Source organism: Microcystis sp. 0824 (genome assembly GCF_003112475.1).
In the GTDB taxonomy this organism is placed as follows: Bacteria; Cyanobacteriota; Cyanobacteriia; order Cyanobacteriales; family Microcystaceae; genus Microcystis; species Microcystis aeruginosa_C.
The window spans coordinates 1-57671 of the sequence record NZ_BDSM01000013.1; the positions used below are offsets into that span (position 1 = coordinate 1).

The 57671-nt window shown below is 39.0% G+C and carries 38 protein-coding genes and 4 pseudogenes (1 of these 42 running past the window's edge); 29 read left to right on the forward strand and 13 right to left on the reverse strand.

Annotation, left to right across the window (positions count from 1 at the left end):
- On the forward strand, positions 1-214 hold a 214-nt coding region (locus tag N0824_RS04825), incomplete at its 5' end, for a transposase (protein ID WP_199224879.1).
- Between the two features lie 16 nt (positions 215-230).
- On the opposite strand, the pseudogene N0824_RS04830 reads toward N0824_RS04825, so the two are convergent.
- Positions 231-2162: pseudogene (locus N0824_RS04830) on the reverse strand (tetratricopeptide repeat protein); the annotation flags it as partial.
- A 247-nt stretch (positions 2163-2409) separates the two neighbouring features.
- On the opposite strand from N0824_RS04830, the gene N0824_RS04835 reads away from it, so the two are divergent.
- Positions 2410-3465: a Fe(3+) ABC transporter substrate-binding protein gene (locus N0824_RS04835; protein WP_108935925.1), complete on the forward strand. Its 1056-nt coding sequence runs from the start codon at positions 2410-2412 to the stop codon at positions 3463-3465.
- A 200-nt stretch (positions 3466-3665) separates the two neighbouring features.
- Here N0824_RS04835 and N0824_RS04840 read toward each other — a convergent pair whose 3' ends face one another.
- Positions 3666-4280 carry a DUF938 domain-containing protein gene (locus N0824_RS04840; protein WP_108935926.1) on the reverse strand — a complete coding sequence of 205 codons (615 nt, stop codon included), beginning with the start codon at positions 4278-4280 and terminating at the stop codon, positions 3666-3668.
- 319 nt (positions 4281-4599) lie between these two features.
- On the opposite strand from N0824_RS04840, the gene topA reads away from it, so the two are divergent.
- Positions 4600-7260 carry a type I DNA topoisomerase gene (gene topA / locus N0824_RS04845; protein WP_108935927.1) on the forward strand — a complete coding sequence of 887 codons (2661 nt, stop codon included), beginning with the start codon at positions 4600-4602 and terminating at the stop codon, positions 7258-7260.
- A 247-nt stretch (positions 7261-7507) separates the two neighbouring features.
- Here the strand turns inward: topA and N0824_RS04850 are convergent, their stop codons facing one another.
- On the reverse strand, positions 7508-8293 hold the full coding sequence (locus tag N0824_RS04850; RefSeq protein ID WP_108935928.1) for an SWIM zinc finger family protein: 786 nt from the start codon (positions 8291-8293) through the stop codon (positions 7508-7510).
- A 1018-nt stretch (positions 8294-9311) separates the two neighbouring features.
- On the opposite strand from N0824_RS04850, the gene N0824_RS04855 reads away from it, so the two are divergent.
- The 13 genes from N0824_RS04855 (at position 9312) to N0824_RS04915 (ending at position 36464) form a co-directional block, all read left to right on the forward strand.
- Positions 9312-13571 (forward strand): SDR family NAD(P)-dependent oxidoreductase, encoded by a 4260-nt coding sequence (locus N0824_RS04855; protein WP_108935929.1) that lies wholly within the window; start codon positions 9312-9314, stop codon positions 13569-13571.
- Positions 13572-13815: 244 nt separating this feature from the next.
- Positions 13816-15693 carry an FAD-dependent monooxygenase gene (locus tag N0824_RS04860; RefSeq protein WP_108935930.1) on the forward strand — a complete coding sequence of 626 codons (1878 nt, stop codon included), beginning with the start codon at positions 13816-13818 and terminating at the stop codon, positions 15691-15693.
- A 123-nt stretch (positions 15694-15816) separates the two neighbouring features.
- Positions 15817-20601, forward strand: coding sequence for a non-ribosomal peptide synthetase (locus N0824_RS04865; RefSeq protein ID WP_108935931.1), 4785 nt, complete (start codon positions 15817-15819; stop codon positions 20599-20601).
- Positions 20602-20640: 39 nt separating this feature from the next.
- On the forward strand, positions 20641-21684 hold the full coding sequence (fni, locus tag N0824_RS04870) for a type 2 isopentenyl-diphosphate Delta-isomerase (RefSeq protein WP_108935932.1): 1044 nt from the start codon (positions 20641-20643) through the stop codon (positions 21682-21684).
- Positions 21678-22310 carry a LysR family transcriptional regulator gene (locus N0824_RS04875; RefSeq protein WP_108935933.1) on the forward strand — a complete coding sequence of 211 codons (633 nt, stop codon included), beginning with the start codon at positions 21678-21680 and terminating at the stop codon, positions 22308-22310. Before fni ends, N0824_RS04875 begins: the two co-directional genes overlap by 7 nt.
- Before the next feature lie 96 nt (positions 22311-22406).
- On the forward strand, positions 22407-23033 hold the full coding sequence (locus N0824_RS04880) for a cupin domain-containing protein (protein WP_108935934.1): 627 nt from the start codon (positions 22407-22409) through the stop codon (positions 23031-23033).
- A gap of 48 nt (positions 23034-23081) precedes the next feature.
- Positions 23082-23882, forward strand: coding sequence for an SDR family oxidoreductase (locus tag N0824_RS04885; RefSeq protein WP_002794051.1), 801 nt, complete (start codon positions 23082-23084; stop codon positions 23880-23882).
- Complete coding sequence (locus tag N0824_RS04890; protein WP_233256357.1) at positions 23854-24858, forward strand: putative capsular polysaccharide synthesis family protein; 1005 nt, start codon at positions 23854-23856, stop codon at positions 24856-24858. The genes N0824_RS04885 and N0824_RS04890 overlap by 29 nt, the downstream gene beginning before the upstream one ends.
- A gap of 91 nt (positions 24859-24949) precedes the next feature.
- Complete coding sequence (locus tag N0824_RS04895; RefSeq protein ID WP_108935935.1) at positions 24950-28228, forward strand: non-ribosomal peptide synthetase; 3279 nt, start codon at positions 24950-24952, stop codon at positions 28226-28228.
- Between the two features lie 55 nt (positions 28229-28283).
- The gene (locus N0824_RS04900) at positions 28284-29060 is read left to right on the forward strand and encodes an SDR family NAD(P)-dependent oxidoreductase (RefSeq protein WP_108935936.1); all 777 of its coding nucleotides are present in this window, start codon (positions 28284-28286) and stop codon (positions 29058-29060) included.
- Between the two features lie 80 nt (positions 29061-29140).
- Positions 29141-33613 (forward strand): non-ribosomal peptide synthetase, encoded by a 4473-nt coding sequence (locus tag N0824_RS04905; protein ID WP_108935937.1) that lies wholly within the window; start codon positions 29141-29143, stop codon positions 33611-33613.
- Between the two features lie 64 nt (positions 33614-33677).
- Positions 33678-34286, forward strand: coding sequence for a DapH/DapD/GlmU-related protein (locus N0824_RS04910; protein WP_108935938.1), 609 nt, complete (start codon positions 33678-33680; stop codon positions 34284-34286).
- A gap of 183 nt (positions 34287-34469) precedes the next feature.
- Positions 34470-36464 (forward strand): ABC transporter ATP-binding protein/permease, encoded by a 1995-nt coding sequence (locus tag N0824_RS04915; protein ID WP_108935939.1) that lies wholly within the window; start codon positions 34470-34472, stop codon positions 36462-36464.
- 114 nt (positions 36465-36578) lie between these two features.
- Here the strand turns inward: N0824_RS04915 and N0824_RS04920 are convergent, their stop codons facing one another.
- On the reverse strand, positions 36579-37031 hold the full coding sequence (locus N0824_RS04920) for a porin (RefSeq protein WP_108935940.1): 453 nt from the start codon (positions 37029-37031) through the stop codon (positions 36579-36581).
- Between the two features lie 53 nt (positions 37032-37084).
- Here N0824_RS04920 and pyrE point away from each other — a divergent pair, with 53 nt between their 5' ends.
- From pyrE to nuoK (N0824_RS04945), 5 genes are all read left to right on the forward strand, one after another.
- A complete protein-coding gene (gene pyrE, locus N0824_RS04925; protein ID WP_108935941.1) occupies positions 37085-37774 on the forward strand; it encodes an orotate phosphoribosyltransferase in 690 nt (229 codons plus the stop codon).
- A gap of 378 nt (positions 37775-38152) precedes the next feature.
- A complete protein-coding gene (nuoH, locus tag N0824_RS04930) occupies positions 38153-39271 on the forward strand; it encodes an NADH-quinone oxidoreductase subunit NuoH (protein ID WP_002734266.1) in 1119 nt (372 codons plus the stop codon).
- Positions 39272-39313: 42 nt separating this feature from the next.
- Positions 39314-39886 (forward strand): NAD(P)H-quinone oxidoreductase subunit I, encoded by a 573-nt coding sequence (ndhI, locus tag N0824_RS04935; RefSeq protein ID WP_002733194.1) that lies wholly within the window; start codon positions 39314-39316, stop codon positions 39884-39886.
- 139 nt (positions 39887-40025) lie between these two features.
- On the forward strand, positions 40026-40622 hold the full coding sequence (locus N0824_RS04940; protein ID WP_002734810.1) for an NADH-quinone oxidoreductase subunit J: 597 nt from the start codon (positions 40026-40028) through the stop codon (positions 40620-40622).
- 25 nt (positions 40623-40647) lie between these two features.
- A complete protein-coding gene (gene nuoK, locus N0824_RS04945) occupies positions 40648-40953 on the forward strand; it encodes an NADH-quinone oxidoreductase subunit NuoK (RefSeq protein ID WP_197533180.1) in 306 nt (101 codons plus the stop codon).
- A gap of 67 nt (positions 40954-41020) precedes the next feature.
- On the opposite strand, the pseudogene N0824_RS04950 reads toward nuoK (N0824_RS04945), so the two are convergent.
- Positions 41021-41338: pseudogene (locus N0824_RS04950) on the reverse strand (hypothetical protein); the annotation flags it as partial.
- A 16-nt stretch (positions 41339-41354) separates the two neighbouring features.
- Here N0824_RS04950 and N0824_RS04955 point away from each other — a divergent pair.
- Positions 41355-41558, forward strand: a complete 204-nt coding sequence (locus N0824_RS04955) for a Txe/YoeB family addiction module toxin (protein ID WP_002775038.1) — start codon at positions 41355-41357, stop codon at positions 41556-41558.
- Between the two features lie 7 nt (positions 41559-41565).
- Here the strand turns inward: N0824_RS04955 and N0824_RS04960 are convergent, their stop codons facing one another.
- From N0824_RS04960 to N0824_RS04970, 3 genes are all read right to left on the reverse strand, one after another.
- Positions 41566-42642, reverse strand: coding sequence for a hypothetical protein (locus N0824_RS04960; RefSeq protein WP_108935943.1), 1077 nt, complete (start codon positions 42640-42642; stop codon positions 41566-41568).
- A gap of 60 nt (positions 42643-42702) precedes the next feature.
- Positions 42703-44265, reverse strand: coding sequence for a hypothetical protein (locus N0824_RS04965; RefSeq protein WP_108935944.1), 1563 nt, complete (start codon positions 44263-44265; stop codon positions 42703-42705).
- Between the two features lie 242 nt (positions 44266-44507).
- Complete coding sequence (locus tag N0824_RS04970; protein WP_108935945.1) at positions 44508-44693, reverse strand: hypothetical protein; 186 nt, start codon at positions 44691-44693, stop codon at positions 44508-44510.
- 215 nt (positions 44694-44908) lie between these two features.
- On the opposite strand from N0824_RS04970, the gene N0824_RS04975 reads away from it, so the two are divergent.
- Together N0824_RS04975 and nuoK (N0824_RS04980) are read left to right on the forward strand one after the other, a co-directional pair.
- Positions 44909-46267 carry an AAA family ATPase gene (locus N0824_RS04975; RefSeq protein WP_108935946.1) on the forward strand — a complete coding sequence of 453 codons (1359 nt, stop codon included), beginning with the start codon at positions 44909-44911 and terminating at the stop codon, positions 46265-46267.
- Between the two features lie 70 nt (positions 46268-46337).
- The gene (gene nuoK, locus N0824_RS04980) at positions 46338-46643 is read left to right on the forward strand and encodes an NADH-quinone oxidoreductase subunit NuoK (protein WP_199224883.1); all 306 of its coding nucleotides are present in this window, start codon (positions 46338-46340) and stop codon (positions 46641-46643) included.
- A gap of 67 nt (positions 46644-46710) precedes the next feature.
- Here the strand turns inward: nuoK (N0824_RS04980) and lptC are convergent, their stop codons facing one another.
- Positions 46711-47859 carry an LPS export ABC transporter periplasmic protein LptC gene (lptC, locus tag N0824_RS04985; RefSeq protein WP_108935948.1) on the reverse strand — a complete coding sequence of 383 codons (1149 nt, stop codon included), beginning with the start codon at positions 47857-47859 and terminating at the stop codon, positions 46711-46713.
- A 76-nt stretch (positions 47860-47935) separates the two neighbouring features.
- Positions 47936-49126: an HhoA/HhoB/HtrA family serine endopeptidase gene (locus N0824_RS04990; RefSeq protein ID WP_108935949.1), complete on the reverse strand. Its 1191-nt coding sequence runs from the start codon at positions 49124-49126 to the stop codon at positions 47936-47938.
- 163 nt (positions 49127-49289) lie between these two features.
- On the opposite strand from N0824_RS04990, the gene N0824_RS04995 reads away from it, so the two are divergent.
- From N0824_RS04995 to N0824_RS05015, 5 genes are all read left to right on the forward strand, one after another.
- The gene (locus tag N0824_RS04995) at positions 49290-50627 is read left to right on the forward strand and encodes a Mur ligase family protein (RefSeq protein WP_108935950.1); all 1338 of its coding nucleotides are present in this window, start codon (positions 49290-49292) and stop codon (positions 50625-50627) included.
- A 167-nt stretch (positions 50628-50794) separates the two neighbouring features.
- Complete coding sequence (locus tag N0824_RS05000; RefSeq protein WP_008203505.1) at positions 50795-51598, forward strand: type 1 glutamine amidotransferase; 804 nt, start codon at positions 50795-50797, stop codon at positions 51596-51598.
- 76 nt (positions 51599-51674) lie between these two features.
- Complete coding sequence (locus N0824_RS05005; RefSeq protein ID WP_108935951.1) at positions 51675-52595, forward strand: hypothetical protein; 921 nt, start codon at positions 51675-51677, stop codon at positions 52593-52595.
- Between the two features lie 321 nt (positions 52596-52916).
- A complete protein-coding gene (locus N0824_RS05010) occupies positions 52917-53321 on the forward strand; it encodes a hypothetical protein (protein WP_108935952.1) in 405 nt (134 codons plus the stop codon).
- 162 nt (positions 53322-53483) lie between these two features.
- Complete coding sequence (locus N0824_RS05015; protein WP_108935953.1) at positions 53484-55808, forward strand: tetratricopeptide repeat protein; 2325 nt, start codon at positions 53484-53486, stop codon at positions 55806-55808.
- 103 nt (positions 55809-55911) lie between these two features.
- Here N0824_RS05015 and N0824_RS20890 read toward each other — a convergent pair.
- From N0824_RS20890 to psaB, 3 genes and pseudogenes are all read right to left on the reverse strand, one after another.
- Positions 55912-56056 (reverse strand): annotated as a pseudogene (locus N0824_RS20890) (DUF4164 domain-containing protein); the annotation flags it as partial.
- A 152-nt stretch (positions 56057-56208) separates the two neighbouring features.
- Positions 56209-56406: pseudogene (locus N0824_RS05020) on the reverse strand (DUF4164 domain-containing protein); the annotation flags it as partial.
- Between the two features lie 289 nt (positions 56407-56695).
- Positions 56696-57671, reverse strand: partial view of a photosystem I core protein PsaB gene (psaB, locus tag N0824_RS05025; protein WP_002770787.1) — the end only. The gene runs 1238 nt beyond the window's last position; 976 of the gene's 2214 nt are visible here — the last part of the coding sequence; its start codon lies off the right edge, out of view; its stop codon occupies positions 56696-56698.

Consider the following 57671-nt stretch of genomic DNA (forward strand, 5'->3'; position numbering starts at 1 on the left):
TGAACAAGAAAAAGCTAGACTCATCTATTTACCTCCTTATTCTCCCGAATTCTCTCCTATTGAAAACTTTTGGTCAAAAGTCAAAGCGATATTAAGAAAACTGAAGGCGAGAACTTACAAAGACTTAATAGAAGGGATTGAATTAGCTATGTTAGAAGTTACTCAAAAAGATATTCGCAATTGGTTTACTCACTGTTGCTACTGTACCTCATGAGTCAGAGAATTGCTATATCTCCCTCCGTGGGTTCCATTAATTCACTGGAGATAAAATAATCAATGGTTGGTAATCCTGAGGTGATTGGATGGCCCCAAGTTACACATTGTACTGCAGCTAAACGCAATCCTGCTAGTTGGGTAGTGCGAGCATCCATACCAATATCTAAATAAACCAGAATATGTAACTGATTCTCTAAAATATGTTGAGCAATTCTTTCTATATTGACCAGATTATCAAATTGATAAAAATAATCACTTTGCTCTTGATACTGTTTGGTAAAGTTATCGCAGGTGTTATTAATATCTATTCCATAACAGTAAATTTCAAATTGCTCTCGATTTCGCCACTGCAACCATCCTTGAAACAGTTTCGCTACCGTGTGATGACGCAAGTGAGCAGAAATATAGCCAAGACGAATTTTTCCCGTCGGCATGGTTAGGTTTTTCACCGAATTAGTAAAGTTAACCGAGGCAATTTTATAAACCAATTCTCCATATTTTTTTTGTAGTTCTAAATCATTTTTGGCTTGATATTGAAGATAAAAATTAGTTCTTAATCCAATACTTTTCCAAGCATCCTGCTGTTGATTAGTAGTGGTTAAATCAAGATTTTCTAAGATATTATCTAACCGTTTCTCGTAGTTCGATCGATATAGCATAATATCTGCTTGAGTTGTGTAAACTATCGGCATTAACCGCATTAATTCTAACTTCAGGGATAGGTGATCGGGAAGATACTCTAAAGCTGATTTAGTTGCTTGAATTGCCACCTCTATCGGATAATTATTTTGTAGTAACCAAATTAGGCGCAAATGTAAATTAATATTTTCTGGATGATAGGCAATGCCTTTTTTATACACTTCTAAAGCCTGTTTTTCTTCTTTGAGAATGAGATAGCAATGGGCGCAATTTAAATAAAAATTGCTCTCCTCTATTTTAATTGCTAATAATTTTTGATAATAGTTTAATGCTAATTGATAGAGTTTTCTTTGATAAAAATAATCACCTGAATAAAGATCCGCTCTTTTTTGGTCAGCTTGCAGAATTTCCCAAAGGGAGAGATTTTGACTAATTTCTGGTCTATCTTCTGCCAGTTGTTGGGCCGTTTTATAAGCATTTTTTGCCTCTGTCCAAGCTTGTTTAACTAAATAGACATTGCCTAAATTGATATAGAAAGGATAAAAATCACCCTGTTTATTAATTCCCTGCTGATAGAATTTTTCGGCTGACTCTAGCTGCCCTAGTTTATAAAATAAATTGCCCAGTTTGTTATAAGCATCGAGAAAATTATCCTTGAGATCAATCGCTTTTTGATAAGCTGATAAAGCTATATCTAAACGGGATTGTTTTTCTAGCACCATGGCCATAGTATAATGATATAAGGCTTGATTTTCCTCTAAGTTGATGGCTCGTGCCAAACAGTTAAAAGATTCTGTTAGTCGGTTAATTATATAGTATAAATATCCTAAATCGTGCCAGATGTAAGCTAATTGTTCACGCCAAGATAAAATTCTTAAGTAAAAGTCCTCAGCTAAAGTATATTCTCGCCGATTAATTGCCTCTTGCACCTCTTGAAGACAGGAGTTTATCACCGTCAGGGCATAATTTTCTATCTCTTCATCTCCTTCTATTTCTTCTAATTCTAGCCACTGGAGATAGATTAATTTAGCTTGGCCAAACTGCCAGCAATCAAGATTTCTAATTATCTCTTTTTTGAGCAGCATAATTAAATCCTGACTGGACTCTGATTGTAATAGCCAAAATAACCAAATTTCTTGCGCTGTTGCTTGCTGCCCTAGCAGCAGATAAGCTAATCCCAGATAGGGATAATAATCAGTCACTTCCGGATGAACCGCCAGTGCTTGCTGACAAAATAACAATAATTGATTATAGTCTCCCGATGCTAACATTAGCTCGATCGCTTGTTGGTGATCACTGTTGATCATTATCTTGACTCTCGCTGCTTTTATTCCACAATACCCTCGATCGAGCTTAGGGTAACATTTTGGGCTTATTGAATTTAAATAGCGATAGATTCGAGGATTTATTAGCCTCATTAAAACAAAAAACCCTGATTTTACCCGTATTTTACCAGATCTACCGCCCTAGCCCGACAAATAATTTTTTGCACAGATAAGAATTATTCTCAATAGCTGTACAATAGGAAAAGACAACTTTACCAAGAATCGAGCAATGAACGATAAAATAACTCGTAGAGTCTTTCTAGGCGCGGGAACAGCCACCTTAGCCCTAGCGGTGGGTCAATTAGGGAAAATAAACGAGGTTTCTGCCCAAACTAACCAATTAAACCTCTATTCCTCCCGTCACTACAACACCGACCGACGATTGTATGACAACTTCACCCGACAAACGGGAATAAAAATTAACCTCGTGGAAGGGGAAGCGGACCCATTAATCGAACGAATCAAAAGCGAAGGCCGCAATAGTCCTGCTGATATACTCCTGACGGTAGATGCGGGGAGATTATGGCGGGCCGACCAACAGGGAATTTTTGCCCCGGTCAATTCCCGCATTCTCACCCAAAGAATTCCCGCTAATTTGCGTCACCCCAAAGGTCACTGGTTCGGGTTTAGTAAACGCTTGCGGGTAATCATGTATAACAAAGACAGAGTTAACCCCAGAGAAATCGATTCCTATGGGGATTTAACCAATCTCAAATGGAAAGGAAAAGTCGTCACTCGGTCATCTAGTAACATCTATAGTCAATCTTTTACCGCTTGGTTAATCGACATCCAAGGGGAAGCGGCCGCAGAAAAATGGTGTCGAGGATTAGTGGCTAATTTTGCCCGTTCACCCCAGGGAAATGATAAGGCACAAATCGAAGCTGTAGCCGCAGGAATTGCTGATTTAGCCCTAGCTAACACCTATTACTTAGCGGGGTATGCCGAAGAAAAAGACCCCGCTAAACGGGCAATTTATGACCAAGTAGGCGTAATTTTCCCCGACCAAACAGGGCGCGGCGCTCACGTTAATATTAGCGGTGGTGGTTTAATTAAAACCGCCCCCAATCGAGAATCGGCAATTAAATTTTTAGAGTATCTTTCTAGCAATGAAGCACAGAACTTTTTTGCTAAGGGTAATCAAGAATATCCCGTCGTTCGAGGCGTTGCTTTAGATCCTGTTCTGGCAAAACTCGGACGCGGGAAAGAAGATACCGTTAGTGTGGCTAATTATGGTCCTAATTTAGCCAAAGCAGTACAGGTAATGAATCGCGCCGGTTGGAAATAAGTTATCAGTTATCAGTTATCAGTGGGAATTATGAATTATGAATTATGAATTATGAATTAGGAAGTTAGAAAAATTGAAGATAGATTTTGGGTTCGATCCCCCCTGCCCCCCTTGATAAGGGGGGTGCCGATCCCCTCTTAGTCCCTCCTTAATACCCCCTTAATAAGGGGGGCATCTGACAGTTTTTAACACCTAACCACTTATGTTAAGGCAAATAAAACCGAGAGATTATTAGCGGGCATAGGAATTACTTCTAACAATTGTAAACCTCGATCGCTCGCTGCTTGCACCACATCTTCTAAATTCCTAACTCCCCAAGCAGAGTTTTGAGAACGGAGAGAAAGATCAAAGCTTTCATTACTAGGAGAAGTATGTTTTCCCTGTCGTTTATAGGGACCATAAAGATAGAGAATTTCCCCCGGACTGAGAAGGCGACTCGCTCCTGCCATTAAAGCTAAACAAGCGGACCAAGGAGCGATATGAATCATATTAATATTAACAATGGCATTAATAACGATATTTTCCGTCTCTACCGCCCAAACTGACTGATGAACATCGATAAATAGGGGGCGATCGAGATTAGAACTAGGATAATAATCGCACCAACTGCGAATACTATCTAGAGCCAGAGGGTGACAATCCGAGGGAATCCAACGACAAGGAGCAAGACGAGGGGCAAAAAAAACAGCGTGTTCACCCGTGCCGCTAGATATTTCTAGGATATTCCCAGTCTTTGGTAAAAATTGGCTGAGAACTTCCAAAATCGGCTGACGATTGCGTTCCGTTGCCGGGGCGTATTGACGTAAATCAGACATAACTACAGCGTTTCTTATAAATATGATGAAGCGTAACCTAATTTAGTATCGACGACCATCTCCCCTCTTGAATCAGTGATCAGTCATCAGTGTCAGCTTTTTTCTCCCCCCTTCCCCCTTCTCCCTGCTCCAGAAAAATATTAAGTTTTATTAAGAAGTTGGTGACAAAAGACCGCCTTTAATCTCTATTATCGTAGTAAGTCGCTTTTGACTGGAATCAAGCCGGTCAAGATAAATAGTAACTTTTGCCCATCATCAAACAACGATTGTCAGCCCAACTAAAACAGTCGTCGTGGCCATGCCCTCGTGATCAATTCCTATGTCAACCCTGGTTATTGTCGAATCCCCCACCAAAGCTCGGACGATCAGTAATTATCTGCCTAGCGGCTATCGAGTCCAAGCCTCCATGGGCCACATCCGCGATCTGCCCGCCTCCGCCGAAGAAATTCCCCCCGCCCACAAAGACAAATCCTGGGCGAATTTGGGCGTGGATGTGGACAACGATTTCGATCCCCTCTACGTCGTCCCCAAAACCAAAAGTAAAGTCGTCAAAGAATTAAAAGAAGCCCTCAAAAGCGCCAGCGAACTGATCCTCGCCACGGACGAAGATCGGGAAGGAGAAAGCATCAGTTGGCATCTCTTACAGGTACTCAACCCGAAAATACCCACCAAAAGGATGGTATTTCACGAAATCACCAAAGAAGCGATCCAAGCCGCCCTCAAAAATTGTCGCTCGATCGACGAAAATTTAGTTCACGCCCAAGAAACCCGCCGCATACTCGATCGCCTCTACGGTTATACCCTCTCCCCCCTACTCTGGAAAAAAATCTCCAAAGGTTTATCCGCCGGCCGGGTGCAATCGGTGGCGGTGCGTCTGCTCGTACAACGGGAACGAGAACGACGGGCTTTTAAAACCGCCAATTATTGGGATCTGAAAGCGACTTTAGAAAAGGACAAAAATCAATTCGAGTCAAAATTAGTCACCTTAAACGGTCAAAAAGTGGCAAATGGGAGCGATTTCGATGCCGACACTGGCAGACTGATCCCCGATCGCAACGCGCTCGCTACGCGAGACCGCCAAGTCACCCTCTTGGATCAAGCCACCGCCACCGCCTTAAAAGAACGCATCCAAGACAAAATCTGGCGCGTTAGCCACACCGAAGAAAAACCCACCACTCGCAAACCATCCCCCCCCTTCACCACCTCCACCCTACAGCAAGAAGCTAACCGGAAACTGGGCATATCCGCCCGCGACACCATGCGAATCGCCCAAAATCTCTACGAACAGGGCTACATCACCTATATGCGGACTGATTCCGTCCATCTTTCCGATCAGGCCATCACCGCCGCCCGCAATTGTGTAGAACAAATGTACGGCAAAAACTATCTCAGTCCCCAACCCCGACAATACACCACCAAAAGCAAAGGCGCGCAGGAGGCCCACGAAGCCATCCGACCCGCCGGCAGCAGCTTTCGCCTACCCCGGGAAACCGGACTGAGCGGACTAGAATTCGCCCTCTACGACCTAATCTGGAAACGTACCGTCGCCTCACAGATGGCCGATGCCCGTATTACCCAGATCGCCGTTAATATTCAGGTGGAAAATGCCGGATTTCGCTCCTCCGGCAAAAGAATCGACTTCCCCGGCTTTTTCCGCGCCTATGTGGAAGGTTCCGACGATCCCGAAGCCGCCATCGACGACCAAGAAATAATCCTACCCCCCCTCAGCGTCGGTGACACCCCCAATTGTCGCCAACTAGAAGCCATTAGCCACGATACCCAACCCCCCGCCCGTTATAGCGAAGCCTCACTGGTAAAAACCCTCGAAAGTGAAGGAATCGGGCGACCCAGCACCTACGCCACCATTCTCGGCACAATTATCGATCGCGGTTATGCCCAAATGCGGAATAAAACCTTGATTCCCACCTTTACCGCTTTTGCCGTGGTTAGTTTGTTAGAAAATCATTTCCCCGACCTGGTAGATCCCAAATTTACCTCGAAAATGGAGGAAACCCTCGACGATATCGCCACCGGTTCCGCTCAATGGTTGCCCTATCTCGATCGCTTCTATCGCGGCGAAAAAGGGCTAGAAAGCCAAGTAAAAGAGCGCGAGAGTCAAATTAACTCTAGCACCGCCAAATCGGTGATTTTAGAGGATTTACAGGCAACTATCAAGATCGGCAAATACGGTCCCTATCTGGAAGTCTCCCGAGGCGATCAAATCCTCACCGCTTCCATCCCCGCCGATTTAACCCCGGCCGACCTCAACCCCGAACAGGTAGAAACCCTGCTGCGACAAAAAACCGCAGGTCCGGACAAAATCGGTCTTGATCCCGACACCGGAGAGCCAATTTATCTGCTCGTGGGTAGTTACGGCCCCTACGTCCAGTTAGGAGATGTCAGCGATGACAACCCCAAACCGAAACGCGCCTCCCTACCCAAAGGAGTCAAACCAGAGGATGTCACCCTCGAACAAGCGGTGGGTTTATTGGCACTGCCACGACTACTGGGAACCCATCCCCTCACCGGAGCCAAAATCAAAGCCAGTTTAGGGCGTTTCGGCCCCTATGTGGTTCAGGAAGAGGGCAAAGAAAAAGAATATCGTTCCTTGAAAGCCGGCGATGATGTCTTAACCATAACCCTCGATCGAGCCTTGGCCCTATTAGCCGAACCGAAAAAAGCTCGCAGCGCCCGCGGTTCGGGCAAACCACCCTTAAAAGAATTGGGTAAACATCCCGACGATGGGGAATTGGTGGGATTATACGAAGGTCCCTACGGCATTTATATCAAACACGGTAAGACCAACGCCAAGATTCCCGAAGGATCAACCGCCGAAACCCTCACCCTAGAACAAGCTTTAGTCGCCCTAGCGGCCAAGGCAACCACTGCCAAGAAAACCACTACCAAGAAAACTACTTCTAGCACCACTAAAAAAACTACTTCCCCAGGTAGTAAAACCGGCAAAAGTAAGACGGTTTAGCGGTTAGTGGTGAGGCAATTTTCTCCCTGGTCAATTCCTCACCCTGATGCGAGGACAAATCTGGCAGATTCGACAAGCTCACTGCAAGCTGGCTTTTTTGTCCTTGGCACCACTTTGACTAGGCTGATCCTAAGTAGGTAGGCGTTAAAAATTATCAGACACCCCCCTTATCAAGGGGGGCAGGGGGGATCGAACGTAAAATCCATTTTTAATTTAATTACAACCAGCTACTTATACCCCAAATTCCCTACTGTAAAGCAATCGCCATCGCTTCTTGGGGAATTTGCCGGTAAATTGGTTTTAAAAATTGTTCTATGGCATCCGATTCGGGGGCAGCGAGGGGAAAATTGCCTAAAATGTCGAGAATGGTTTGATTTTCATTCCCCGGCGTAATCACAACGAGGGAGGGGTCTAGTTCTTCATCGTACTGCCAAAAGCGATCGATAGCGGTTTCGGGGGCAGTTTTTTCTACTACTGCGGGGGGTTCACTGACTGCTAAAGGTTGATTATCAGAGGAATAGGAACGTTTTTCGCGTAAAGCTTCCAGAATTTGGCTTTTGGTTCGGCCGCGCAGTTGCAACAGCAGGAAGGGATCGACACTAAAACGATCGCCCAATTGATAGTATACTGCTCCTATATGTTTGCAGGGGTTGGCTTGATCGGGACAGGTGCAACGGGAGCGAATATCAGCCAGGGAAAAGGGAAATAAATTCACCCCACTATCGATAAAAACACGCTCGATATGATCGGGCATTTGTCCGGTGAGCAATTGAGCGGAATAAATGGCTTTTTTGGAGAGAAGCTTAATAATATAATCCCATTCTTCATCACTAAAAGCCGCTAGGGATAAATCCACTATATAAGGCTCCGGTTCACTGCCTTGCACTCTAGCAATAACTTGCGAGTCTTCAAAGTCAATACTTAAAACATTGCCTTCTCTAGCATAAAGTCTAGCTCGTTCTAAGCGTTTTTTAAAGCGATAGGAATCGAGTAGTTCTAACCATTTTTGTACCCACCAAGCTTGTTCTGTCATTTTTTATTTACCCTACAGCTGATCAGCTTCGTTACCAAGAAAAACGTCAATTCAAAAAGGAAACACATTAGTCTAGAGGCTGGACTAGGAAAGGCTCATCAGGTATATTCTTATCTTTAACAACAACAAATCAGACCCAAAAACGAATCCTTCAACATCCTAACATAGAACAAAGAAACTTGCTCTACCAACTTAGTCAAGAGGGAAATTTATCTCAACAGCAAATAGCCGTCTTGCTCTGATGTCATATATAAAACAGAAACCCAAATTGTGAGGTTTGGGAATCGCCGTCCGTTTTAAGGCGGCGAGGATGTCAAGAAACCATCTATAAAATGATCTATCAGAACTAAGCTAAGACGCATTTTAACCGCCTATCCTTTGATTAGCTGAATCTCCCCTAATCCCTTTCGGCGTTGCCTGTTGCCGTTCGGCGTGAGATCAGTAGTTCAACAAGAGTTAGGCGAGGCTCACTCGAGTGGACGGTGAGCCTCGCCTAACCGCCGCTCACTAACAGGAACGCTCCGCCGAGCGGCGGAGCGAAAAGTAAGCGTAGAGGGATTCCTAGTCATGTGGGAGTTGAGCCAGAAAATCGGCGCAGATTTTTATTTTGCTACTACTTATCATTTTTGGGAGAGGGGATTAAACGAGAATACTAATGAACTATTTTAAAAAATAGTTAAGCCGGAGGAGGTAGAAATAGCCGTAAACTTTATTAAAATAAGACGTATTTAAATCGCTTATTCTTAGATTAACTAAATCTCCCTTAATCTTTTTACTGTTGCCTGTTGCCTGTTGCCTGTTACCTCAAATTAACAAGCAATTTAAATTACGAACAGCTTAACAATCGTCCTCGAAACTATCTTGACTATCACAGACCGAATGAGGTATGCTCTAATAGCCCAGACAGTGATGCAATTCAGACTTAAATTGGCGTATTATAGATGTCGAAATGGTTACGCCTAAAAGTCTTCATTGAAGAAGCTTTCACAAGATGTACACAGAACCGAGGATTTTAGGCATGAGGACGGAACACAAAAATCTAAAATTAAATTGTCAGAAATTAGCAGAAGTATTTTTATCAAATCCCTTAATTGAAGATTGCTATTTTATGGTACGCGAGGGGGAATTAGTCGCTTATATCGTTTCCTCTGGAGCTTGGAATTCTGAACAATTGTCCTCCGATTTACAGTCTCAGTTACCAGACAATCTTCTACCTGATATCTATGTGCAAATTTCCAGTTTACCCTTAACCGATAGCGGTGATGTCGATGAAACTGCATTAAAGAATATTGAAATTATCGATGATCATAAAGTTCAGGAAACAGAAGAAAAACTAAGCTCTTTGTCAGATATTGATCAAATTGCCGTCGTCATGAATTCTAAAAAAAACAAGATTTTACCCCTACATCTATCGGAATTATTGCCTTTAAAACTAGAGAAAAAAAATGATCATCAAAAATATGAAACCCCGATTCATCTGGGGATTCAAACTTCTAACACTCAAGCTGGAATCAGTCACGGACAGCTTTTAGAAGAATCTGAACTTCAGCCTAAAACCTTGGCAGAAATTCTCCAAAAAGCTGCTGAAAATTATTCAAATAAAGGAATTATTTATATTCAATCTAATGGATCAAAAGTTTTTCAATCCTATCAACAATTATGGGAAGACGCTCAACAAATACAAGCCGGATTACAAAAGCAGGGTTTACAAGCTCAAGATAAAGTAATTCTTCAGCTATCGGAAAACTATGATATTATTTCCGCATTTTGGGGGTGTCTTTTAGGGGGATTTATTCCTGTTATTATTTCAGTACCACCCAGCTATAAAGATTTTAATAATGAAATTCATAAAATATCTCAAGTTTGGCAGTTGTTAGATGAACCTATTATTATCACAAATAAATCCCGTCAGCAAGAGATAAAACATTTAGAACAATGGTTGCCTAATCAAACCTTAAGCTTGAGTTTTATTGAAGAATTAAAAACTCATTCTCCCCATCAGCCTCCTATTGGTCAACCGGATGATATCGCGTTCTTTAACCTAACATCAGGCAGTACAGGAATACCGAAATGTATCTCATTAACCCATAAAAATGTCATCTCTCGTGCGCGAGGAACAAACATAATTTGTGAACATCAAAACGACGATATTATTCTTAATTGGCTTCCTTTTGATCATATTGGAAGTATTTCAGACTGGAATATTCGCTGTGTCGAGTTAGGATGCCAAATGGTTTATGTTCAAACTGAATATATATTAGGTCGTCCTTTGAATTGGTTAGATTTAATTGATCAATATCGAATTACTCACAGTTGGGCTCCTAATTTTGCTTATAATTTGATCAATGAAGCTTTAAAAAAAGAACCCGATCAAAATTGGAATTTAGATTGTGTCAAATTCTTTTTGGCGGCGGGTGAAGCCGTTTCTGGTCAAGCCGTTGGAGAATTTATTAACACCCTTCATCTTCAATATAATCTGAAAAAAACGGCGATGCGTCCTGCTTTTGGGATGGCAGAAATGGGTTCAGGGATTACCTATTATCAGCCTACAGAACAACAGCCATTACTCTTTCATACGGTTGATAAATCCTCCTTGAGTTCTTCCTTAAAACGAGTCCATCCTGAACATCCCAATGGTGCAACTTTTACGGATTTAGGATTACCCATTCCGGGTATATCAATTAGAATTGTTAATACTGATAATTCCCTATTACCAGAAGAAACCATTGGTCATTTACAAGTTAAAGGAGATGCAGTTTCACCGGGGTATTATAAAAACCCAGAAGCGAATCAAGACGCTTTCTTAAAAGATGGCTGGTTTAAGACAGGAGATTTAGCATTTATTAGTAACGGTCATTTAGTTATTACTGGAAGAAGTAAAGAAACCATTATTATTAATGGAGTTAATTATTATAGCCATGAAATTGAAACTGTAGTGGAAACTATCGAAGAAGTACAAGCGTCCTACACCGCGGCTTGTGCTGTTTATGATCCTAAGAATAGTACCGATCAATTAGCTTTATTTTTTAGTGCAGAAACCTTTGACCACCAGCATCTAGCAGAACTTCTGAAAAAGATTAGACGAAAAGTAATTAACAGTTTTGGCGTTAATCCTGAATATTTAATACCCTTAAATAAAACTGAAATTCCTAAAACTTCCATCGGTAAAATTCAGCGATCGCAATTAACAAAACGGTTTGCGAACGGAGAATTTAATTCTATTTTAAAAGAAATAGATCTTTTGTTAGAAAATGCTCAAACCCTTCCTGATTGGTTTTACCAGAAAGTTTGGAAACCTCGATCTCCAGTTAACTTAAAACCAGAACTTTCCAAGTATTGTAGTTTAATTTTTCTGGATTCCTTGGGTTTAGGAGCATCTTTAGCAGAAAAAATCGAAGGTCAAAACTTACCCTGTATCACGGTTTTAGCAGCAGAAGAATTTTCTCAAATCAGTCAAAATTGCTATACCATCAGACCAGGGACAGCCAATCATTATCAACAGTTAATGGCATCTTTATCCGAGCGAAAAATTATCCTTGGCAATATTATTCATCTGGGTACTTATCAAGACTATCAGGGAGAAATTTCAACAATTGAACAGTTAGAAAAAGCACAAGAGCGAGTAATTTATGATTTATTATTCCTAGTTCAAGCCTTAGCTAAAATTCATGATCTGAATTTAAAAATTGAATTGCTATTTGTTTCCAGTTATAGTCAATTTGTCATAGAAACCGATGAAATTGCCTATGAAAAATCTCCAGTTTTAGGACTGATCAAAACCCTAGCTCAAGAACTTTCTTGGTTAAATACTCGTCATCTGGATTTACCTCTGGATCAAACCGAAATTAATGTCAGTTATCTGCTGCAAGAACTATCCGTTTTATCCAAGGAAAGAGAAATTGCCTATCGCAACGGGAAACGTTTAATTGCAGGTTTGGAAAAAGTCAATTTACTTCAACACAGCCAACAGGAATTACCCTTTAAATCAGGGGGAATTTATCTGATTACTGGAGGACTAGGGGGGATTGGCATACAAATTGCTCAGTATTTGCTCAAAAATTATCAAGCTCGTTTACTGTTAATTGGAAAAACCCCTTTACCAGAAAAACATCTCTGGAGTGAGTACCTCAAAGTCGAAGATCAATTATCCTTAAAAATCAAAAATCTCCAAGCTTTAGAAAACCTTGGGGGAGAAGTCATTTACCAGTCGGTAGATGTTGCTAATTTCACTCAAGTTAAACAGGCTGTAGAACAGGTGAAAAAACAATGGCAAGGAGAACTTAATGGGGTGATTCATCTGGCTGGAATTTACAAAGATTGTTTACTTCTGGACGAAAATCAAGAGAGTTTATCGACAATTATTCGCCCTAAAGTATTAGGAACTTGGGTTTTACATCAACTCCTCAAAGAATCTCAGGGAATTTTTATTAGTTTTTCCTCCTTAGCTAGTTTTTTTGGAGGAGCGGCTTTGGGTTCCTATGCGGCGGCTAATAGTTTCCTTGAGTCTTTGAACAGCTATCAAAAATCTAAGAATTTGTTCCCCAGTTATTGTTATAGTTGGACAACTTGGCAAGAAACCGGGATTAGCCAAGGTTATCAGATGCAATACATAACCCGATCTCAAGGGTATTATGATATGACAGTACGGCAAGGTTTAGACTCATTTCTAACGAGTTTATATCACAACCAAAGACAATTAATGATCGGTTTAGATGGGAGTAATAGCAAGATTAACCGTTTCACATCTAGGTCGGAAGGATGCCAAAAGTTAACGGCTTATTACACCCGTAAATCTACAGTTCAATCGGTCAATCTACCTAATCATGTTAGTCTAAAAGATCGATTTGGAACGTCCTATCAATGTCCCCTGGTGCTGCGGCAATCCCTCCCTATCAAGGATAATGGAGATATTGATAAGCGGCAATTACTCAAGGAACTGCAAGGTAAAGAAAATAACGAATTGGTAGCACCCAGAACGGAAGCTGAACATCAAGTTGCTAAGATTTGGCAAAAGGTGTTAAATCTATCTCAAATTGGAATTCATGACAATTTCTTTGAACTAGGAGGACATTCTTTGCTGGCGAGTCAAGTCATCTCTCGTTTACGCGATATTTTCTCGGTAGAATTGTCGTTGCACAGTTTATTAGAATACCCAACCGTTGCCAGTTTAACTCAAACGATTGAGGTGCTTAATGTAGCCAAAAATACTCAAAGTGTATGCAAAAGTGGTAAAGTTATGACAACAGCCGCAGAAAATTATGAAGAAGGAGAATTATGAAAATAGGTTAACTAAAATTTAAGCTTTTCAGAACCCTTTTGGGAAAAAATGTAAAAAATTGTATCCATCACTAAAATTTATCATCCAGAATATGCTATAAATAGTCTCGGTTTAAAACAGTCTTTTTGTGGAGTATGTAAGCGGTTGCTCCCATAGCAACTGACTTTAACAATAATCACTCACTCCTCGCCATTGATAATTGTTGTTGGGTCTATAGTGTTTAGTCTTTGAGGGACTTAAATTTATGAAAACAGTTGAATTTTTATCGCATCTGAATCATTTAGGTGTGACAATTTGGATGGAAGGAGATAAGCTGCGCTATCGTTCTCCCCAAGGTGTTATGACTCCCGATTTACTCGAACAATTGAAAGAGCATAAAGAAGAACTCATCGTCTTATTGCGTGAACAAGCTGACAATTTTAGTTCGGAAACAGACTATGATGTGGCAATTTGTGGCGGTGGATTAGCGGGTTTAACCTTAGGGAGACAGTTAAAACTTAAACAACCTAATCTTTCCGTTGTTGTTCTTGATAAAATGGCTCGTCCTTTACCCGAAGCTGGTTTTAAAGTGGGGGAATCAACCGTTGAAGTTGGTGCTTTTTATTTAGCAAATACGCTGCAGTTAACCGATTATTTTAACAATCAACATTTATCTAAACTGGGATTACGTTATTTTTTCAAATCTCAAGAAACTGAATTTCATAAAAGACCTGAACTGGGATTATCAGAGTTTCATGATCCTAAATCTTATCAAATTGATCGGGGTAAATTAGAAAATGATTTACGCCAATTTAATATTGAAGCCGGAATTGATCTTAAGGAAAGTTGTTCAGTTCAAGACATCGAATTTGCTGAAGGGCTACAGCAACAGCATAAAATTATTTATACTCAAGGCAGTGGAGCGAATCAAAAAACTCATTGTATTAAATCCCGATGGGTTGTCGATGCGATGGGTCGTCGTCGATTTATACAGAAGAAACTCGGTTTAGCGAAACCTAATCATAATAATTACAGTGCGGTTTGGTTCCGAGTTGAGGGTCGTTTTGATGTCAGCAATTTTGTGCCAGCCAGTGAAGAAAAATGGCATCGGCGTGTTCCTAATAACAACCGTTATTATTCTACAAATCATTTATGCGGTGAAGGATACTGGGTTTGGTTAATTCCTTTATCTACGGGTTATACCAGTATTGGCATTGTGGCTCGTCAAGATATTCACCCGTTAAAAAATTATCATAACTATGAGTTAGCCTTTCAGTGGTTAAGGGAAAATGAACCCGTTTTAGCGGCTCATTTAGAAGGTAAATCCCCAGAAGACTTTAGAAAGATGCCGAAATATAGTTACTCCTCCAAACAAGTCTTTTCCTTTGATCGTTGGACTTGTGTTGGTGAAGCCGGTTTATTTCCCGATCCTTTTTATTCCCCTGGTTCAGATAGTATTGGTTTTGGCAATTCTTTAACCACCCAAATGATTGAACTTGACCTTAAAGGTCAACTAACTCCCGAAAGAGTTGACGATGCCAATCACTTTTATTTAACCTATCACGATGGGTTAACCTTTAATATCCAAAATTCCTACAACTGTATGGGAAATGGGATAGTGATGGCAACAAAAATGATCTGGGATACGTTAGCTGGATGGACATTTGGTTGCTTAATGATGTTTAATTCCATCTTCCTTGACCCGGAACTTAAGATGAAAGTTCAACAGATTAATGCAGAATTTTTCCCTCTTTCCTATCGAATACAACAACTATTCCGAGATTGGGCAAATCAATCCCTGGGTCGGGTTAGCTTTGAATTTATTGATTACTTAGCAATCCCCTTTGTGAATGAACTGCGAACCCGGAATTTACAATCTAATAAAACCGAAGCTGAAATCATAGAAGCTTATCGAGCCAGCTTAAAATTATTAGAAGAATTTGCTCAAGTCATTTTTCAAATTGCCTTAGAGGATACCAGACCCGAACTGTTACCTAAAATTAACGAACACCCCTGGTTAAATGCTTGGGCAATTAGTTTGGATGCCAGTAAATGGGAGACTGATGGGCTGTTTTCTCCTAAGAACGAACCTCGTAATTTACACAGCATTAAAAAACAATATTTAGAGGCAATAAACCGATAAAAATAGACGAATCAAGTTGATTGGATTTCTAACAGTAGCTCAAGTTAGGGCTACTGAACCCAGCCAAACATCACCCCCATTCCAAAAATACCAGAACATTAATTAAGGAAAAGGATACTATTAATGAAAGTCGCAGAATTTTTATCTTACTTAAATAGTTTAGACATCAAGCTTTGGCTTGAGGAAGAAAAGTTAAAATATCAAGCTCCCCAAGGAGCAATGACACCAGAAATTAAGCAAGAAATCGGGACAAGAAAACCAGAAATTCTCGCCTTTTTAAGAAGCGCAACAACACCGTCTAAACCCCTTGAATCCGTAATTAATAGCGTTGCCCGAACTGAAGATTTACCCCTATCTTTTGCTCAACAGAGAATGTGGTTTCTCTATCAGATGGATCGGCAAAATCCAGCTTATAATGAAGCTCTAACCATCCGTTTAACGGGACGCTTAAACATTGATATTTTAGAGCAAACGATTAATGCTATTATTCAACGCCATGAGAGCTTACGGACAACCTTTCCAATGGTTGAAGGAAAACCTATTCAAAAAATTGCTCCATCTCTGAAGATTAAATTATTAGTTGTTAATTTAAAAGATATCCCCCAAGAGCAAATTGACAAACAGATTATTGAAGAACTACAAAAACCCTTTGATTTAACCCAATCTCCCCTATTACGATGTACTCTGTTTGATCTGGGATATGAAAATTATATTTTAGTCAACGTTTTCCATCATATTATTATCGATGGTTGGTCAAAGGGCATTTTATTTAAAGAATTATCTAAATTTTATCAAGCACTTTTATCCAATTCAACCGTAGATTTACCCGAATTACCTATACAATATGCGGATTTTGCGGTATGGCAAAGACAATGGTTACAAGGTGAAATCTTAGAAAATCAGTTAAATTATTGGAAAAAACAATTAACGGGCGCTCCTCCTTTATTAGAACTTCCAACCGATAAACCCCGTCCAGCTACTGCCAATTTTCGAGGTCATAGTATCTCGTTTCAAATTGACTCAGAACTCACAGAAAAACTGAAACTTTTGAGCCAAAAGTCGGGGGTGACTTTATTTATGACATTACTGGCTGCTTTAAACACTTTACTCTTCCGTTATAGTGGCCAAGATGATATTTTAATCGGGACACCCACCGCCAACCGAAACCGACAAGAAATTGAACCTTTGATTGGTTTTTTTGTCAATACTTTAGTGCTGCGGAATTCCCTAGAAGGAAATCCGACTTTTTCAGGATTATTACAGCAAGCTCGCAATGTTGTTTTAGAAGCTTATGCCAATCAAGATGTACCCTTTGAGCAAGTGGTTGATGGGTTAGAAATCGAACGAAGTTTAAGTTATAATCCCTTATTTCAGGTAATGTTTGCGCTGCAAAATGCCCCCCTCAATGCTTTAGAATTACCCAATTTAAAAGCTCAATATCTAGCCGTTGAACAACAGAGAATTAAATTTGATCTCAGCTTAGTTTTAGAGGAAATCGAAACCGAAAAAGGAGCTTATTTAGAAGGTTTTTGGGAATATGATAGCGACCTATTTACTCCTGAAAGAATTAACCGCATGGTGGGTCATTTCCAAACTTTATTAAAGGGGATTGTAGCCAATCCTCAGCAAACCATCGGGGAATTACCGTTACTGACTGAATCGGAAAAACAGCAATTATTAGTAGAATGGAATCAAACTCAAACGTCTTATCCTGATCATTACTGTATTCATCAGTTATTTGAAGAACAGGTTGTTAAAACACCTGATGCTATAGCGGTCATCGATGGAGAACAATCCCTCACCTATGAACAGTTAAATCAAAAAGCCAATCAGATTGCCCGTTATTTACAAAAATTAGGGGTTAAACCAGATCAATTAATTGGGATTTGTGTCGAGCGATTGCCCTTAATGATTATTGGATTTTTAGGAATCTTAAAAGCTGGAGGAGCTTATGTACCACTGGACACAAGCTATCCCGAAGAACGACTTGAATCTATCATAAATGATGCTGAAATCAAAATTTTATTAACGCAACAGCACCTCATCAAAAAACTACCAACAACAGTCAATCAATTGATTTGTTTAGAACAAGATGAAGACCCAATTAAACAACAAAGTAAACAGAATCCTCTCAGTCATGTTAACGCTGAGAATTTAGCCTACGTCATCTATACTTCAGGTTCTACAGGTAAACCTAAAGGAGTTGCTATTCCCCATCGAGGAGTGACTCGTTTAGTCTGTAATACTAACTATATATATTTAAAACCAACTGATAGAATGGCTCAGGTTTCTAATCCTTCTTTTGATGCCGCTACTTTTGAAATTTGGGGGGCGCTGATACATGGCGCACAGTTAATAGGAGTAGATAAAGATAGAGTTCTTTCTCCTGAAAAATTTGTTCATTTTCTCCAAAAATATCAAATTACTATTTTATTCTTAACGACAGCGTTATTTAATCAGTTAGTTCAGACTATTCCCCATGCTTTTCAAAGCTTAAGATATTTACTTTTTGGTGGCGAAGCAGTTGATCCTCAATGGGTCAAAGAATCCCTTAATAAAGGAACCGCTCAAAATTTACTTCATGTTTATGGGCCAACAGAAAGCACAACTTTTACCTCTTGGTATTTAATTAAAAATATTCCTTCAGAAGCTACAACTATTCCAATTGGTCGTCCTTTAGCTAATACAGAAATTTATATTCTTGATCCCTATTTGCAACCTGTTCCTATTGGTGTTAAAGGCGAATTGCATATTGGTGGTGATGGTTTAGCCCGTTGTTATCTCAATCGTCCTGACTTAACTGAACAAAAATTTATTCCCAATCCTTTTAGTCAAGATTCGTCAGCACGTCTGTATAAAACAGGTGATATAGTACGCTATTTAGCCGATGGGAATATTGAATTTATTGGACGGATTGATCATCAGGTAAAAATCAGAGGTTTTAGAATTGAATTAGGCGAAATAGAAGCCGTTTTATTTCAGCATCCTCAAGTCAAAGATGGAATTGTTATCGCCAGAGAAGATCTACTTGGAATCAAGCGTTTGTATGCTTATGTTGTTCCGAAAGATAAACAACTCACTCAGCCAGAATTACGAATTTTTCTTCAAGAAAAGCTTCCCAATTATATGATTCCTGCTTTCTTGATTTTCTTAGATGCTTTTACTCTTAATCAGAATGGAAAAATTGATCGCAGTGTTTTACCTAGACCAGAAATTGATGTTAATGAATTAGAAAATTATCTTCTTCCTAGTACCGAGAAAGAAACAATTCTAGCCCAAATTTGGCAGGAAGTTTTAGGGCAAAATCAAATTAGTATTAATGAGAATTTCTTTGAATTAGGAGGCGATTCAATTATCGCCATTCAAATTGTCGCTAAAGCTAATCAAGTGGGATTACAAATTACTCCTAAACAGTTATTTAGTCATCAAACCATCGCTCAATTAGCACTCGTAGCGGAGACAACTGCTATCACTGAAATTGACCAGGGATTAGTTACAGGTGAAGTCCCCTTAACTCCGATTCAAAAATGGTTTTTTGAACAAAACTGGCCCGAACGTCATCACTTTAATCAATCTATCTTGTTAGAAGTTCCCAATAATCTACCACCAGATTTATTAAAACAAACTATTTCTAAATTACTCTATCACCATGATGCCTTGCGGTTACGGTTTGTGCAACAAGGAGAACAATGGCAACAAAATCACAGCGATGATTGCAATAATTTCGCTTTTGAAAAGGTGGATTTATCCCGTCTATCTTGCGATGAACAATTGACCAAGATCGCAGAAATTTCCGAGGTTCAACAACGGGTACTGAATTTAGAGGAAGGCCCCTTAATGGCGGTGGTTTTCTTCGCCTTGGGTGAGAGGGGAAAAATGTTAATTGTGATTCATCATTTAGCAGTAGATGGAATTTCTTGGCGGATTATCCTCGAAGATTTCGTCACTATTTACCAGCAATTAGAAAACCAAAAGCCCCTGCAACTTCCTCCTAAAACCAGTTCTTTTAAAACTTGGGCTGAGGAACTGCAAAACTATGCTACAACCCCAGAATTTCACGCTCAATTCAAGTATTGGCTAAACCGTGATTTTCCCTCAATTTCTCCTCTTCCTTTGGACTGTCAAGGTGAAGCTCAGTCCAACATTGTTGCCCATGCAAAAACGGTTTCTTTCACCTTAACCGAAGAACAAACCCGCTTACTCTTACAGGAGGTTCCGCAAGCTTATAACACCCAAATTAATGATATTTTATTAACCGCTTTAGTCCAAGCTTTTGGCCGTTGGACAGGAAGTTATAAGCTTTTGCTTGACATGGAAGGTCATGGAAGAGAAAATGTAATTGAATCCGTGAATTTATCTCGAACTGTGGGTTGGTTTACCAGTATTTTTCCCGTCTTTTTGACCTTAGAAAATCTTGACCATCCGGGTGAATGTCTCAAGTCCATTAAAGAGCAATTACGACAAATTCCGAATCGAGGGTTTGATTATGGAATTGGATATTATCTCAACTCAGATTTAACAATTCAATCCCCGTTAAAAAATTACCCTAAAGCTCAAGTCAGCTTTAATTATTTAGGTCAATTTACAAGTCATCAAATCGGCGAGATAGGCTGGAAATTATCTCAAGAATCCAGTGGTTCCATTCATAGTCCTTTGGGACAACGTTCCCATTTAATTGCGATTCATGGAATTGTGGTTGATGGGCAACTTGATATGGAATGGCAATATAGTGAAAATTTTCATCATCAAACAACGATCAAAAATTTAGCCGATGCTTATCGAGATTCTTTAGAAAGCCTGATTAACCATTGTTTATCGGCAGAAGGGGGCTATACTCCATCGGATTTTCCCGATGCGGATCTTAATCAGGTAGAATTAGATGAACTGCTCTTAGAACTCGATTTTTAACCTCAACTTAATGTTTAACCCTCATACTTGATAACAACTATGTCACAGCCTAATCTTCCCAGTGAAATTGAAAATCGTAAAAGCGAACATCTGCGAGTTTGTATCGAAAAAGATGTAGAATTTCAACAACTTACAAGCGGTTTAGAAAAATATCGTTTTACCCATTGTTGTCTTCCTGAACTTGACCGTAGCGATATTGAACTGGGGACAACCTTTTTAGGGAAATCTTTAAAAGCTCCAATTCTCATCTCTTCCATGACCGGAGGAACAGAATTAGCCCATTTAGTCAATACTCGATTGGCAACGGTCGCTCAACGCTATGGTTTAGCGATGGGGGTGGGTTCTCAACGCATTGCACTCGAACAACCGGAATTAGCGCCGACCTTTGCAGTCCGTTCTCTGGCGCCAGATATTCTCCTGTTAGCGAATTTAGGGGCTGTACAGTTAAATTACGGCTGCGGTTTAGAAGACTGTTTAAAATTGGTGGAATTATTAGAAGCTGATGCCTTAATTCTGCATCTCAATCCTTTACAAGAATGGGTGCAATCGGGAGGCGATTCTAATTTTAAAGGGTTACTCGCTAAAATTCAGCAAATTTGCGCTCAATTACCCGTTCCTGTCATCGCCAAAGAAGTCGGAAATGGCATCTCTGCGGTGATGGCCAAACAATTAATTGAAGCCGGAGTCGCCGCGATTGATGTGGCGGGAGCCGGAGGCACGTCCTGGGCCAAAGTCGAAAGCCAAAGAGCCAAAGACAACAGACAAAGGCATCTCGGACAAGTTTTTGCCGATTGGGGTTTACCTACGGCTGAATGTATTACCGCCATTCGGTCGATGAATTCAACCATTCCTTTAATTGCTTCTGGGGGCTTAAAAAATGGCTTAGACCTTGCCAAATCCATCGCTTTAGGAGCCGATTTAGGAGGGTTGGCTCGACCGTTTCTCGTAGCAGCGATTGAATCAGAAGCCGCCGTTGATGAGTTGGTAAAATTTTTAATTGCTGAACTTGAAATTGTTTTATTTTGTACCGGAAATCCTAATTTATCCACCCTTAAAAATTCAGGAGCCTTAAAACCATGTTAAAGTTTTCAATGGAATTGTGTTATCCCCAGCTTGATGTCAAAACCTTAAGCGTTGGCACTTTGGGTCCAAAAGAAACCAGTAGTGAACAAACCTTAAATTATCTAATTTCTCAATGGAAATTACAACAGATTTCGGTTAATAGTCATTTATTTGATAGCTTTACAGATTTAAAAGAATCTTTACTCGAAAATCAGATAGATTTGGCGTTAGTCCCCCATGCCTATGAAAAAATTAATGATTTCTACATGGAACCGAGTTTTAAACTAGGTTTTATCTTCACCTATCCCACACCCGTTTACGGATTAGCCAAGCGAAAAAATGAAGAAATCGTTTTAGAAAATTGTACCCTGGTCACTCATCCCGCTCCTCTTCCTTTACTTCCTTATTTATTACCTGGCGACCTGAATCAAAATAAGATTAAAATCAAATTTGTCAATTCTACCAGTGTGGCCGCTATTCAAGTTAAACAAGGGTTGGCAGATTTAGCCATTACCAATGAAAATGCCCTCCGAGAATATGATTTAGAATTTATTTCACAATATGGTAAAATTGAGATGAGTTGGTCTTTATTTCACAAAAAGGAAAACACCATGATTCAAAGTATTTATTTACCAGTGCATACCTAAAAAAGCTACCTATCCGCTCAAAATAGTTGCCTTCATCACATAAAAATAATTGAGATTTAACCTCTCAATTTCATTTTGAACCTGTACCCTAAAATCATGTCTGAATTTTTCCCAATTCCCGATCCTCTTAAACTCAATCCTCATGTAGAATTAGAGGTTTTTCAATGCCAAGATACCATTTTTCAATTATACGTTATAGCTCCTAATGCTAAACTTGAATCCCACCAACATCCTGAAAGTCAAATTGGCATGGTATTCTCAGGAGAACTAGAACTGTATATTAAAGATTTGATTAAACCCTTAAGACCTTTGCAAGATGTTTATATAGCTGATGGCAATATTCCTCATGGTGCTTTTAATCCTTTATCAGAACCGATGATTGGATTTGATCTTAAACGGATTACCTCTGCTTTACCGTCAGAAGATGTTTTATTAACACTATCCAACAACCAAGATAAAATCACTCATTTACCTTGTCAATCTGTTAAGGGTTCTTGGTTTGAAATTGTCATGATGAAAATCCCTTCTGGTTATTCCATTCCCCCACATCAAGGTGAGCAAGAAGAAATCGGATTTATTTTGAATGGAAAATTAGAAATCTCCATAGAAAATGAAGGACAGTTTTTAGAATATGGTCAAATTTATTATGCTCCTTCAAAAGTTTTAAAAAAGGGATATAATTCATCGAAACAAGATATTAATTTGATTAAAATTTTAATTTAGTTCGTTTTATGATTTTAAGTTTAACCTCAAAATGCTAGGACAAAGTTTATGGATTTAGGATTAAAAGATAAAGTGGCTTTGATTACGGGAAGTAGTGCAGGAATTGGGTTTACCATTGCTGAAAAATTAGCAGAAGAAGGCTGTCACTTAATTATTTGTGGTCGCAATTCCCAACGCTTAGAACAAGCTTATCAATCTCTGGCTCAAGCTTATCCTGTCCAAGAAATTCTGCGTTTAGTGGCTGATGTCCATCAAGCTCAAGATTCTGAACAATTAATACAGGACTCTTTAAATCAATATGGCAAAATTGACATTTTAGTAAATAATTCTGAAGGAGCTAACTTTGCTGATAATTTAATTGAAAACCTTTCCGATGAAGATTGGTTAAACGTTTTTCAAGGAAAATTAATGGGTTATATTCGCTTAACCAATTTAGTGTTACCGATTATGAAAAAACAACATTGGGGAAGAATTGTTAATATCATTGGGACATCGGGAAAAGAGCCATCCCCTCGTTTAGTTAAATCGGGTGTTGTCAATGCAGCTTTAATGAATTTTACCAAATCAGTAGCTAGACAAACCGCCCCCTATAATGTTTTAATTAATAGTGTTAACCCCGGCGTTATTGATACCCCTAGACATCGAGAATATTTAGAAATTTATGCCAAAAAGCAAGGAACAACCCCAGATTTAATCCGAGAAGAAATTCTCAAAACAATTCCCATGAATCGGATTGGTACGACTGAAGAATTTGCTAATCTCGTTGTATTTTTAGCTTCAGAATGTGCGAGTTATATAACGGGAATTACTATTCCCATCGATGGTGGTTTATCCTCGTCAGCATTTTAAATTCAACCCTCCAGCATCATCAACAAGCATCATGAACACACAAACTAAACTCTCAAACCAAGCTCTTAACTATTATCCCATCGCAGATAAACAGTTTTTTCCCGTGTATTCCTATATGAATAATAGGATTAATATGTGGAATACAGAAAGAAAATTAAAACAAGAACTTCTCAATAATTCTTCAGTCATATTTGTTTATCAAATGGGGAAAGTCGGTTCAATGAGTACCTATTTGACCCTAAAAAAACATCTGCAAAATCAAGCTATTTATCATATTCATAATCTGAATTCAGAACATTTCTCAAAAATTTGGGAAACAATGCAACTGGAGAAACATTATCATGCTTTTACCTTTGGGCATTCCTGTATGACCAAATATTTAAGCGAACACATTGAGGAAATTAAAAATCAAAAAAATATTAAAATTATTACTGGAGTCCGAGAACCCATCGCCCGTAATATTTCTTGGTTTTTTCAAGTCATTCATTGTCAATCTGTTTTTCCTGAATTTTTCATAAAATATCAAGAAGGATTAATCACAATGGATGAAATTATTAAAAAATTTTGGTCTCAAAAATTTGTTTATGGAAAGCAGTTTGACTGGTTTGAAGAAGAATTGCAACCAGTTTTCGGCATTGATATCGCTTCCATTGATTTTCCGAAAGAAAAAGGTTATGCGATTGCGAATTTCCCCGACAGAAATATTGACTTATTAGTCTTAAAATTAGAAAAACTTGATTCTTGCTTAAAAGAAGCCCTAGAAACTTTTTTAGGTGTTGAAAATTTAGATTGTGAACGACTTGACCGAGCAGACTTTTTAGAAGCGGATGACTATCTCATCTATGATAATTTAAGAAAGAGTCTGACCTTTAGTGATGAATATTTAGAAGAGATTTATGATCAACCATTAGTGCGTCATTTTTACACCGATGAAGAAATTAACAAATTTAAACTCAAGTGGTCTAGTCAACGTTAAAGGTAATTCCTTCTAATTTTATCAGGTTTTTTGAATAAAATTTGATTCAAGAAACTCACGCATATTTTTATTTAATCTATTGGGAAAAACAATGGTAACACCTCAAAAATCTAAGGTTAGTAAAAAAGATATTGAATCCATTTATCCCCTTTCTCCCATGCAGCAGGGGATGCTATTTCATTCTTTATATAATCCAGAATCAAAGACGTATTTATCACAAATTCAAATCACCTTGCAAGGCAATTTAGATATTAATGCGTTCCAACAAGCTTGGCAAAAAGTAGTAGATAGACATAGTATTTTACGGACTTGTTTTGCTTGGAAAAAAACCAAACAGCCTCTGCAAGTGGTTAGAAAAAATGTCACCTTGCCTTGGTTTAATTATGATTGGCGATCGCATTATCCCGCCGAACAAGAAACTAAATTTCAGGAATTGTTAAGCTCTGATAAAAAGCAATATTTTGAATTAGATAAAGTCCCCTTAATTCGATGTCATTTAATTCAAGTCGAAGATCAAAAATATGAATTTATCCATACTGGACATCATATTTTATTAGATGGTTGGGCAACAGCAATTCTGTTGAAAGAAGTTTTCGAGTTTTACGCTGGACTCATCAACTATCGACCCGTCAATTTACCGACACCCCGCCCTTACCAAGACTATATTAATTGGGTACAACAGCAAGATCAAACTGAAGCAGAACGATTTTGGCGACAAAATCTTCAAGGTTTTACCTCTCCAACTCCATTAGTCGTTGATAAACCGTTAAATCCTCTTGTTACTCAAAGTAAAAATTATCTTCATCAAAAATCAAAACTTTCTCCAGAAATTACCAGTCGTCTGAAATTACTCGCCCAAGAATATCGCCTTACTCTTTCTACCATAATTCAAGGAGCTTGGGCTTTATTATTACATCATTATAGTAGTGAATCTGATATTGTATTTGGGGCAACCGTTTCGGGACGATCACCCAATTTTACTGGGATTGAATCGATGGTAGGGATGTTTTTAAATACCTTACCCGTTCGCATCCAAATTGAGTCTCAACTTGAATTATTAACTTGGTTTCAACAATTACAACAAGAGCATTTAGAACGAGAGCAATATAGTTATAGTTCTCTAATTGATATTCAAAAATGGAGTGAAATTCCAGCCCCTCATTCAGTTTTTGAAAGTTTTGTTGTCTTTGAAAATTTACCCTTTAGCGACAATGATAGTCAGAATTTAGGCGGTTTACAAGTCGGTGAAATGCAAGATTATGGCAATGCTGATTATCCCTTAACGGTTATTGTCACCCCTGGAGAAGCCTTAAGTATTAAAATTATTTATCCTCAAGAACGATTTGAAAATGACACCATTGAAAGGATGTTAGGTCATTTTAAAACCTTATTAGAAGGAATCGCCATTAATCCCCATCGTCGGATTCAAGACTTACCTTTATTAACGGAAGCTGAACGTCAATTATTATTAATTGAATGGAATCAAACTGCACCCCAAAAGCCTCTAAAACACTGCGTTCATCAATTATTTGAGCAACAAACTATCAAAACTACTTCAGCCATTGCCGTTGTTTTTCAAGAGCAACAATTAACCTACCAAGAACTGAATGAATCTGCTAATCAATTGGCTCATTATTTACAAAAAATTGGGGTGAGTTTTCAATCTTTAGTCGGGATTTGTTTAGAACGGTCTGTTAATATGGTAATTGCCGTTTTAGCAGTGTTAAAAGTAGGCGGCGTTTGTGTTCCCCTAGATACAACCTATCCTCAAGAAAGACTTTCTTACATCCTACAAGACACCCAAATCAAAACCTTATTAACCCAAAAAGATTGTCAATTCCTTTTAAACAGTGAAACCATTTCTCAACGGATTTTATTGGATGAACAAGGGTCAGAAATTGCCTTAGAACCCAAGACTAATCTGGACAAACCCGTGAGTTTAAAGGATTTGGCCTATATTATTTATAGTTCAGGCTCTACGGGTGTGCCAAAAGGGATTATGATCCTGCATCAATCCTTAACGAATATTATTGAGCATCATCAACTAAAAATGTCATCCGAAAGGAATTTCTTACAATTTGCTCCCTTTAATTTCGATGTTAGCTATCACGAAATGTTTGCAGCCTGGTGTTTAGGGGGAACCTTATTTATTGTTCCAGAAGATGCCCGCTTAGACCTTGCTAAATTAAGTCAATTGTTGGCAAATAACCCCATTCATAAAGCGATTTTGCCCGTTACTTTATTACAGCAATTAATTGAAACCTATAGTGAGGAAACCTACTTATTTGCTAACTTGCGTGAAATTATTTCAGCTGGAGAGCAATTACAAATTACTCCAACGATGATTTCTGTATTCAAAAAACTCGAACATTGTACCCTTTACAATTATTATGGCCCCACAGAAGCGGATATCGTTACCAGTTATACCTTTGACCCTAATCCTGAGCTTTGGCCGAAGTATATTCCCATTGGTAAACCCGCGATTAATGTGCAAGTTTATATTTTAAATTCCCATCTTCAACCCGTACCTATCGGAGTGACTGGGGAGTTATATGTTGCGGGTGGCGGTTTAGCGCGGGGTTATTTCAACAATCCCCAATTAACCAAAGAAAAATTTATTCCTAATCCCTTTAGCGATAATTCATTGCTGTATAAAACTGGAGATTTAGCTCGTTATTTACCCAATGGAGACATCGAGTATGTAGGAAGAATTGATGATGTGGTGAAAGTTAGAGGTTACAGAATTGAATTAGGGGAAGTAGAAACTATTTTAAATCAACATCCTCAAATTGCTCAAGCTGTTGCTACAGTTCAGGGAGAAACCGCCAGAGAAAAATATTTAGCCGCTTATTTTATTCCCCGTCCAGGTGAAACCATAAACCAAGTTGAATTACGTCATTTTCTTGAAAACTGGCTACCCGACTATATGATTCCCTCTGCTTTTGTTGTGATGGAATCTTTTCAACTCAGTCCTAATGGTAAAGTTGATCGAAAAGTCTTACCAATACCCGATAAAAACCCCTTATCGTTAACTCAAAATTATGTCGCTCCTCGAACTGCAATTGAAGAAGTTTTAGCAGGAATTTGGGCAGAAATTTTAGAAGTCGAACGAGTTGGGATTGAAGACGATTTCTTTCTGTTAGGTGGGCATTCTTTAAAAGCGATTCAACTGATTAGTAAAATCCGTCAAACCTTAGAAATTGAAATTTCTGTGCGTCAACTTTTTAATCACTCAACCATCAGCCAATTAACTCAAGTCATGATTGAATTAGTTGGGAATGAAGGGTTACTAAATGAAATTGCCGTAACGGTTCAAGAAATTTCCCAACTTTCACCAGAAGAAGTTCAAGCTTTATTATCTCAAAGCTGAACCTAAATGACTTAAACTTTCTATAATGGACATTGATTTAAACTGAAGGAAAAAAATGACAAATCATCTCTTTGATTTAACAGGTAAAGTTGCAATTATCACGGGTGCTGCCCGAGGAATTGGTCGGGTATTAGCGCAAGGGTTAGCACAAGCTGGAGCTAAAGTGGTAATTGGTGATATTAATCAAGTTGGTGCTGAACAAACGGTTCAACTGATTCAAGAAGCAGGAGGCGAGGCCATCGCAATTGAGACCGATGTTCGTCAACGTCAAGCTTGTCAGAATTTAATTAACCAGGCGGTTGCTCATTATAGTCAACTCGATATTGTGGTCTGTAATGCAGGAGTTGAAATTCTCAAAAACACTGATGAATTAGAAGAATTTGAATGGGATCAGGTTATTAATGTTGACTTAAAAGGTTATTTTAATTGCGCTCAACTAGCAACCAAACAAATGATCAAACAAGGAACAGCAGGTTCAATTATTATGAATTCTTCTATCTGTGCTTTCGTTGCTGTTCCCAAATCTTCAGGAGCATATAGCGCCGCAAAAGGTGGTGTCAATCAATTAGTAAAATCCCTAGCGGTCGAATTAGCTAGTCACAAAATTCGAGTCAATGCTTTTGCACCGGGGTATATGAATAATATGATGGAAGGAACAGAAGGTTTACGTTCAACTTCGGATGAAATGGACGAATTATATACTAGAATTCCCATGAAACGAACCGGAAATTTAGAAGAGTTAATTGGCCCTGTCGTGTTTTTAGCATCCGAAGCTTCCTCTTATGTAACTGGAGCAATTTTAATGGTAGATGGAGGTTATACCGCTATTTAGCATCAATAATTAAACAATTTTTAGGTTGATTTGTATCCATGGAACCAACCTAAAATCACTAAATTAAATCCTATTAAGTCATGTCCAAAATGAATGATAATTCTCAAGACAAACAAAAATTACTGAAGCTATTACTACAAAAAAAAGGAATCGGTGTAAAAACAAATACGATACCTCCTAGGGATCCATCTCAACTTGTACCGCTTTCTTTTTCTCAAGAACGACTTTGGTTTTTGTACCAATTAGAAGCTAACGGCTATACCTATAATATGCCGTTTCGCTTTCAAATTGAAGGCAATTTAGATATTGATATCTTTAGAAAAGCTTTGGAAACTATTATGCAACGTCATGAATTGTTGCGAACTTGTTTTCAAGAAGTTGACGAAATTTCCCGACAAATTATTAACCCGAAAATTCATTTAAACTTGCCTTTACTGGATTTACAGTCCTTATCTTCTACGGAACAAACCCAAGAATTAGAGCGATTAACCGAACAAGAAATTTATACTGCCTTTGACTTAACCCAAGCTCCCTTAATGCGGACTTTTTTGGTTAAATTAAAAGCTGATTCTTATCTTTTATTTTTTAGTTTACACCATTCTATTTTTGATGGCTGGTCAATGAAAGTTTTACTTCAAGAACTTTCTCGTTTATATGAAGCCTTTTTACAAAAACAATCTAATCCTTTACCCGATTTACCTATTCAATATGGTGATTTTGCCGTTTGGCAAAGACAACAGTTAAAAGGAGATAAACTCACCCAAGAAGTTAATTATTGGCAACAGCAATTAACTGGAATTCCACCCTTATTAGAAATTACCACTGATCATCCCCGTCCTCCCATACAAACGTTTAAAGGCAATAATTGTACATTTAAACTAAGTCCGGAATTAAGCCAACACCTGAAAAATATTAGCCAAACGTCAACCGCTACTTTGAATATGACGCTGTTAACGGCTTTTAATGTTTTATTATATCGCTATAGCCGTCAAGAAGATATTGTGATTGGGATTCCCAGTGGCAATCGACAGTTTCCTGAAATTGAACCCTTAATTGGTTGCTTTATTAATACCTTACCCATTCGGACTCAGTTTAAAGAAAATCTCTCATTTCAAGCTTTATTAAATCAAGTTAAACAAGTGGTTTTAGAAGCTTATGAACATCAAGATTTACCCTTAGAGAAGGTTGTAGAAGCGGTAAATCCTCAACGAAACATAAGTTATAGTCCTTTATTTCAAGTGATGTTTTCTTGGGAAGATATGCTGCACATTAATCATTTTTCAATGGCGGATTTGAAATTAACTCCCGTTAGGATTAATGCTTTAATTGCTCAATTTGATTTAACCTTAGCCATGCAAGAAACGGCGGAGGGTTTAGTCGGATCTTTTGATTATAATTGCGCGTTGTTTAATCAAGACACAATTGAGCGCATGATTACCCACTTTAAAACTTTATTAGAAGGAATTGCCGTTAATCCTGAACAATCGATTGAATTATTACCTATTTTACCTTTATCAGAACAAAAGTTATTAGCTCAATGGAATCAGACTAATATTGCTGAAAATCCAAAGGTTTGTATTCATGAATTATTTGAACATCAAGTTTTAAAAACTCCAAATGGGATCGCAATAGAATGGGACAGGGAAAAAATTACCTATCAAGACTTAAATCATCGTGCTAATCAATTAGCTCATTATCTCCAATCTAAGGGGGTTAAAATTGAATCATTAGTGGGAATTTGTTTAGAACAATCTGTCTATATTATTATCAGTTTATTGGCAATTCTTAAAGTGGGTGGTACTTATCTTGTTCTAGCTACCAATTATCCCCACGAGCGTTTAAACTATATCTTAAATGATGCTCAAGTCTCGGTATTAATCACTCAAAATACCTTCGTTAATTTATTCCGTGATCATCAAGCAGAAGTGATTTGTCTGGATACTGAAGAAAGCTCAATTGCTAGTCAAAGCAAAAACAATTTATTTAACCCTATTGAGCCAAATAATTTAGCTTATATTATTTATACCTCTGGTTCAACAGGCACTCCTAAAGGGGTTATGATTGAACATCAAAGTTTAGTCAACCATAGCTTAGGAATAATTAAAGCCTATGATTTAACAAGTCGTGATCGAATTTTACAATTTGCTTCTTTTACCTTTGATGTAGCTGCTGAAGAAATGTATCCAACTTTTTTAACGGGTGCAACTTTAGTTATGCGTCCTGCATTAATGTTCCCTTCTTTAGCTGATTTTACTCAATTTATCCAGCAAAAGTGTTTAACGGTCATTAATCTTCCGGCTACTTATTGGCATGAATGGGTATTAGATTTATCTCAAACCTTAATAACTTTACCTGAAACCCTACGCTTAGTGATTACAGGAAGTGAAGAAGTATTAGCAGAGCGATTAATATTATGGCAAAAAATACTATCAAATAGTCAACGAGAAGATATCACTTGGTTGAATGCTTATGGTCCGACAGAAGCGACGATAACCACCACGGTTTTTAATCCCAATTTGAGTCATAAAATTGCTCAAATTCATTCTGTTGCCATTGGTAAACCGATTACAAATACACAGGTTTATATTTGTGATCGCTATTTGCAACAAGTCCCGATTGGAATACCAGGAGAACTGTTAATTGGAGGTTTAGGTTTGGCCAAAGGTTATCTCAATCGCGATGATTTAACCCGTGAAAAGTTTATTACTCATGCTTTTAATTCATCAAAATATCAACGTTTCTATAAAACTGGAGATTTAGCTCGTTATTTACCCGATGGAAATATAGAGTTTTTAGGACGCATTGATAATCAAGTTAAAATTCGAGGGTTTCGTATTGAAATTGGCGAAATTGAAGCCGTATTAACTGAATACCCAGATGTCCGAGCGACGGCGGTAATTGTTAGAGAAGATCAAACAAATAATAAACAATTAGTGGCTTATCTTGTGCCAAAATATCCATCCATTGATCCTGCAAAATTGCGGAGTTTTCTCAAACAAAAAATACCAGATTATATGATTCCAGTTTTCTTTGTACAGCTTCAGGAATTGCCCTTAATGAGCAGTGGTAAAATTGATCGTAACGCTTTACCCGCACCCACCAAAATTCGGGAGCAAAAAACGATGATTACACCCCGAACAGCTACGGAAAAAATTGTTGCTGAGATTTGGCAAGATGTTTTAGGGTTAAAGCAAATTAGTATTTTTGATAATTTCTTTGACTTAGGTGGTCATTCTTTAAAAGCTGCCCAAGTGATGTCTCGACTGCGAGAAGAATTAGCTATTAATATTCCTTTAAACTATCTTTTTTCAGAACCGACGGTAGCAGGATTATCCTCTAATTTAGACTTGAATTTATCTGATGAAATTGAGAGGGATCAAATCCCAGATTGGCAAGTCGAAATTACCTTAGATACCTCCATTCAACCGCCGAATCTTGTGGCTCCCTTTCCTCAAAAACCTGCTGATATTTTGCTCACAGGAGCTACGGGTTTTCTCGGAATTCATTTATTAGCTGAATTGTTGGACAAAACAGAAGCTAATATTCATTGTTTAATTCGAGACAAAAGTTTAGAACAAGCTCAAGCGAAAATTTACCAGAAATTAAAAACCTTTCAATTATGGGATGAACAGAAAAGCTCTCGTATTATTCCTGTTATTGGTGATTTATCCCAAAAACGTTTAGGAATGTGTGAACCTGATTTTCTGGAATTAGCTAATCAAATTGATGTGATTTATCATAATGGAGCTTGGGTGAATGCTATTTATCCCTATTCAATATTGAAACCCACTAATGTTTTAGGAACAGCAGAAATCTTGAGATTAGCCTGCTTAATTAAAACCAAACCTGTTCATTTTGTCTCGACGATTTCTGTTTTTTCCCCCAGTTATGCTCAAGGAAACTTAATTCAAGAATCTGATCCCCTGGGTATAAATCATGGACTCAATGCCGGTTATACTCAAAGTAAATGGGTTGCCGAAAAATTAATCATGGAAGCTGGAAAACGAGGACTTCCGATGACAATTTTTAGAGCGTCTCGAATTATTGGACATAGTAAAACCGGAATTTGTAATAGAGAAGATTTGTTTTGTCGTATGATTAAAGGCTGTATTCAATTAGGAATGATTCCTGATTTTGGCGATAGTACAGAAGACCTCACTCCTGTGGATTATGTCAGTGGTGCAATTGTACATTTAGCCAGTCAAGAAACCTCTTTAGGGAAAGCATTTCATTTGTTGAATTCTCACCCAACCTTAAATCGTGAGTTATTTGATTGTGTTCGGGAAATGGGTTATCCGTTGCAGTGTGTTTCCTTGGAAAAATGGCTATCGCATTTAACAGAACAATGTAAAATTAATACAGATAATGCTTTATCTCCGGTGTTAGATAATTTTTCAGATGAAAATTTATCCGCAGGTTATCCCCCCCAGTTTGATGCTCAAAATACGGTAATGGGGTTAAAGGGTACAGCCTTTAATTTTCCCAAAATTGATGACAGATTGTTAAAAACTTATTTTGAATATTTTACTAAAAGTGGGTTTTTAACACAATAAATGTCGATTTTATCACACCCCTAAATTCAAAAATCCAGATCATAAATTCCACGAAATCAATCTTATGTTTAACTTAAAACATCAATTATATTTATTAATTTCAAAATTCTTAGAAGAACAAGAACGGATCGAAAAACGTAAACGACTTTCTGAAAATGCCACGTTTCACAGTTCAGTCAAATTTATCGGAAAGTGTGAAAATTATAGGGGAGATAAAAGTTTAATTACTATCGGAGAAAATACCATAATATTAGGTGAATTGTTTTTATTTACTCATGGTGGAAAAATAGAAATCGGTAAAAATTGTTATATTGGTGAGAAAACTCGAATTAGATCAGCCAATTCTATCAAGATTGGAAACGAAGTTATAATTTCCGATGATGTCAATATTTATGATACCGATGCTCATTCATTAAATTATGTTTTAAGACAGAAAGAATTTATGGAAGTCGTCATTTTGAATAATCTGACTAAGGATGCTAAGGATATTGATATACAATCTGCACCCGTGGTGATAGAAGATCATGTTTGGATTGGATTTAATGTTGGTATTCTTAAAGGAGTTACGATTGGGAAAGGAGCAATTATTGGAGCAGGTTCGGTGGTGACACAAGATGTAGAACCTTTTACTGTTGTTGCTGGTAATCCTGCCAAAATTATCAAACGATTATGAATCTGATCCAATGCCTAAACAATAGGTTAATATTGATTACTGATATGTAAAAAATCTAGAAAATAGTAGTAATAGAATTTGTGATAATAATGCAGATTTTTATGGTATGCTGAATTAGTGTCTAACTCAATAGATAGACCTTAAAAGTTCTAATGTACCCCATTTTAGAGTAAAGAGAATCCTATGAATGTTGCAGAAAAAACCTCAGACAGCATGAATCTCAAGGAAGAGACTCGAACTTTCAATCAATCTCTTCAAGAATTTTTAAGATTTATTCAAGTTTATTGGTATCCTAAAGAACACCAGGATAGAGCTTTTTCGCAGATTATTCGTTCCTGGGGAATGCTCGTTTTATTGTTTTTATTATTAGTGGGAGTAGTAGGTCTTAATGCGTTTAATAGTTTTGTTTTTAGAGACTTAATTAGCGTCACAGAAGCTAGGGATGCAGAAAAATTAACTCATTTTGTCATTATTTATGGGATTACTCTAGGCAGTATGACGTTTTTCACAGGATTGTCTAGGTTTCTTAAAAAACTAATTGCGCTGGATTGGTATCAATGGATCAATAGTAGTATCTTGCAAAAATATTTTAAAAATCGTGCTTATTATCAAATTAATTTTAAAGGGGATATTGAAAATCCAGATCAACGTTTATCCCAAGAAATTCAACCCATTGCCAGAACAACGATGGACTTTTTAACAACCTGTGTTGAAAAAGTTATGGAGATGCTGGTTTTTATTGTCATCCTTTGGTCAATTTCTAAAACCATTTCTATTGTGCTTCTGGTTTATACGATTATTGGAAATATTCTTGCCACCTATATTACTCAACAACTAAATAAAGTCAATAAACAACAATTAGAAATCGAAGGAACCTATAAATACGCCATTACTCATGTTCGGACTCACGCTGAATCAATTGCATTTTTTAGAGGGGAAGAAAAAGAGTTAAATATTATTCAAAGAAAGTTCAATCAGGTGATTAAAATCATGATTGAAAGAATTAATTGGGAAAGAACCCAAGAATTTTTTAACCGCGGCTATCAATCCATTGTTCAAATCTTCCCCTTCTTAATTGTTTCCCCATTATATATTAGTGGTGAAATTGAGTTTGGACAAGTTAACCAAGCCAGCTATTGTTGCTATTTCTTTTCCACAGCTTTATCCGTGTTAGTGGATGAATTTGGACGCTCCGGTGAGTTTATTAATTATATTGAACGTTTAGAAGAGTTTTACCAAGCTTTAGAGGGTGTAAGCGAACAAACCAACCCAGTTAATACCATTAAAGTCATTGAAGATAACAATCTAGCTTTTGATGATGTCACCTTACAAACTCCCGATGCCGCTAAAGTGATTGTCGAACATTTATCACTGTCCGTTGAACCAGGGGAAGGTTTATTAATTGTTGGGCCAAGTGGTCGAGGAAAAAGTTCTCTTTTACGCGCTATTTCTGGGTTATGGAATACAGGTACAGGTCATTTGGTGCGACCTCCCCTCGACGATTTATTATTTTTACCCCAACGTCCTTATATCATTTTAGGAAACTTGCGCGAACAGCTAATTTATCCTCAAACGACAACGGATATGAGTGAAACCCAATTAAAAGAAATCTTACAAGAAGTTAACCTGCAAGATGTTCTTAATCGCATCAAAAATTTTGATGAGGAAGTGGATTGGGAAAATATTTTATCCTTAGGAGAACAACAACGTCTAGCCTTTGCGCGACTATTCGTTAATCAGCCAGATTTTGTGATTTTAGATGAAGCCACCAGTGCTTTAGATTTAAAAAATGAAGATCATTTATATAAACAGTTACAACAAACTGGCAAGACCTTTATCAGTGTCGGACATCGAGAAAGTTTGTTTAACTACCATCAAAAGGTTTTGGAACTTTCCGAGGATTCTACTTGGCGCTTAATGACGATGGAAGACTATCATCCATCAGCAGCGATTGCAACTCATTCTAACAATGACCAAACCGTTGATGAAACGATAGAAATTGTCTCTGAAATGAACAATCAAGACAATTTTACCCATCAAGAAATGCAAAAACTGACCAACTATAGCTTAAGTACGATCAAAAATAAAGCCAGTCGAGGTCAAACGATTATTGCCAATGATGGCATGAGCTATCGTTATGACAAAACCCTTGATATTGCCCAATGGGTGAGAGTTTAGCTTCTCAGGGAGCTTCGAGCGAACTTAAAAAGGCATATTGCCGCAGTTCGGGAACCTTCAAAGAAGATTCTCGACCGATTACATTGTTAGCCAATTCAAGTCTGAATTGGTGGATTAAAATCCGCCAGGACTTAAATAACTGGGATTTTCCTGTAGGGAAGTATCGAAGGGATTGGGTAAATCTTGGGTGCGAATTAAAGGCCCAGACTGTTGCTGTTGCATGACATCATAGTATAAAGTTTCGATCAATTTGGCATCCCGGGTAATCATATTATCAAAATAGGAACCTTGCATAAAAGTACGCCAACCCTCCCGAGAGTTGAACTGTCCTGAAATGCTGGTGTAGTCGTAGAAACGACCCGTATTGTTATTAACAGCGCGGTTAAACAAACCGGGGATATTATTAAATCCTACCGCCGTATCGGGAGAGGGGACAAGTTGCAATTGTTGGATTTTTACCGGTGGGGGATTGGTGGCGGGTGGAGTTTCGGCGATCGCATTAGGCGAACTCAACCAGACTAAACCGGTTAAACAAAACAGGGAAGGGAGTAAAAATTGAGCGCGCATGGGTGAAAACCTCCTCACAGGGGCAAGGTTAATTAAAAAATTGCTTCAATGGGATGAGAAAGAAATCAATACTAGCGATCGAGGCAATATATAATGACTTTTGGCTTAATTGTAACCGAAATTTTGGAGTCAGTCAGACTCCCAATCCTGAAAATATGGCTAATTCCTCGGTAGCGAATCTCGATACTGCTTCCCTGCGTCAATTTCTCCTCAATGCTCTTGTCCGTCTTGCCTATCGAGAGGGAGATTTCACCCTGTCTTCAGGACAAAAAAGCAGCTACTATATCAACGGCAAACAAGTTACTCTCACTGCTGAGGGAGCTTTAGCCGTGGGGCGTTTATTGCTGTCTCTACTGCCTCCAGATACCCAAGCGGTGGCAGGATTAACCCTAGGGGCGGATCCGATTGTCAGCGCGGTTAGCGTGGTATCTGCCTACGAAAATCGCCCGATTCCAGCTTTAATCGTCCGCAAAGAGGCAAAAGGTCACGGAACCATGGCTTATATCGAGGGGCCGACTTTAGATGCCGGTGCCGCAGTGGTTGTCCTCGAAGACGTGGTGACAACGGGTAAAAGTGCCATGGTAGCGGTGGAAAGATTACGCGATGCGGGTTATCAAGTAGATTTAATCATTGCTTTGGTGGATAGAGAGCAAGGAGGGGCGGAATTTTACCAATCTCAGGGAATAAAGTTTCAAGCTTTGTTTTCGATTCGGGATCTACAGGCGGCTTATCAGACTAAATAGCGGGGAGTGGCGAGAAACGCTCGATAACCGGGTTTTAAAAGTCGGTAAAACTTATCGGACAAAAGACCAGAGAGCGGCTTTAACTGCCTAAAAAATAAGTTATCTAGATTTTTTTCCTGTGAATAATTGATAACTAGCTGAGGTTGTCGGCGCTAAGAAACAGATGAGAACATTGATAAATTCAGAGTCTAACTATTGACTAATACCTATTCTCGGACGGGGAATCAAGATTGCTTGACTCTCTTGGCTGCTAATGAGTTGAAGCCTTTGTCACTTTACTGATAACCCTCAGACCGACTAACTGTATACTAGGCTATAAGATTTGCTTAAAAATCTTCAAACCATGCCGAACTATCGACAGTACAGCGATCGCCAAATATGAATCAAGGCATAGATTTACAAGAAAGTTTCATTAAATCCCTAACAGACTTGGGATTAAGTGGAGGACTGGCTAAAGCGATTTGGATGCCTTTACCCATGTTCCTGATGATTATAGCCGCCACAGTGGGGGTTTTAGTCTGCGTCTGGTTAGAAAGGAAAATTTCCGCCGCCGTCCAACAGCGTATCGGGCCGGAATACGCAGGACCCTTGGGCGTTTTACAACCGGTCGCCGACGGTCTGAAATTAGTCTTTAAAGAAGATGTCGTCCCCGCTAAGGCCGACCCTTGGTTATTCCTCTTCGGGCCAATTTTGGTGGTGATGCCAGTGTTTGTCTCCTATCTCATCGTCCCCTTCGGTCAAAATCTGCTGATTACTGACCTAAACGTGGGGATCTTTTTATGGATTTCCTTGTCCAGTATTGCCCCCATTGGTTTATTAATGGCGGGTTATGCCTCGAATAATAAGTATTCCTTGCTGGGAGGCCTGCGGGCGGCGGCGCAATCGATTAGTTATGAAATTCCCTTGGCTTTATCGGTATTAGCGATCGCGATGATGTCTAATAGTCTCAGTACCATTGATATCGTCGAACAACAATCCGGTTATGGCATTTTAGGCTGGAATATCTGGCGCCAACCGGTGGGTTTTCTGATTTTCTGGATTGCCGCTTTAGCTGAGTGTGAACGTCTGCCTTTCGATTTACCGGAAGCGGAGGAGGAATTAGTCGCCGGTTATCAAACCGAATACGCGGGGATGAAATTCGCTCTCTTTTATGTGGGTTCCTACGTTAACCTCGTGCTGTCGGCCCTAGTTTTCGCCGTCCTCTATCTTGGTGGTTGGGAATTTCCTATCCCCGTCAATGCTTTGGCCGGCTGGTTGGGAGTGAGTGAAACCAATCCCTGGCTACAAATTATCACCGCTTCCCTAGGGATTACGATGACAGTATTAAAGGCCTATTTCCTCATCTTCATCGCTATTCTCTTGCGTTGGACCGTACCCCGGGTTCGCATTGACCAATTACTCGATTTAGGCTGGAAATTTCTCCTACCGGTATCTTTAGTTAACCTACTACTTACCGCCGCCCTAAAACTAGCTTTTCCCTTTGCTTTTGGCGGTTAATTTCCTTTTTTGCCCTGTTAACCTACTATCCCTCTGACCATCATGTTTAACATCCTCAAACAAGTCAGCGATTACGCCAAAGGTAGCATTCAAGCGGCGAAATACATCGGCGAAGGTTTATCCGTTACCTTCGACCATATGCGTCGTCGTCCGATTACCGTCCAGTATCCCTACGAAAAGTTAATTCCCTCGGAACGTTATCGGGGTAGAATTCACTTTGAGTTCGATAAATGTATCGCTTGTGAAGTTTGTGTGCGAGTTTGTCCGATTAATTTACCAGTAGTGGATTGGACTTTTAACAAGGAAATTAAAAAGAAAGAACTCAAACACTACAGTATCGATTTTGGGGTCTGTATTTTCTGCGGCAATTGTGTGGAATACTGTCCGACTAATTGCCTATCGATGACCGAAGAATACGAACTAGCGACCTATGATCGTCATGAATTAAACTATGATAACGTCGCCCTAGGCCGTTTACCCTACAAAGTAACCCAAGACCCGATGGTAACACCTCTGAGGGAATTAGGTTATCTACCTAAAGGTGTCATCGAACCCCACGATTTACCCGCCGGTAGTCAACGCGCCGGTAAACGTCCGGAAGAAATTACCGATTAATTAGCAGTTAGGAAACAGGAGACAGCTTTTTCTCTCCAATCCCCCCCGCAACGCGCACGCAGTGACCACTCCCTCACCTAATCCCTGACTGATAACTAATAATTAATAACTCTCAAACATAAAAGGAGATGAAACTACTGTGAATTTAGCCGAGGGCGTTCAAATAGTATCTTTTGGCATTTTAGCAGCCCTAGTAATCGGGACAGCTTTAGGCGTGGTACTATTATCTAATATCGTTTATTCCGCCTTTTTATTGGGTGGTGTTTTTATCAGCATTTCGGGTTTATATCTCTTACTAAATGCTGATTTTGTAGCGGCGGCACAAATTCTAATTTATGTGGGCGCGATTAACGTTTTAATTCTCTTTGCTATTATGCTTGTTAATAAGCAAGAGGACTTTTCTGATATTCCTAAACGTTGGATTCGTCAGGCATCTACTGCCTTAGTTTGTGTGGGTTTATTTGTGCTGTTATCGACCATGGTTTTAATCACACCTTGGTCAATTTCTAGCACTTCTCCAGCCGTAGTAACTAATACTTTAGTAGAAATCGGTAAGCATTTCTTTAGTGATTTCTTACTACCTTTTGAATTAGCTTCCGTGCTATTATTAATGGCCATGGTCGGAGCAATTATTTTAGCTCGTCGTGACCTTATCCCCACCCTGAAAGCTGAAGAACCTACGGCCACAGCTTTAACATTACCCGAACGACCTAGAGAATTAACCGCCCCTAAATAAGACCAAAGAAAGAGGTATCATGCAGATTCAGTTAGAGTATTATTTGTTATTAGCGGCGGCTTTATTTTGTATCGGAATTTATGGTTTAGTCACCAGTCGCAATGCCGTCCGGGTTTTAATGTCGATCGAATTGATGCTCAATTCCGTTAACATTAACTTAATGGGTTTTTCCAACTATCTTGACCCCGCTAATATCCGAGGCCAAATTTTTACTATTTTCGTGATTACCGTAGCGGCAGCCGAAGCAGCCGTGGGTTTAGCGATTATCCTGACTATCTATCGTAACCGCGACACCATCGATATGGAACAGTTTAACCTGCTCAAATGGTAAGCTTTTAAATATTTACCCCCCCTCTCTCCCTTTTCTGGGGAGAGTTTTTTTTGGCCAATTTTCCCTGTTAACGGGGATAAATCTCGGTGACAACTCGATCGGGGGAGCTACTGGTAACAACAATGTTATTATCTTCTAAAGTGCCGATCGCTTTATCGCCGGTGAGATTAAATTTTGGTTCCTGTTGTTCATAGATAATATTCCCCTCGGCCTCGACAATTTTTTCCGACATTTTCCAAGTTAAAATCTGACTATACAATTGCGCCCCAGTTTTCTGATTAATTCCCTTAACCCCATCCTTGAGATAAGCGATGCGATTGCCTAATTCCACCACCACACGATTACCGGTAATAGTGATTTGATCTTGATATTGAAAAATTTCCGTAAGGAGAGAGATAATTATGGCTAAAGTCATATTAAAAGATAAAGTTTTAATGTTATTAAAACAGCTTGAAAAAGATATTTTTCAACCACCATTTGAGAAACTGGTAGGTGACTTAAAAGGAAAATATTCAAGACACCTTAATATTCAACATAGATTAGTTTATCGTCTTGATAAGACAGCTAAAATTTTTAAAATATTAAAGGCTTATGAACATTATTAACTGATGATCAATCACTTTTTATAATTTTTCTATATTCTCGTGAACTAATTAATTCAGGTTCTATTTCACATCTTCTGATAAAATCTTGTATTTTACTAACTGAATCCTCTAATTCTATAATCTGTTGAGGTAAATCTGAAGAATTAGAACCCCCGAATCTTAATTGATTTTCACAGGCAAGTATTTTAATTTGTTTTTGTGTCTTAATAGCTCGTAGAGTTTTTAACTTTCGTTTTAATTCAATTAATTCTGGGCTTAAAATTCTATAGTTTCTAGTATCAATTAATTGATCGTAATCTGCAAAAAGTGATATATATTCAACCCCGCCTCCTTGTTGTTTTAACTTATCTTGAAAATCCGTAAAATCTTTGATCAGTTGTTCAATAGTAAAAACTGTATTGCCCACTGAAACTCCTCTCCTGAAACAGGAAATTGTTGTTTTAGTATTTTTAAAGTATTCCTTAGTTTCGCCTTCCCAATTAAATCCAACTCCTCCTCCTATACCCGCAAATATTGATTGCAAAAAACTTATTATTGCAAAGGCGTTTTGTTCTTGTTTACTTTTCTCAGCGTATTCAATCTCTATGAGTGCTGTGTATTCAGAGCCTGTTCTAAAACCAACAATAAATTCATCGCCGTATATTCTTCTAAATTCATGAAGATTGTGTCTTTTATCATGTAAAAATTCGATTGCTTCTTGAGAAAGTTTAGGCTTCTTAATACGATAACTTCCTCCTGTAAATTGATAATCTAAAAAAAGATAAATACTATTTTGATTAATATTTGATTTTTTAAAGTATTGTGCTTTTGCTTCTCCTTGTAATAAACAAGGGCAATGTCCCACTAAAATAGGTGTTATTCCAGATACTGAAATAGAAGTATTCAACATATTACCTAATGCCTGTTCAGTTTCTATTTGTTGAAAAACAAATGTATCTTTTGGCAAAAAATTTTTATCTATTAATTCATCTCTATTTATATTGTCTAAGTCTATAGCACTGTTGGGAAGTAATATCTCCTTAAAAGAGTCAAATCCACTACCTAAACGTTCTCCTTGATTTCGATACTCTCTTTCTATAGTCATAAAATTCTAATTTGATTTTCTGTAAAAGTTTTTTTAGTTAAACCTTAAAAGTATAAAAAATTAACCCGTGAAAATTTGTCTAATAGCAAATATTAGTTTTTTAAATTGTTTTCCAATCCATCCCATAAACCTTCCAAAACCCTCTCCTTTGTCTTCAGGAAGTCTAATTATGTGGTGATAATCGTCTGCGTCCAACATACTGTTTTTTTCGGGTCCTAATTGTTTAGAATATTCACTGTGATACCATTCGTCTAATTTTTTATATTCTTTAATAGTTAATTTTTTATCTTCTGGTGAATTTCCTTCTGGTATAGTTGTCAACCATTTCAAATTACGCATAGTAACAATTATCTTTCTGTAACCTACTTTATAGGATTGATTGTATTGAGCTAGAGTCATTAGTTTAGTATAGTTAAGCAAATTAAATTCATTATTTTCCTCCCAAGTAAATTCAATAGATTCCCATATATTATGTAAAAATTCATGTCGCTCTCCTTTGATTCTAATAGTGTAAGGAGTATAATAAAACACTTGTAAAGCCCTAACTCGAAGAAGGATAAATCCTTTAAAAATTCCATTTATAAGACTACCAATAGAAGCAATAAAAATATATAAAGTATGTCCTATTTCTTTAACCAAATTAGGTAAGAAATTTTTCAGTAATTCCTTGATCAGGCGGGATAGATTTTTTAATTTCGCTTTTATATTTCCATCTGTGGCTTTTCTATCCAGTGAAACGCCGAATATTAAAGAAATAATGTCAATAAAACTTGCGATACATAGTGCAACAATAGCTTCAGGGTTTCTATTAAAAACCTTTTCAACGGGAATTAAAAAATAGCCAAATTCAGAATATTCCAAATCTTGTTTTAATTTTTTTAATATTTCATCATTTAATTTTGTTGTTGAATAATTTTCACTAACCTTTTTTCCTGTTACGCTTTCATAAACTTGTTTTCTGATTTCATCGGTTAGAAGTGATAAAGGTTCTATTGCCTTATTTTTATCAACATTTTCTATTTTCTTATCATCTTGATCATCTGGTAATGATTTTTTAATCTTTTCAATTTGAGCCAGATCTGTATTCTCTTCGTTTATTTTCTCTATTTCTCTAGTTTGTTTTTTGTATTCGGGGTCTTCTCCTCTAGGTAGTTTCGGAGCATTTGGGTTATTAGGAGGTGTAACTTCTTCCCTTTTACGTTTGTCTCGATCATTTATTAAATTGTTCCTCTTTTTTAATATACTTGTTTTCTCTTGATAAATCTTAGAACTGTTAACAGCTTTGGTTACTGAATTATACAATTTTATTTCTTCAGAGTTCTTTCTTATATCTACAAGAGAGCTATAAATGATAAAAAAGCTAGTGTAAATACTAGCAACCGTTAGAAGAATAAGTAAACTTCTCCTGTAAAAAGACGATTGAATTTCTTGTCTTCCAAAAAAAAACAGGAATAAAAGTAACCCTTGTATAATTGTTCCTAGCAGCAAAGATGCGCGAATCGTTATCGGCCACTCTACTAAATTTAATTCTGGTAATATTATTTCTGCTCCTGCCACACTTGTTGACCAACTGAGGGCTTGAAGTGCTAAGATAATAATTATAGTTATTCTTTTTCCTAGCATTTCGGGATCATCTCACCTTTGCAATAAACAATTGTACTTAAATGCGAAATGCTTAGATAGCAAGCCTTTTCGGGAGTTCATAGATTTTTAACGGTTCTCTAAATTGTGTGATTCAAACCAGAATCGTTACTACAAAAGCCTTCTTCCCATTCTGAGCATTTATACTCATTACATAATTGGGATGCTCCCAGCATTTCTCTCGTTCTTCTTAATGCTTTTCTCCTTCAAGTGAAGACATTTATTTAACCCCCCGAATACTTAATACCTACTTGGCTCAAAATTTGAGCTACTTTAGTAGCGTTATAACTAGGGACTTCTATCACATCACCTGAAACTGAAGCATTTGAACCTAACTCACTTATCACTTTTGCCTTAGCCTCCGATTTTTGCGAGTCTAAAGCATATTTATCGAGAACAAATTTAGGCATATCAACCCTTTTAATCAATTATTTAAATCCCAAAATCTTAACCTTGTAGTTGTTTTTGGTATTCTTCTGTCAGCTTAACAAAGGTTTTTTTGAACCGCCACTAGATTTGACCTGATGCTTTGTAAAGAAATGTTAAGACAATGCCAGAAATGACTTGATCTTGTTTTACAATGACTGAACTATAATATAGGTAACAATTTATTCACTTTCACACCATGAAGGATAGTTTACACTTGTTGCGTTTTATCGAAGATTTATTGATAGAGGAAGATGGGCAAAGTCTTAGCGATATTCAGCGGCACATTATTGAAGAGTTATTAAACGGCAAAACCTATAAAGAAATTGCAGATAGTTATGGTTATGATGAGAAACATATTGGCGATGTGAGTAGAAATAAAATATTTAAGGTTTTATCTAAGCAATTAGGATTAGAAGAAAAAGAGCTTAATAAGTCTAATTTTCGTTGGACTATCGAAAAAGCAGTTAATTCTCAACTTTTTTTTACGTTACACAAAAATATTAATTATTGTGTAAAGTCTCCTCAACCTGACACCACTAAACCAATTGAAAATAAAGAAAAATCTCCATCAGAAACATCATATCATGATTTAAGTTTAGCTCCAAAGATAAATCGTAATTTCTGCGATCGCATTTCAGAATTAGAAATCTTAACACAGAGAATATTAATTGAGAAAAGGCCTTTAATTTCCGTATCAGGATTGAGTGGAATTGGAAAAACTACCTTAGTTAGACATTTTGTAGAATTAAATTTAGAAAAATTTGAAGTAATTATTTGGCAAAATCTAAAAATATTCAATTGTTTAGACACAATTATTACTGATATTTTCACTAAAATTAATACGGATTTTATCTTAAATGATCACGATAAATTGACTCTGTTTTTAAAGTTATTGCAACGGAAAAAGTGTTTAATTATTTTTGACAATGTACAGGAATTATTTAGCGAGGGTGAATTAGCAGGGCAATATCAAACTAAACATAAAAAGTATCAGGAATTCTTTTCAATAATTACTAACGAAATTGAACATCAAAGTAGTTTAATTTTAATTAGTCAAGAGCGATGTTCAGAAATGTATTATTCAGATGAAAAATTAGATTTACTTGAATTACAAGGTTTAAATAATCGGGCAATCCTCAATAATTTAGGTTCTGAAGATGAAGAAAGCTGGTTAAAAGTAGTTCAGTTATACGAAAGAAATTTATTTTATTTTAAAGATATTGCTGTTTTAATTCAAGATGTTTATCATGGTTGTGTCGGTGAGTTTTTACAAGAGGAAAATATTGTTATTACAGCAAAAATAAAGGAAAGTTTGACTACAATAATTAAGAGATTATCGCCCATTGAAAAACAAATTATTCAATCCTTAATCAACCTAAAAAAAGATTGTTCAAGAAATGAATTAAAATTAAGTTTAGATTTATCAGCGGATGACTTGATTAAAGGGTTACAATCTTTACAAAAAAGATATTTGTTAACTAAAATTGAAGAATCAGAAATCTTATTTAATTTATCTCCTGTGTTTAAAAAATATATCAAAGATACAGGTATCTAAATAAGTGGCGGTTATCATAATTTTTTACCTCATGAACTTTGCACTGTACGGTGTTAGAGGTATCATGCAGATTCAGTTAGAGTATTATTTGTTATTAGCGGCGGCTTTATTTTGTATCGGAATTTACGGTTTAGTCACCAGTCGCAATGCTGTCAGGGTTTTAATGTCGATCGAATTGATGCTCAATTCTGTTAACATTAACTTAATGGGTTTTTCCAACTATCTTGACCCCGCTAATATCCGAGGCCAAATTTTTACTATTTTCGTGATTACCGTAGCGGCAGACGAGGCAGCCGTGGGTTTAGCGATTATCCTGACTATCTATCGTAACCGCGACACGATCGATATGGAACAGTTTAACCTGCTCAAATGGTAAGCTTTTAAATATTTACCCCCCCCTCTCCCTTTTTTGGGGAGAGTTTTTTTTGGCCAATTTTTCCCTGTTAACGGGGATAAATCTCGGTGACAACTCGATCGGGGGAGCTACTGGTAACAACAATGTTATTATCTTCTAAAGTGCCGATCGCTTTATCGCCGGTGAGATTAAATTTTGGTTCCTGTTGTTCATAGATAATATTCCCCTCGGCCTCGACAATTTTTTCCGACATTTTCCAAGTTAAGATCTGACTATACAATTGCGCCCCAGTTTTCTGATTAATCCCCTTAACCCCATCCTTGAGATAAGCGATGCGATTGCCTAATTCCACCACCACACGATTACCAGTAATAGTGATTTGATCTTGATATTGAAAAATTTCCGTGGGGCGATCGGACGTTAGGGTACGATTTTGATAGTTCCAAATTGCCTGAGAACCAGAAATCTGTAAAGGTGGTTCTAAAGAGCGATATTCGAGGTTTTCTTGCAGGATAACCTGATTATTTTTTCTTTCCCAACGACCGCCGATAGCAGTCAGGCGATCGATAATAGTTTTATCAATATAGCGATCAAAAGCGACTTTTTGATCGGTACTAATGACCTGTTGCGGAATTTCCCAGTACAGGCGCTCGGTTTGCAGGACGACACGAGATTCCTTGGCGGTGGCCACCACTTGACCTTGTAATTCTAGTTTTTCTTGGCGCGTGTCGTAGCGTCCTTGGCGCGCCTTAGCTTCTAGTTGTAGATGACTACCTTTGATCCCTTTGGAGGAGATTAAAATACCCTCCTTAGGTAGCCAACGCAATTCCGGCGCGTTAATAATGGCCTTATTGCGGGGATCTACAGCCACAATATTATCTTTGAGGAGAATTTCCTGGCCTTCCTTGTAAACTTCACCGCGGTCAGCACTAACCTGTAAAACTACTTTCCCCTCTTGATAGATATTACCCTTGATATTTTCCAGACGGGCGATTTTTTGGTCTTGGGTGTAGGTAGCTTTTTTGACCTGAATTTTCCAGAGGGGTTGTCCGGAGGGGTTAGCCTGTTCTAAGGTGGCATTATTGAGAATTAAGCGGCCAGTTTCCTCAATTTTAGGCGATTCTGTCGGCGAAATTTTCGGCGGATCGGGAGGTTGACAGGCTGTTAATCCCAGCAAACCGATGAGGAGGGCAGCCCCGCGCCCAATTGATAGTTTTAATTGTAACCGCTGCCTCAATTTTGATCGCTCCGCTGCTATTTTCTCTCCTCCCAGTGTAGGGTAAGGGGTCGCCCCTTGACCGGTTGAAAGTAGTTCACTCGCTAGTTTTGCTAGGAAAAACCCCCGGTTGAACGGTGAGAGTTTGTTGTTTACCCCTGCGGTTAATCTCGATTTCCAGATTACCACCGATCGCACTGGTTTCCACACCTTGCTGCACATCCGAAGCGGTTTTAACGGGGTTTCCTGCCACAGTTTCGATGATATCACCCGGTTGCATCCCGGCTTTTTGGGCGGGGGAATTTTCCACCACTCGCAGGACGATTACCCCTTCATTTTGGTCAATATTAAAGTTTAATTCTTTAGTTTCGTTCAATTGCTGCCGTAATTCTGGGGTTAGCGTCACCATCTGGATACCGATGTAGGGATGTTCCGCTTTACCCTTGCTAGATAGCTGTCCCGCCACTTTTTGGGCGGTTTCGATGGGAATAGCAAACCCTAAACCCTGGGCATCGGCCCGAATTGCCGTATTAATGCCGATAACTTCCCCCTTGGCGTTCAGCAACGGGCCGCCAGAATTGCCGGGGTTAATAGCGGCATCGGTTTGGATAAAACGAACCCGTTTATCGGGAACCCCCACTTCGCTGCTAGTCCGGCCCAAGGCACTAATAATGCCCACTGTCACCGTATTATCTAAGCCTAGGGGATTGCCAATTGCGATCGCCCACTCTCCGGGGGTTAAAGTTTCGGCCTTGCCAAAAGTCACCGTCGGTAAATTTTCCGCCTCGATTTTCACCAGGGCCACATCGGTCATATTGTCAACCCCCAGGACTTTACCCTGATAGATTTGACCGTTTTTCAAAGTCACTTTTACTTGGGTTGTCCCTTCCACCACATGGGCATTAGTCAAAAGTAGTCCATCTGTACTAATGATAAACCCAGAACCGGTTCCCCGTTCCAAATGCTCCTTGGGAATCGGCACTTCATTACCAAAAAAGCGCCGAAAAAAGGGCTGTTTAAATTCTTCGGGAATTTGGTCGGCCACTTCCCGGGCCGAGTCAATCCGCACCACCGCCGGCCCGACTTTCTGCACGGCCTGGGCGATAAAATTAACATTACCGTCGGTTTGGGGAATAACAGGGAGAGAGAGGGAAGCGGGGAGGATTGCCGGCGGTTTATTTACCTCTAGGGGCGCTTTTCTGATTAAATACTGATTTCCTAGCACACCCACAGTACCACCTAGGGCGATTAATCCCAGTGAAATCCCCAATCTTGTCAATAAACCCATAAGCTCTAGCCCTAAAATGTCGTGTGCGGTAGAATCGGCCCCAAACTTACCTATATTATAGGCTGTCTTTTTTGTCAGTAGAAAAGAATCAATGGGAACTTACCCCGTTTACGGGTCTTCTTTTAGGGGTAAAATCACGAAACAGCTATAAGAATCTCACTTCATGCAATTGTTTGATCGTATCCGTTTAGGGATAGCCGTAGCGGTGGCTAAAACCGTTACTGCTGTGGTTAAAGGACTCCGTTTAGGGGCCGCCAGCGTCTTGCCGGGGGAAATTGCCCGTCGTCTCCATCCCCGTTTGTTACCGCTACTTTGTGGGCAAGTCCGACGGGGGGTAATTTTGGTGGTTGGCACGAATGGAAAAACTACCACTTCCCTACTGCTAAGAACTATTCTAGAGCGTCAGGGGGCAAAAGTCACCCATAATACCACTGGGGCAAATTTAATTAATGGTTTAATCACTGCTTTATTAGCCGATGCCAATTTATTCGGCACTTTAAAAGCTGATTATGCCATTTTAGAAGTGGATGAAAATATTCTCCCTTTGGTTTTAAAAGATTGTCGTCCTCGCGCTATTTTAGCTCTTAATTTGTTTCGCGATCAACTCGATCGCTATGGGGAAGTGGATACGATTAGTCGCCGTTGGCAAGGGGCCATATCTCCCCTACCCACCGATACTTTAGTGATTCTCAATGCTGATGATCCGACTCTTTCCCATTTGGGTCAACAACTGCCTCAAAGAGTTGTATATTTTGGCTTAAGTGAACCAGAATTATATCTAGAAGAAATTCCCCACGCTGTCGATTCTATTTACTGCCCTAAATGTGGTGCTTCTTTGGATTATCGCGGGGTTTATCTCTCCCATTTAGGGGATTTTAGTTGTCCTAGTTGTGGCTTTAAAAAGAGTAATCCTGCTTTTCATAGTCACGATTGGCCGCAGATTTTAATCGGTGTTTATAATAAATATAATACTTTAGCGGCGGGTTTAGTAGCCCAGGAATTGGGGATTAAAGATCGAGAAATTTTTGAGACAGTTCAGGGTTTTAAAGCGGCTTTTGGTCGAGCGGAAGAATTAGAAATTGAGGGTAAAAAAGTTAGGATTTTACTGTCTAAAAATCCCGTGGGTATGAATGAAACAATTCGCGCAGTGGCTGATATTTTACAGAAAGAAAAGTCTTCTACTACTCTCTTAGTTCTCAATGATCGCATCCCCGACGGGACGGATGTTTCTTGGATTTGGGATGTGGATACGGAAAAATTAACCCGTTTGGGAACAACTTTAGTGGTAACAGGCGATCGACTTTATGACATGGCCTTGCGCTTACAATATAGTCAGGATAGTCTCGCTTATCCGGTTAATTTAATTGTTGAATCCGAGCTAAAAAAAGCGATCCAAATTGCCCTTAATAACACCAAAAATGAGGAAACTTTACATATTTTACCCACCTATTCTGCTATGTTAGAAGTACGAGAGATTCTCACAGGTCGAAAGATTTTGTAGAAATAAAAGGGGGACATAAGCGCAAGCTTACATTAGCTTTCTTTTTTTGTGAGATGCTTACACGCAGTTGTTCAGATATTTGTAATAATTTTTGATATTTCTACAAACTTGAGATGCAGCCTGTCTCTTATCCCCCATTCCCTAATCCCCTAATCCCCTAAGAAATTATGCAAGAACTAGAACTAAAAATCGGCTGGTTATATCCTACCTTAATGAGTACCTACGGCGATCGAGGTAATGTTATTACTATCCAAAGAAGATGTCAATGGCGTGATATTGCTGTGACAATTATTCCCCTAGATGCTCAAACAGAAGCCGAGACATTTTATCAAGTAGATATAATTGTTGGGGGTGGAGCGCAGGATCGGCAACAGGAGATCGTTATGCGGGATTTACAGGGGAAAAAAGCAGCGGCGATGAAAGAACAATTATCGGCAGGAATACCGGGAGTTTTTACCTGTGGTTCCCCACAATTATTAGGACATTATTATGAACCAGCTTTCGGTCAAAGAATCGAAGGATTGGGATTATTAGACCTAGTAAGTAAACATCCTGGACCCAATGCAAAACGCTGTATCGGTAACGTGGTTTTTGAAATTACTGCCTCCCCCTTAGCGGAGGAAATTAAAGCTATGACTGGGGAAAAACCGCTAGTAATTGGTTTTGAAAATCACGGGGGTCGTACCTATTTACAAACCGTTTCTCCCTTAGGAAAGGTGATTACCGGTTACGGAAATAACGGAGAGGACGGTTATGAAGGGGCATTTTACCACAATGCGATCGCTACCTATGCCCACGGTCCCCTACTACCCAAAAATCCCTTTTTAGCCGATTGGTTAATCCAAAAAGCTTTAGAACAAAAGTATCAAAAACCGATTTTTTTAACAAAACTTGATGATTCTCTGGCCCTGAAAGCACGATTTGCCATGTTTGAACGACTAGAACTAACCGGCGTGACCAATAAAGCCTAAACTGGTCATATACACTTATGGCAGGAGATAGTCAAACTAGCCATTAAGAATTTTAATTCTGGCAGCTTATGAAATTATGACTGGAAAAATTATCGATCGTCAAACGGCGGGGTTTCTCGTCCTCATCATCCCCCTAGCGGTGCTAATCATCCTTGTTTTTACCGCTTGGCCATTGATCCTACTTGTCTTCCTCTTAACTCTGGCAGTCAAGGTGTGGCAAGACTATCGCTGGTCAAAATTATCGACGGTGATTAACCCCTATTTCAATCAACTTTTACAGGACAATCAAGGTTGTCTCACCCCGATTGACCTATCGGCAAAAGCCAATCTCACGGCCAAATTAGCCAGACAATTTTTAGACAGAAAAGCTGAGGAATTTGGGGCGCAAAAAAAAGCTGTAGGCGATAAGGGTATGGCCTATTACTTTATCACCGCCAGTACCTTGGGTAGTATTTTTGATGAGAGTGACCCCTCTTTAGAAGAAATAGAGGAAAAACAAGTTCCTGCGATTACTGCCTCGAGATCTCCCCTGACCAATTTAGAGCCATCGCAGGAGGCTAAATCCCCCCTGATTGTCGCCGAAAAAAGCGAAAATTCTGTCCCGGAGGTTCCTGTTATTTCCTCCTCCCAATCTCTGACTAATTTAGGTAAATTATTTGAGGAAAAAGAGGAAGAAAATACCGCAGCAATCTCTGTTCAAGAAACGGTAATTCAAGAACCGGAGGAGATAATTAATCCTAGTTTAAACAGTTCTGCCAGTTCTTTGTTCCAGTCAGAATCAGAAGTTAGGGAAGAATCCCTAACCTCTGTATCTGAAACCATCTCATCGATGAGTTTGGCGGATTTGGCTAAACGTTTAGGAGTTACTCCGGCCGTTTTGGGTAGAAACAAGAAAAATAAATCCGAAACAGAATTCGCCGATTGGAGTCGCATCAGAGATCCCGATGGTATTGCTTGGAAATTTGACGCAAAAAACTCCCTATTTATGGCCAACTGATAGATAAATTTGTTTGGTTTTCTAGACAGGCTCCCTGCCTGTCTTTTTTGGCTCTAAGATAAGGGGGGATCAACACCCCCCTTATCAAGGGTAGGGTTGATTCATGAATCAACCCTACTATGAACCAAACCTAGGAACAGGGGGGATCAACACCCCCCTTATCAAGGGGGGATTAAGGGGGGATCAACACCCCCTTATCAAGGGGGGATTAAGGGGGGATCAAAGGAACGCTGATTCCCGACAAGATGAGTGATTGACTTTCCTGCTTTCATCCCAAAATAGTTGTGCTAGAATGGCGAAAAATTCCCCCGATTGATAATTATGTTAGCCGAATTAGCCGCCGCCGAAATCGCTAAAATCGCCTTTGAAGCTGTTATCGGTAAATTAACGGAAGCAGCCATGGATAAAGGTGTAGAATTGTGGCAAAAAATTAAGCAAAAGTTACAAAAGGAACCCACCGCAGCCAAGGTTTTAGCGGCAGCCGAACAAACCAAATCCGAGGCAATGATTGAACAGCAAGTGGTTCCTTTTTTACAGGTAGAAATGCTCAAAGACCCCAATTTTGCCCAAGAAATCCAAACCCTAGCACAACAAATTATGATAATTAATCAGAATCAAACAGAAAGGAAAACTCAAATTGGTACACAAATAAACAAAGATATTAAACAACAATTGAACATTCAAGAAGTTAAGGGTGATTTAAATCTAGGAATCCTTCCTGAATGACTGGCGGATCTGCACGCAACAGCAGACGCAATAGAAAATAATCGCAGTAGTCAAAGGAGTATTTTCAAGGGAGGAAATGCTCGAAAAAGTCTCGTCCATTGGCAGGGAAGGAAGGAGGAAATCACCCAAATTAAGCAGTGGTTTACTGATCAAAATGTTGCGATGATTGGCATCAAAGGAGTTGGAGGAATTGGAAAATCTACCCTAGCCAGTAAAATTTTTGAGGAGAAAATTACCCTCGATCCTTCCCTAGGGGACGATGAAGATTTATTCCCAAAACGCTTTTGGTGGGAAGCGGGAAATCTGGGGGGATTTAGTGGTTTAGCTCGCCAACTCCTGACGGAATTTGGTTATCCCGTCCCCGAAAAAGAAATAGATTTACAGGAAGCTTTAATCAGACAATTGCAACGCCATCGCCACCTAATTATTATCGATAATCTAGAGAGTTTATTAGGGGAAGATGGTTCTTGGAATAATGAATTTTATCAGCAGTTTTTCACTGCTTGGATAGAAAAAGGTGACACCAGCAAAATTATAGTCACCACCAGAGAAAAGCCAAAAACTAGGGGTTTTAACCGTTGGATTGAGCTAAAAGGTTTGAAACCTCCTGAAGGGGCGCAATTGTTAGCGGAATCGCAAATAACAGGGGATCTAGAGAACTTTTCTCGACGGGTGGATGGTCATCCATTACTCCTGCGATTGGTGGCGGATTTAATCTTAGCAGAATTTCCGCAAAACCCCAGTTTAGAAAGGTTAGCGGATTTAGGATTAGGAAATTTATCGCAACTTTTGAGCGATCCGCAGGTGGTGGGGAGCCATCGTCAAGAGACAGTGGGAATTGCTTTAGTTTTAGATGCTAGTTTTCAGCGACTTAGCCAAAGACAGCAGGAATTATTCACTAAAACCAGCATTTATCGCCGAGAATTTGATTCTCCGGCAGCCAAAGCGGTGATGGATAATTACCCGGAGATCGCACTGTCCGAGATCACGGCAGATCTGCGAGAATTACAGCGACGATCATTATTAGAAGAAAAAGAGGAAAATCGCCAGCGAATTTTTAGTTTTCAGCCTTTAGTTTGGGAATATGCACAATACAAAGCCGGCGATCAAAGGGAATTACACCAAAAAGCGATCGCCTATTATCTTTCTATTGCTCAACCCGACTCCTGGGAAATCCTCAACGATGTGCAACCTTACCTAGAAATTTTCTATCATCGCTATCAGTTAACCGAGTACGACAATGCTTTTGATATTCTCCGTGCTATCGATGATTTTCTCACCCGACGGGGGTATTATCAAACCCTAGCGGATTATTACCTTGAATTAGTCACTGTTTACCAACAACAGGAGGAGCAAACCAACTGGAAATATACCGCATCCCTCACCAGTTTAGGCAATGTTTACTATTCCCTAGGAGAATACCAAAAAGCGATCGAGTTTCATCAACAGTCCTTAGCAATCTTTCGGGAAATCGGTGATCGGGGGGGTGAAGCGGCATCCTACAATAATTTAGGCAATGTTTACGATTCCCTAGGAGAATACCAAAAAGCGATCGAGTTTTGTCAACAGTCCTTAGCAATCACACGGGAAATCGGTGATCGGGGGGGTGAAGCGGCATCCTACAATAATTTAGGCAATGTTTACAATTCCCTAGGAGAATACCAAAAAGCGATCGAGTTTCATCAACAGTCCTTAGAAATCACACGGGAAATCGGTGATCGGAGGGGTGAAGCGTCTTCCTACATGGGTTTAGGTAATGTTTACCAATCCCTAGGAGAATACCAAAAAGTGATCGAGTTTTATCAACAGTCTTTAGCAATCCTTCGGGAAATCGGTCATCGGGAGGGTGAAGCGTCTTCCTACAATAATTTAGGCACTGTTTACTGTTCCCTAGGAGAATACCAAAAAGCGATCGAGTTTCATCAACAATCCTTAGCAATCTTTCGGGAAATCGGTCATCGGGGGGGTGAAGCGAATTCCTACGGTAATTTAGGCGCTGTTTACTATTACCTAGGAGAATACCCAAAAGCGATCGAGTTTTATCAACAGTCCTTAGAAATCACACGGGAAATCGGTGATCTAGGGGGTGAAGCGAATTCCTACGGTAATTTAGGCAATGTTTGCCAATCCCTAGGAGAATACCAAAAAGCGATCGAGTTTTATCAACAGTCCTTAGCAATCACACGGGAAATCGGTGATCGGGGGGTTGAAGCACAATCTTGGTTTAATCTGGGAGTTACCTACTATAAACTCAAACGTATATCGGAAGCGAAAGAAGCATTTCTTCAGTCGCGGGAATTATATCAAGCATTGGGGTTAGCAGGATATGTTCAAAAGTGCGATGATGAAATTCGGCAATTAGAAACCCAAAAATATCCCTTAATCGTTGCTTTCTTTCTGGGGGTGGTTATGTTTCCTTTAGTTTTAATTGGGGGGATAATAGTGGCATTGTGGCGATTGTTAAAAAGATGGTTGAGGAAAGCATAATTAGGGGTAGGATGGGTTAAATATCCCTTATTTTTAACCTGAGTTTCACATCTGCTAATTTCCCCTCATAACTACCCTAAAGTGAGAAATTATAGTAATATTTCTAAGGATTGCCAGAAAAGAAAGAGCGCCACGCTGCTGTGCCGATCGCTCCTCCCTAAAAGGATAATTAACGTCCAAACTTGATTTTTTTGGGTTCCTTCCAGCTTTTCTAGTCTTCTATCCATCCCATCGACTTTCTCAGTTAGTGGCTCTTCTAGGTTCTGTGTGATAAGTTTAATTGACATAGGATCGATCGATCTTTGTGTCCTTTGTGTCTTTGTGGTTCGTTCCACCCCCTCGCTAGGAGAAATGTATCTTAGAATACATTTTACCCACCAAAGCTGGGAGAGCCAGTTAGTTTTGTCTGTCCTACCTCTAGCTTAGTTAGCCGTTCGTCAATTTTATCAAATTTCTGGTTAAAATCCTTTTGTAGGCTATCAAATTTCTGGTTAACATCCTGTTGGAAGGTATCGATTTTTTGGTTAACTTCCTTGATGCTGTCTTTGATTTCCTTGAGGACAGATTCAAGACTATAAGTAACGGTTTCGTTAGACATTTTGGTAAAATCCCTGGGAGTAATGATAGTACAATAATTTTATTTTAATCCTAAATCCGGTTATTAAAAACTGATTATTTATTCTCCGTATAATACTAAATCTGGTTATTAAAAACTGATTATTTATTTCTCCTTTTGCCTTTTGCATGAGTAGAAAACGGGTTTCTCGGAGAAACCCGTTTTCTGTGGGTTACTCAAAGGATTGGGATTGAGCCGTGCTTTTATGATCAATCATAAACAAAACCCCCCACCAATGGGCGAGGGGTTTTTTAGTTACCTAATTCAAGGTTTAGCCGAACTTGCCGGCAGTGGAAGCGATCAAGAAGGCGGCGTAGGTGAAGATATAGCCAACGGTGAAGTGAGCTAAACCAACCAAACGAGCCTGAACGATCGAGAGAGCCACGGGTTTGTCTTTCCAACGAACGAGGTTCGCCAGAGGAGTGCGTTCGTGGGCCCAAACGATAGTTTCGATCAACTCTTGCCAGTAACCACGCCAAGAGATCAGGAACATGAAACCGGTTGCCCAAACGAGGTGTCCAAAGAGGAACATCCAGGCCCAGACAGAAAGGTTGTTAACACCGTAGGGGTTGTAACCGTTGATTAACTGAGCCGAGTTAGCCCAGAGGTAATCGCGGAACCAGCCCATCAGGTAGGTGGAGTTTTCGTTAAACTGAGCCACGTTACCCGACCAGACACCGAGGTGTTTCCAGTGCCAGTAGAAGGTTAACCAACCCAAGGTGTTCAACATCCAGAACATGGCTAGGTAGAAGGAATCCCAAGCAGAGATGTCGCAAGTACCGCCACGGCCGGGACCGTCGCAAGGGAAGGAATACCCGAAGTCTTTTTTATCGGGCATTAATTTGGAACCACGAGCGTCTAAAGCACCTTTAACCAGGATTAGAACGGTGGTGTGTAAACCAAGAGCGATCGCATGGTGAACGAGGAAGTCGCCAGGACCGATGGTTAAGAAGAGGGAGTTAGTGCCGCTATTGATCGCGTCTAGCCAACCGGGTAACCAAACATCACCGTAGTTAGGATAGGCGGTGTAAGCGATACTATCGGGGTTAGACAACAGTACGTTCATGCCGTACAGGGTTTTACCCGAAGCTGCTTGCACGAATTGAGCGAACACAGGTTCGATCAAGATTTGTTTTTCGGGAGTACCGAAAGCGACGACCACATCGTTATGAACGTAGAGGCCGAGGGTGTGGAAACCTAAGAAAAGGGAAACCCAGCTTAGGTGAGAGATGATCGCTTCTTTATGC

What these genes read in the sequence shown, in the direction of transcription:
- N0824_RS04900 (WP_108935936.1), top strand. Translation starts at nt 28,284, where the DNA reads ATGACAAATCATCTCTTTGATTTAACAGGTAAAGTTGCAATTATCACG.
- N0824_RS04920 (WP_108935940.1), bottom strand. Translation starts at nt 37,031, where the DNA reads ATGCGCGCTCAATTTTTACTCCCTTCCCTGTTTTGTTTAACCGGTTTA.
- N0824_RS05015 (WP_108935953.1), top strand. Translation starts at nt 53,484, where the DNA reads ATGATTGGCATCAAAGGAGTTGGAGGAATTGGAAAATCTACCCTAGCC.
- N0824_RS04965 (WP_108935944.1), bottom strand. Translation starts at nt 44,265, where the DNA reads ATGCTAGGAAAAAGAATAACTATAATTATTATCTTAGCACTTCAAGCC.
- N0824_RS05005 (WP_108935951.1), top strand. Translation starts at nt 51,675, where the DNA reads ATGACTGGAAAAATTATCGATCGTCAAACGGCGGGGTTTCTCGTCCTC.
- N0824_RS04860 (WP_108935930.1), top strand. Translation starts at nt 13,816, where the DNA reads ATGAAAACAGTTGAATTTTTATCGCATCTGAATCATTTAGGTGTGACA.
- topA (WP_108935927.1), top strand. Translation starts at nt 4,600, where the DNA reads ATGTCAACCCTGGTTATTGTCGAATCCCCCACCAAAGCTCGGACGATC.
- N0824_RS04855 (WP_108935929.1), top strand. Translation starts at nt 9,312, where the DNA reads ATGAGGACGGAACACAAAAATCTAAAATTAAATTGTCAGAAATTAGCA.
- N0824_RS04835 (WP_108935925.1), top strand. Translation starts at nt 2,410, where the DNA reads ATGAACGATAAAATAACTCGTAGAGTCTTTCTAGGCGCGGGAACAGCC.
- N0824_RS04890 (WP_233256357.1), top strand. Translation starts at nt 23,854, where the DNA reads ATGGTGGTTTATCCTCGTCAGCATTTTAAATTCAACCCTCCAGCATCA.
- pyrE (WP_108935941.1), top strand. Translation starts at nt 37,085, where the DNA reads ATGAGAAAGAAATCAATACTAGCGATCGAGGCAATATATAATGACTTT.
- N0824_RS04875 (WP_108935933.1), top strand. Translation starts at nt 21,678, where the DNA reads ATGTTAAAGTTTTCAATGGAATTGTGTTATCCCCAGCTTGATGTCAAA.
- N0824_RS04990 (WP_108935949.1), bottom strand. Translation starts at nt 49,126, where the DNA reads ATGGGTTTATTGACAAGATTGGGGATTTCACTGGGATTAATCGCCCTA.
- N0824_RS04885 (WP_002794051.1), top strand. Translation starts at nt 23,082, where the DNA reads ATGGATTTAGGATTAAAAGATAAAGTGGCTTTGATTACGGGAAGTAGT.
- N0824_RS04910 (WP_108935938.1), top strand. Translation starts at nt 33,678, where the DNA reads ATGTTTAACTTAAAACATCAATTATATTTATTAATTTCAAAATTCTTA.
- N0824_RS05000 (WP_008203505.1), top strand. Translation starts at nt 50,795, where the DNA reads ATGCAAGAACTAGAACTAAAAATCGGCTGGTTATATCCTACCTTAATG.
- fni (WP_108935932.1), top strand. Translation starts at nt 20,641, where the DNA reads ATGTCACAGCCTAATCTTCCCAGTGAAATTGAAAATCGTAAAAGCGAA.
- N0824_RS04955 (WP_002775038.1), top strand. Translation starts at nt 41,355, where the DNA reads ATGGCTAAAGTCATATTAAAAGATAAAGTTTTAATGTTATTAAAACAG.
- N0824_RS04960 (WP_108935943.1), bottom strand. Translation starts at nt 42,642, where the DNA reads ATGACTATAGAAAGAGAGTATCGAAATCAAGGAGAACGTTTAGGTAGT.
- N0824_RS04915 (WP_108935939.1), top strand. Translation starts at nt 34,470, where the DNA reads ATGAATGTTGCAGAAAAAACCTCAGACAGCATGAATCTCAAGGAAGAG.
- ndhI (WP_002733194.1), top strand. Translation starts at nt 39,314, where the DNA reads ATGTTTAACATCCTCAAACAAGTCAGCGATTACGCCAAAGGTAGCATT.
- N0824_RS05010 (WP_108935952.1), top strand. Translation starts at nt 52,917, where the DNA reads ATGTTAGCCGAATTAGCCGCCGCCGAAATCGCTAAAATCGCCTTTGAA.
- N0824_RS04850 (WP_108935928.1), bottom strand. Translation starts at nt 8,293, where the DNA reads ATGACAGAACAAGCTTGGTGGGTACAAAAATGGTTAGAACTACTCGAT.
- N0824_RS04840 (WP_108935926.1), bottom strand. Translation starts at nt 4,280, where the DNA reads ATGTCTGATTTACGTCAATACGCCCCGGCAACGGAACGCAATCGTCAG.
- N0824_RS04865 (WP_108935931.1), top strand. Translation starts at nt 15,817, where the DNA reads ATGAAAGTCGCAGAATTTTTATCTTACTTAAATAGTTTAGACATCAAG.
- N0824_RS04905 (WP_108935937.1), top strand. Translation starts at nt 29,141, where the DNA reads ATGTCCAAAATGAATGATAATTCTCAAGACAAACAAAAATTACTGAAG.
- N0824_RS04975 (WP_108935946.1), top strand. Translation starts at nt 44,909, where the DNA reads ATGAAGGATAGTTTACACTTGTTGCGTTTTATCGAAGATTTATTGATA.
- N0824_RS04880 (WP_108935934.1), top strand. Translation starts at nt 22,407, where the DNA reads ATGTCTGAATTTTTCCCAATTCCCGATCCTCTTAAACTCAATCCTCAT.
- N0824_RS04995 (WP_108935950.1), top strand. Translation starts at nt 49,290, where the DNA reads ATGCAATTGTTTGATCGTATCCGTTTAGGGATAGCCGTAGCGGTGGCT.
- nuoH (WP_002734266.1), top strand. Translation starts at nt 38,153, where the DNA reads ATGAATCAAGGCATAGATTTACAAGAAAGTTTCATTAAATCCCTAACA.
- N0824_RS04970 (WP_108935945.1), bottom strand. Translation starts at nt 44,693, where the DNA reads ATGCCTAAATTTGTTCTCGATAAATATGCTTTAGACTCGCAAAAATCG.
- N0824_RS04895 (WP_108935935.1), top strand. Translation starts at nt 24,950, where the DNA reads ATGGTAACACCTCAAAAATCTAAGGTTAGTAAAAAAGATATTGAATCC.